Here is a 54,050-nt window from a genome sequence, read left to right as displayed (position 1 = left end):
CACCAGCATCACGTCGATGTAGGGCACCACGTTCATCTCGGCCTTCAGGCCGTGCTTGTGCTTCGGTCGAACCAGCATTGCGCTCTCCTCCTCAGGCTGCCGCGGCCATGCTCGGCGCCGTGCCGTTCAGACGGCGGTGCAGGCGCCCTTGCAACTCGTTGCCGAAGGCGTAGTAGCGGGCGATCAGCGTCTGGCTACGTGCCGAGAAGCGGTTGTAGGCCATCACCGCGGGAATCGCCGCGAACAGGCCGATGGCGGTGGCGATCAGCGCTTCGGCGATGCCCGGGGCTACGGTGGACAATGTGGCCTGCTGCACCTGGGATAGGCCCAGGAAGGAATTCATGATCCCCCACACGGTGCCGAACAGGCCGATGTAGGGGCTCACCGAGCCGACCGTAGCGAGGAACGGCAGACCCTTCTCCAGGCGTTCTTCCTGCTCAGCGATGGCCACCGCCAGGCTGCGCTCGACACCGTCGAGCACGGTTTCCGGGCTGTTGCCGGCATGGGGCTGTAACTGGCTGAAGCTCTGGTAGCCGGCCAGGAAGATACGTTGCAGGGCGGCATCGGCCGGCAGCTCCTGCTGGCTACCTTCGCGGTACAGGCCACCGATCTCGTCGGTACGAAAGCGCTTGAGAAAGGCCTTGGCCAACTGCTCACTGCGCCGCAGCACGGAGCCGCGCTGGACGATCAGGTACCAGCTGACCAGCGAGGCCAGCACCAGGCAGAGCATCACGGCCTGCACGACGATGCTGGCTTCGGCGATCAGGCCCCAGACGGTCATGTGTTCGAGGTGGGCTTGGTTCTGCATCACGGATTTCCTTCAATTGCTCGAGCCCCAGGGCTCACATTGGAAGACCAGCACGTTGCGCACTGATGACAGGCGCAACGCCGTTCGTCTCACTCCAGGCCCAGCGCAGCGGCGACCGCCGTCCAGGGCACGTATTTGTAGTTCTGGTTGCCTTCGGGCATGCGCTTGCGGCCGTCCTGCACCACCAGCAGGCCGGCGCTCCAGGGCCCGCCGAGGTTGGCTGAGGTGAGGTCCAGGCCATCGGTCTCCGATGCGCCGTCGATACCCAGCTCGGCGTTCAGGCCGATGCGAAAACTGCCGCGCAGCCGGTACGGCGCCTGCGCCTCGACCACCACGTAGCTGTCGTTGCCCTGGCTGGAGATCACCAGGTAGTCGCGCTGCTTGCCGTGGTAGAGCGCCAGCCCCTCGATGTCGTCCTTGACCGGGCCACCGACGGCGATCACCTGCTCTAAAGTGGTCAGCGCCTCGGCGCGCGCATCCAGCGCCCACACCGCAACGTCTTCCTCACCGATATACAGCCGCTCGTTGCGGTCGTCGGCCACGCAGCCCTCGGGCTGGGTCTCGGTCTTGAAGCGACGCACCAGCTGGCCGCTGGCCTTGCCATTCACGCTGCCCAGGCGGTACTGCAGGAAACTGCCGTCCTTGTCGTTGGCGATGGCATGGATGGCGCCCTGGCGATCCTTGAACAGGCACAGGCCGTAGATTTCCTCCAGCGGCGTGGCGATCTGGCCGATGTCGGCGAGCACGCCGCTGGCCGGGTCGATGGCGAACAGGTGCAGGCTGTTGTGATCGCGGTTGCTGGCCACGGCCAGATCCACCTGGCGCTCGCCCAACTGGAAGCCGGAGCGCACATCGACATTGTTCAGGCGGCCGACGCGCAGGCTCTGCACCTGCTTGCCGGCCAGGTCGTAGGCGAGCAGGCCGCCTTTCTTGTCGGTGCCCAGCACGCGGCTGCGTTCGGGGTGCACGCGGTCGATCCAGATCGCCGGGTCGTCCGCCGCATCGCCAAGGCTGGGCACGCCATCGGTCTGTACCAGGGGCGTGAGCACTGGGATGGTCGGCTGTGGCTCGCTGCGCTGAGGCGTCCAGTTCAGTGATGCACTGCGTGCGCCAGCATCATCGACCAGCAGCAGTTCGAGGCCCTGCGACGTCGCGCGGGCGCTGACCTGCTCCGGCTCATCGAGACCCTCTAGACTCAGCACACCGGCACGCTGCCACTGCGAGGCGCTGCGCTGGTACAGGTGCAGGTTGGCAGCAGCGGCATCGACCAGCAGCAGCGCATCCGGCAACACGGCCATCCCTGCGGCCGTCTCGCGCAGCTCGCCGAAGGGCGCGACCAGCTCCACCGGCTCACGCACCAGCGGCGCTTCGGCGCCGGCGTCATAGCGCCACAGGCCGACGTTTTCTTCATTCACGTACAGGCTGTCGCTGCGGTCATCGACCTGACAGAAACCGCTCTCCGGCGGCAGGCTCAGGGCACGTACTAGGTGCGGTTGGGCCAGTGGGCGGCCCTGCTCGGCCACCAGCCACTGCTCGCCGGCGCCCTCTTCGCCCACCAGGAACAGAAAGTCGTTACGCGCGCTGTCGCGGTACAGGCACAGGCCTTCGATGGCGAAACGGGTTTTCGGCAGATAACGCGGCGCGCTCCACTGCTGTGCGGAGTCGAAGCGCGTCAGCAGCGCCTGTTGGCGTTTGCGGTCGAGGCTGGCAACCAGCACCCCGTCGGCATCGGCACGGTGATCGAGGGTTTCGAAGCGGCCCGGCAGCTCGCTGAGCACCTGGCCGTCGTCACCGATTACCTGCAAACCGCTGCGCGCCACCTGCAGGCGCTGGGCGTCGGCGAGAAAGGCCAGCGGCGCCAGCCACTGGGTGCTTTCGCTGGCGATAAGCGTCTTGCTGAGGGTCAGCGCCGGTGTCACAGAAACAGCCTGCTGCGCTTGTTTGCCCTGGCAAGCTGCCAAGGCAACGCAGAGACCCAGCAGGGACAGATTGAACAGTCGCATAGATTGAGAATTTCCTGGATCAATTGCCTGGTTGCAGTGACCTGAAATTTGTTCCGGGTCCGGATACAGGTTTGCGATTTTTCAAAACTGCCTGCGATATGGCGGCGATCATGTGGGAGGGGCTTCAGCCGCGAGCTTTTATCCGGGCAGCAAAAGCTCGCGGCTAAAGCCCCTCCTACAACAATCATTCAGCCAACCGGCAGCTTTTATCTTTCAATCGCCAATCCCTGGCGCTTAAGGAGCGGGAGTTCAAAACCCCGCCGTCAGAAGTGGGTAAGGGTCAGGCCAACCTTGTAGGTCGGGCCGTATTCCTCGTACTGGGCGTTGTAGCTGCGGCGCCCGGTGTAGACGTAGTAGGACTCGTCGGTGATGTTCTGCGCCTCGAAGGTCAGCTGCAGTTCGGGGGTGATGAAGTAGCCGGCCTTGAAATCGACGAACAGCTGATCATCGACGTACAGGTCGTGGCGCTTGTCCTCGACCGAGCTGATCTCGTACAGGTAGCTGGACTTGTAGTTGGCCGCGACGCGAAAGTTGAAGCGATCGTTTTCCCAGCCGACCATGAAATTGCCGACGGTGTCGGACTGATTCGGCAGGTCGATGGAGCGCTTGGCGCCCTGCCCCTCGATGGTCGCGTCGGATCTGCTCAGGGTCAGGTTGGCGCCCAGCAGCACACCGTTCCACGGCGCCGGCAGCCAGTCGAATTTCTGCGAGTAGGCCAGCTCCATGCCATAGAGCTTGGCGCCGCTGCCGTTCTCGAAGCTCAGCGCCTCGTCGAAATCTGCCCAGATACCGCTGCCGGCGAGGTCGGTGTTGTAGATGAAGTTGTCGATGTCCTTGTAGAACAGGAAGCCCGAGACCACGCCGGCACGGCCCATGTAGTGCTCGATGCCGAGATCAAGGTTCATCGATTCAATCGGTTTGAGGTCGGGGTTGCCGAACGAGGCGTCGTCGCCGTCGATGGCGAAGCCCGGCGCCAACTGGCCGAAGGTCGGACGCACCACGGTGTTGGTCCAGGCAGCGCGCACGGCGGTTGACGGCGAAATCTGGTAACGCGCATGCAACCCAGGCAGCCAGTGGTCGTAGCGGTTCTTGCTGTGACTGTCCTCGTAGACGCCATCACGCAGGCCGGTGCCCTTGGCTTCGAACTCGGTGCCCTCGTAACGCAGGCCGGCGATGAAGCGCCAATTGTCTACATCCAGGGTGTTCATCAGGTAGGCCGCGTTGATGTCCTCACGCATGTCGAAGTCGTTGATGCGCGAATTTTCCTCGTCGTAGAACTCGCTGCGATCCAGGCCGCCGATCAGGTTCTTGATGGCGCCGGCGCTGATGCCGTTGCCGAAGTTGCCCAGGGAATAGTCGACGTTGCCGCTCTGCAGGCCTCCCAGATCGATGCCGCTGAAGTCGTCGTAGACCCACACCTCGGTGTCGCTGGTCTTGTCGCGGCGGCTGAGCTTGCCGCCGAATTTGACCTGGGCGGCGTTGCCTTTGAGGTCGTAGTCGCGGGCCAGGTCCAGACGGATGTTCTTTTCCTTGTCCTTGCCGCTGACCTTCTCCCATTCCACTTCGTCGAGTTCGAAGGAGGCCGGGTCGTAGAACCCGCTGCCCACGCTCAGGTACGGCTTGCGCGTGCCGTCGAAGCCGACATCGGTGAAATCGCCGACGAACTTCGCCCCGGCGATGCCGCCCGGATCCATCTCAGTGGCCTCGCTGTAGCCGGCCTGGCCGCTGATGGTCCACAGGTCGATCATGCGTTCGCCGCCGATTACATAGGACTGGATCTCCTGGGTGTCCTGACGCGACTTCAGTTCGCGCCAGCCTTCAGCGTCGCCGCGTTCGCCCGAAGCCTGAGCATCGGCGAACTCGACACCCGCGGCGTTGCGCGTCTCGGTGTCCTTGAACTTGCTGTACAGGGTGCGCAGGTAATAGTTGGAGTAATCGTCGGGCTGGTAGTCGAAGTTCAGGCCAAAGCCGGTGCGCTCACGGGTAATTTCGTAGTCGCGCTGCTCGACCTCCTCCAGGCGCGCGCCGTCGTCGAAATCCCAGGCGCCGCCGGTCTCGACGTTCTCCGAGCCGAACTTGCGTTTCTGCCAGCTGAACGCTGCCGCTACGCCGAAGTTGTCGGTGCCGTCGCCCAGGCTGAAACGGTCGCTGATGGCGCCGGAGAACTTGGGGCTGTTCTTGCTGACGTTGGTGTCGTGACTGCCTTCGCCGGACAGGGAGTAGAACAGGCCGTCGTGGTCGAAGGCCGATAGGCTTTCCACCTCGATGGTGCCGCCCAGGGAGTTGGCATCCATGTCCGGGGTCAGGCTCTTGACCACCGACAGCGACTGCACAAGCTCGGCGGGCAGCACGTCCAGCGCCACCGCGCGGCGGTCGCTTTCCGGTGCCGGCACCAGGGTGCCGTTGATGGTCACGCTATTGAGATCCGGGGCGATGCCGCGCACGCTGACGAAGCGCCCTTCGCCCTGGTCGCGCTCCACCGACAGGCCCGGAATGCGCTGCAGGGCTTCGGCGGCGTTGTCGTCCGGCAACTGGCCGACGCCGTCGGCGTGCACCACGCTCTTGATGCTGTCGGCGCTCTTTTGCTCACGCAGCGCCTTGTCGATGCTGGCGGCCTGGCCGATTACCTCGACGCGCTCGATCACTTCTTCTGCCCAGGCCGGCGCGGCGCTGATGGCGATGGTCAGAAGGCTGACGCGAAAACCGATATTGCGGCTATGACGGAATGGCTTTGCCACCTTGACTCCCTCGTTCGATGACCCTGGCAACACCAGGCAATGGCAGCGAAAGCTAGAAATCCTTTGTGGCACTTGCGTGACAGGGGCGCCGGCTCGAGCCTTGAAAGCATGGTTTTACGGCCGTCGACCGAGTGTTTTGAGCTGAATTGACCTCCCCGGCATGCCGGGAACAGATACTCCAGCCCCATTTTTATCCGGCCGCGAAACGGGTACCGGCAGCAGCGAGTCTCTGCTGCTGGCGCGCCGCACGCGGGACTGTGGCTACGGATCGACAAACAAACGCCTGACTCGGCGACGCTTAAATCAGCCTGAAAATTTGCCGGTTTGCGCAGCGATCACCTGAGCCGAATCGACCCCCCGGACGGTAACCGAACCGTCATACGCCTTTGTTTCCTTGGCGCCCCAACGCACCTCCGCCTTACCCAAGGAAACCGCTCATGCATCGCCCCCTGCTGCTGGCCACGTTGCTGGCCACCGCCCTGACCTGCTCACCAGCCTTCGCCCAACAGCCCGTACCGCACTCGCCCGGCCAGCCTTACGCCGCCGGTAACCTGGCCGACCGCATCGTGCTGACGCCTGGCGCCGACGCCGCCACGCAGATGGCCGTGAGCTTTCGCACCGATTTGCAACAAGGCACTGCCCAGCTGGAGTTCGGCCCGGCGCTGGCCGGCCCGCAGTTGACCGCCAAGGCGCAGCCACGCAGTGGCCAGACCCGCCGATTGGACGCCGAAAATGGCCCCTCCAACTACCACCAGATGCGCCTGGAGCAGCTCACGCCAGACACCGCCTATGTCTATCGGGTCAAGGGCAGCGCCGGCTGGAGCGAGTGGCATCAGTTCCGCACCGCCAGGCAGACCTTCGCGCCGTTCACCTTCATCTACCTGGGCGATACCCAGAACGACATCCTCGCCGTGGCCTCACGCACCATTCGCCAGGCACTGCGCAGCGTCTCCCGCCCGGCACTGGTGGTGCACGCCGGTGATCTGGTCGCCTCGCGCGACGAGCTGGCCCATGACGACGAATGGGGCGAATGGAACCAGGCCGGCGGCTGGGCCTACGCCGCCATCCCGCAACTGGTGGCCGCCGGCAACCATGAGTACATCGACACCCTGCTGGCCGACGGCAGCGAGAGCCGCACCCTGGGCGAGCACTTCCCCGCCCAGTTCGCCCTACCGCGCAACGGCGCCGAGGGCGTGGCCGACACCAGCTACGTCAGCGACTACCAGGGCGTGCGTTTCGTGGTGCTGGACGGCACCTCGGCGCTCGACCTCGGCACGCTGGAGAACCAGACCCGCTGGCTGGAAAACGCCCTGAAGACCAGCAAGGCGACCTGGAACGTGGTGGTCATGCACCAGCCGATCTACACCTGCGCGCGCCCCGAGGACACCGAAGAACTGAAGGCCGCCTGGCAACCGCTGCTCGAACGCTACAAGGTCGACCTGGTGCTGCAGGGCCACGATCATTGCTACAGCCGCCTGACCCATGCCGCCGGCCGCGATGCCACCCGCCAGGCGCAACAGGCCAACCAGCCCATCGGCCCGGTGTATCTGGTGTCCGTGACCGGCTCGAAGATGTACGGCCTCAACGACCGCGCCCACACCCAGCCCGACCGCAGCGCCGAGGACACCCAGCTGTTCCAGACCATCGCGGTGGAACAGAACCGCCTGAGCGTGCGCACCTACACCGCCGACGATCGCCTGTACGACGCCTTCGACATCCAGCGCGACGCCAAGGGCAACAAGTACCTGCACGAACCGAAGCTGGAGAAACAGGCCGAGCGCTTCTGCAGCGCCGAACGCGGCCCGGATGGCCTGCCGTGCAGCGCGCGAGACAAATGACCGTCATCGTTCTGAGACATTGCCCCGGCATGCTCGGCAGCGCCCATAGGCGCAGCGCAAGGAGAACCCCATGAAGTCGTTGCTGAAACTGCACGGCATGACCCTGGCCGGCCTGGTCCTGGCCGCCAATGCCGGCCTGCTGGTCTACCTGGCGGCCGGCGACATCAAGCGCTGGGCCGAGATTAACTGGATGGATGTGGCCGGCGAAGGCGGCACCTGTCTGATCCTCTGCGGCTGGCTGATCATGCTGCTGCGCGGCCGCCCGGCCGGGCGCGTCACGCGCCTGCTGTCACTGGGGCTGTGCTTCACCGCCTTCTCGATGTGGATGGATTGTCTGGACGAATTCATCCGCCTGCCGGCCGAAGCGATCTGGGACAACTGGCTGGAAACCGCGCCCATGCCCGTGGGCATGCTGTTGCTGACCCTCGGCATGTATCACCTGCAGCAGGAGCAGCGCGCCATCAACGAGCAAATGAGCAAGCGCGAGCAGCGCCTGCGCGACCACCGCCTGTTCGACAAGCTCACCCCGCTGTCCGGCGCCCAATACTTGCGCCAGCACCTGCAGCAGGCCCTGGTGCAGGCACGCACCGAGCAGCAGCCGCTGTCGCTGGTCGCCATCGACCTGGACGACTTCAACCTGGTCAACCAGCGCTACGGTCAGGCCGAGGGCGACCAGGTGCTGCAGGCCGTTGCCCAGTTGCTGCTGCTCAACCTGCGCCAGCAGGACATGCTCTGCCGGCTGGCCGGCGACCGCTTTGTCGCCGTGCTGCCCAACACGGGTGAGCATCAGGCGCTGAGCATGGCCGGCGAATTGCGCCAGAGCATCGCCAACCTGGCACACCGCAGCCAGCAGCACGGCGAACGCCTGCAACTGCGCGCCACGGTGGCCGCAGTGATGGCGCTGGAGGAGGACGAGGCGCAGCTGCTCAAACGCCTCAACCTCGCGCTGGCCTACGCCAAACCTCGCCTGGCGCGCAGCGCATGAGCAGCACCGGCTACGAGTGCGACAGCCGCTTCATCGCGGCTCACCATCTGCCGGCCGTACTGATCGACCTGGCACGCTCGCGCGGTATCGACAGCCACCACCTGCTGCGCGGTTGCGAGCTGTTCTACGACGACATCGTCACCGGCCAGGCGCGGATCAGCCCTGGCCAGTTTCTGCGTCTGATCGCCAACGCCCAGAAGCTGCTGAATGCGGCGGATACCAGCTTCCTGTTCGGCCAGCGCCTGTGGCCGGGCCATTACGGCGCGGGTAGCCATCTGCTGGAGCAGGCCGATCACCTGCTGCAGGCGCTGGAGGATCTGGTCACCTACCGCGCCCTGCTGTCACCGCTGCTCACCCCCGTGCTGCACCTGGACGACCGCTATCTGCACCTGTACTGGCGTGACAGCTGCGGCGCCGCCGAGCGACTGCCCTTTCTGCTCGAAGCGAGCATGACCGCGGTGGTCGCCCTTGCCCGTCGTCAGCAGAACGAGCGCCTGCCCTGGCGCTTCCAGTTCGCCTACGCCGAGCCGAGCCACGTCGAGCAATACTGGGTACACCTCGGTGAAGCGCTGAGCTTCGACCGCCCCTCGACAGTCATGAGCCTGCCCCGCGAGCACCTGCTACAGCCCTGGCCGAATGGTGGCGCCACAGGCGCGCGGGTCGCCCGCCAGGCCTGTAACGAGCAATTGCAGAACTGGGGCTGGCAGCACAGCCTGCTCGACGAATTGCATGCCCACCTCAGCGCCCATATCCGTCAGCCGCTAAGCCTGGAGCGCGTGGCCAGCGCCTTCGCCACCAGCCCGGCCACGCTCAAGCGCAAACTCGGCAAACACGGCACCCACTTTCAGGAGCAACTCGACCTGGCGCGCCGCGATCTGGCGCTGTACCTGTACCAAGTCAAGGGCTATAACAACGATGAAGTAGCGCAGCGACTGGGCTTCAATGACATCACCAACTTCCGCCGCTCGTTCAAGCGCTGGACGGGCCGCGTGCCCAGCGACCTGGGCGCCTTCACCTTGCATGGGAAAGCCTGAGGTGCAAAGCCGGACGGCCACGCTCAGCGATAAAACACTGCGGCTGGTCATGGCAACAGCCGTGAAGCGTTACCAGCAAATCGAAGCTGGCTGCCATGGACATGAACGCCGCCTTCGATCCCTAGGCGTGGCGGCACTGCAAAGCGTGTTGAACCAGCCAGCACCTTGCATGTAAACCCGAGCCGCTCAAAGCTCAACGCATCCTGCAGATGATCCTGCGCCAGCGGCGCATCACGCATGCCAATGACGCTGTATTGGAGTCGCGCTCTCCCTTCGCAGCAGGCCTCAGAATACGAACTCAGGCAGATGACCTCTGGTGCTTGCGACTCGTACCAGCAAATCGATATTATGCGAACAATTCTCAATTGAACTTGAGTATCGACTCCTCCATTGCGAGCGTGCGCATGTCTGCGGCCGAGCCCCCTTTCCAGCAAGCGATCCATGAGCTGTACAGCAACCATCACGGTTGGCTGTTCGCCTGGCTACGGCGCAAGCTGGGTTGCGCCCATAACGCGGCCGATCTGGCGCAGGACACCTTTGCCCGCATTCTTTCTTCGCGCGAGGTGCTCGGCAGCATTCGCGAGCCACGTGCCTTTCTGACGACGACAGCGCGCCGCCTGGTGATCGACAAGTCACGTCGCAAACAGATCGAAGACGCCTACCTGCGTGAGCTGGCGCTGACCGTCGAAAGCCTTTCGGGTTACCAGTCGCCCGAGCAGATTCTCACCACGCTCGAAGCCCTGGAGCAGATCGCGTTCGTCCTGGAAGAGCTCAGCGCCAAACAGCGCCAGACCTTCCTGATGTACTTCCTGGATGGCCAAAGCCAGGTCGAGATCGCCGTGCAGATGGGTATTTCCGAACGCATGGTGCGTAAGCATCTGATGCAGGCGCTGCTGCATTGCAGCAATGCGCTGGAAGTCTGAGCGCGCGCATGAACAGCCTGGAATCGATCAACGAGCAAGCCGCCGACTGGCTGATCCGGCTCAACGAGCCGGACGCCGACGAACACCTTGCAGCCGAATTCGATGCCTGGAAACGCAGCGATGCTCGACATGCCGCAGCAGCCGAGCGGCTACAGGCCTTTATCGGGCAAATGTCGGCGCTGCGTACGCAAAAGGCCTCGGTGCATGCCGCGCTCGATGCCGCCTTCACCAGCCGCAAGCGCAGCTACCGGGGCAAGCGCGTGGCCACCGCCCTGATGCTGCTGGCGCTGCTGCCGGCCTGGGCGCTCTGGCGTAGCGAGCTGCCCGGCTACCTGCTGGCCGACCTGCGCACCCAGCCCGCGCAATGGCTGGTGCACGAGCTAGCCGATCATTCACGGGTGACCCTCAACGGCAACAGCGCCCTGGACCTGCAGTACGACGGCCAGCAGCGACGCATTCGCCTGCTGCGCGGCGAAGTGCTGGTCGACGTCGCCCATGACTCGAGCCGCCCCTTTATCGTCGAGACCGAGCAGGGCGAAATCCGTGCGCTGGGCACCCGCTTCGTGGTCACCCGGGCAGAAGGCGTGACCCTGGTGACCATGCTCGAATCGCGCGTGGCGGCGACCGCCAGCGACAACCCGCGGGCGCTGGAGGTCAATGCCGGCGAGCAGGCGCGCATCACCCGCGACGAGGTGCAATTGACGGCGACCGTGGACACCCGCAGCGTCGAGGACGCCTGGCGCCACCATCAACTGGTGGTCAAGGACCAGCCGTTGCCCGCGGTGCTCGATCAACTGGCCAGGCAGTTTCCGGGGCATATGCAGTTCGACCGCGAGGCGCTGGCCGACCTGCGCGTATCCGCGGTGCTGCCGCTGGATGACAGCGACCGCGCCCTGAATCTGCTCGCCGAGGCACTGCCACTGCAGGTTCGAGAATTCGGCCCATGGCTGAGAGTGATCAGCCGCGCCCGCTGAAGCGGCAGCAAAAAAAATCGCATGATCGGGTTCCGGGTTTTGCGCCTGGCCCGTCAAGGACGATAGACACCAAAAAAACACGGGATCCTATCGATCATGCGCACCTCCGCCGCGCCCTTTGGCTACGCTGTCACGCCCCTTGCCCTGGCCGTTCATCTGACCTTCGCCGGGCTGCTGGGCACCCTTGCCGTCATGCCTGCACCCGCTCACGCTGCCGAGCAGGCGCACACCCACTACGACATCGAAGCCGGCCCCCTGGCGGAGGTGCTGAGCCGTTTCGCGCAGCAGGCCGGTGTGCCCCTGGCGTTCGAGCCGCAGCGCCTCGCCAATCTGCAAAGCCCGGGCCTGCACGGGCGGTACGATATCGACGCAGGCTTCGCCACCCTGCTGCGAGGCAGCGGTTACTCAGCCCGCATGGGGACTAACGGTTACGTCCTGGTTCGCCAGAGCGACAGTCTGGAGCTGAGCGCCACGACCGTGATCGGCGCCAACGAGGAACACCCCAACGAATATGTGGCTGGCTACGTGGCCAAACGCAACATGAGCGCTACCAAGACCGACACGCCGATCACCGAAACGCCACAGTCGCTGTCGGTGGTGACGAGCGACGAGGTCCGCGACCGCCAGTCGGAAACGCTGGGCCAGGCGCTGAGTTACACGCCAGGGCTCACCAGCAGCTCGACCGCGTTCAACCGCACCGCGGACCGCTTCCGCATCCGCGGCTTCGGGGTCGAATCCGGCACCGGCGGCTCGCTGCGCGACGGCCTGCGCCTGCAGAACAACTCCTACGACGGCATTCAGGAACCTTATGGCCTGGAGCGCGTCGAGGTCATTCGCGGCGCTGCCTCGGTGCTCTACGGCCAGCTTTCGCCCGGCGGCATGATCAACGGCGTCAGCAAGCGCCCGTCCGAAACGCCCTTCCATGAGCTGAACCTGCAAGCGGGTTCCCACGACCGCAAGCAACTCTCTGCAGACTTCAGTGGCCCGTTGGCCGGTAGCGACACCCTGAGCTATCGCCTGACCCTGCTCAGTCGCAACAGCGACACCCAGCAGGATCATATCAACGACGACAAGTTCTACATCGCTCCGGCGCTGACCTGGCGCCCCAACGAAGACACCTCTCTGACCCTGCTGTCCTTCTACCAGAAGACCGATACGCGTTTCCCCGCGCCCCTGCCCTACCAGTTGGTCAAGGGTGTGGGTGACGGCGCGTTCAAGATCGGTCGCCACGATTTCATCGGCGAGCCGGACTACGACGACATGAACGGCGAGATGTCGACCCTGGGCTACGAATTTCAACACCACTTCAACGAAAACTTCACGCTCAACCATAAGCTGCGTTATTACGAAACCGACGTGCAGTGGAGCTACCTGCAAATTCAACCGTCTGCCGCTGCCATCAACCTTGCTGCAAACACCGGCACACTGTTGCGCCGTTACAGTGACCGCCACGAACGCGCAAGGACATGGGCCAGTGACACCAATATCGAGTCGAAATGGCAGCTCGGCAATGTCGAACACACAGTTCTCGTAGGCTTCGATGGCTATGACACTTCCTATGACTCACATAATTTCCGGGGCACCCCTACCAACACTCCAAGCCTGGATCTGACTCGTTATAACTACGGTCAGCCAGTGGTCGTCGACAAAAGCCGCGCAGCGGATCGCGGATCGCAGCTCGATACTCGACAGAAAGGTCTCTATCTGCAGGATCAGATCAAGTTCGACGACAAGTGGATTCTAGTGTTGGGTGGCCGCCACGACTGGGCTGACCAACAGCAGACGGCGCATCGCAATGATGCCAAGGCCAGCCAAAGCGACGAAGCCACCACCTGGCGCGCCGGCCTGGTCTACCTGGCGGACAACGGCCTGGCGCCCTATATCAGCTACAGCGAGTCGTTCTTCCCTGTTTCTGTCGCAGAAGTCACTGGCCAAAACTTCGCCCCCACCGAAGGCAAGCAATACGAAGTGGGCGTGCGCTATCAGCCCAAGGACAGCAATCTGCTACTCAGTGCAGCCATCTATGAACTGACCCAAACCAACGTGCTGACCTTCGATAGCAATGACGATCCGAGACAGACCGGCGAGGTTCGCTCGCGCGGCCTGGAACTGGAGGCCAAAGCGGATGTGACCGAAGCGCTAAGCCTCATTGCCTCCTACGCCTACACCGATGCCCGCACCACCAAAAGCGCCATTGCCACAGAAGTCGGCCAACGCACCGATGATACGCCTTACCACCAGGCCGCCCTGTGGACCAGCTACGACTTCATCAACTGGGGTATTCCGCAACTGACCATAGGCGCCGGCGCTCGCTACATGGGTACAACCCAGGCCTCACTGATGGACTCGCCCATGCCGGCCTATACCCTGTTCGACGCCATGGCGCGCTACCAGATCGACGATCACTGGGCCGTGACCGTCAACGCCAGCAACCTGACCGACAAGCGCTACGCGCAGTGCGGGGCCTCCACCTGTCACTACGGTGACGAGCGCCAGGTGGTGAGCACGGTGAGCTATCGCTGGTAACGAGCACAGCCGGCAAGATCGGGCAAGGCTGCCAGTTCGAGCCGCTCAGGCCCCAAGCGTGAACAAGCCCCTGAAGTCGATTCTTCAGGGGCTTTTCGTTGGTCACGCCGCGTCGATTACGAGGCGATCGATGCCAATCGGCGATAACTTGATGACACGGCGCCCGCCTTATCCGATCCAGCACGCCAGCACGAAAACCCGGATAATGGCGGCCATTTCGTTTCACTCGCTGGTGCTGCCCTCATGGAAATCAAGGTCAACTTTCTCGACAACCTTCGCCTCGAAGCCAAGTTCGATGACTTCACGGTGATCGCCGATCAGCCGATCCGCTACAAGGGCGACGGTTCGGCGCCGGGGCCGTTCGACTATTTCCTGGCCTCCTCGGCGCTGTGCGCGGCCTACTTCGTCAAGCTGTACTGCCAGACGCGGGACATCCCCACCGAGAACATCCGCCTGTCGCAGAACAACATCGTCGACCCGGAGAATCGCTACGCGCAGATCTTCAAGATCCAGGTCGAGCTGCCCGCCGATATCTCCGAGAAGGATCGCCTGGGAATTCTGCGCTCCATCGACCGCTGCACGGTGAAGAAGGTGGTGCAGCAGGGGCCCGAGTTCATCATCGAAGAAGTGGAAAACCTCGACGCCGACGCCCAGGCGCTGCTGATGCCGGTGAGTGACACCACCACCTACATCCCGGGCAAGGACCTGCCGCTGGAGCAGACCATCGCCAACATGTCGGGCATCCTCGCGGATCTGGGCATGAAGATCGAGATCGCCTCCTGGCGCAACATTGTGCCCAACGTCTGGTCGCTGCATATCCGCGATGCGCAGTCGAACCTGTGCTTCACCAACGGCAAGGGGTCGACCAAGGAAAGCGCCCTGGCCTCGGCGCTGGGCGAGTTCATCGAGCGGCTGAACTGCAACTTCTTCTACAACGACCAGTTCTGGGGCGAGGACATCGCCGCCGCCGAGTTCGTCCACTACCCGAACGAACGCTGGTTCAAGCCGGGCCCGAAGGATGCGCTGCCCGAAGAAATTCTCGACGAGCACTGCCGGGCCATCTTCGATCCGGACGGCGAACTGCGCGCCTCGCACCTGTACGACACCAATTCGGGCAACACCCTGCGCGGTATCTGTTCGCTGCCGTTCGTGCGCCAGAGCGATGGCGAGACGGTGTATTTTCCGTCCAACCTGATCGAGAATCTGTACCTGTCCAACGGTATGAGCGCCGGCAACACTCTGGCCGAGGCGCAGGTGCAGTGCCTGTCGGAGATTTTCGAGCGAGCGGTCAAACGCGAGATTCTAGAGAACGAGCTGTGCCTGCCGGACGTGCCGCAGGACGTGCTGGCCAAGTACCCGGGGATCGTCGCCGGCATCCAGGGCCTGGAGGAGCAAGGCTTCCCGGTGCTGGTGAAGGACGCCTCGCTAGGCGGTGAATTTCCGGTGATGTGCGTGACCCTGATGAACCCGCGCACCGGCGGTGTGTTCGCCTCGTTCGGCGCCCACCCGACCCTGGAAGTGGCACTGGAGCGCAGCCTCACCGAGCTGCTGCAGGGCCGCAGCTTCGAGGGCCTCAACGACCTGCCGCAACCGACCTTCGACAGCCTGGCGCTGACCGAGCCGAACAACTTCGTCGAGCACTTCATCGACTCCAGCGGCGTGGTGTCGTGGCGCTTCTTCGGCGCCACGCCGGACTTCGAATTCGTCGAATGGGACTTCTCCGGCGAAGGCAGCGACTCGAATGAGCAGGAAGCCGCGACTCTGTTCGGCATCCTCGAGGACATGGGCAAGGAGGTCTACGTGGCCACCTATGACGACCTCGGCGCCAACGCCTGCCGCATCCTGGTGCCGGGCTATTCGGAGATCTACCCGGTCGAGGATCTGATCTGGGACAACACCAACAAGGCGCTGCTGTTCCGCAAGGACATCCTCAACCTGCACGCCCTGAGCGACCGCGAGCTGAAATCGCTGCTGCGTAACCTGAACAACACCGAAGTCGACGACTACACCGATATCACCACGCTGATCGGCATCGAGTTCGACGACAACACGGTGTGGGGCCAGCTGACCATTCTCGAGCTGAAGCTCTTGATCAACCTGGCGTTGAAGAAATACGACGATGCCAAGGAGCTGGTCGAGGCCTTCCTGCAGTACAACGACAACACCGTCGAGCGCGGCCTGTTCTACCAGGCGGTCAACGCCGTGCTGGAGATCCAGCTGGACGACGAGCTGGAGCTGGCCAACTACGAGCACAACCTGCGGCGCATGTTCGGTAGCGAGCGCATGGACGCGGTGATCGGCTCGGTGGAAGGCAGCGTGCGCTTCCATGGGCTGACCCCGACTAGTATGAAGCTCGAAGGCCTGGACAAGCACCTGCGCCTGATCGACAGCTACAAGAAGCTGCACGCCGCTCGCGCCAAAGCAGCCAGGCTGGCCGGCTGAGCATGACCAGCGAACGCCCAATCCACAGAGTCGCAGCGCTGATGCTGGCCGCCGGCTACAGCCGCCGCTTCGGCGGCGACAAGCGGCGTGCAACACTGGCCGACGGGCGCTCGCTGCTGGCGGCCAGCCTGGCTCTGCCCTGCTCGATGCTCGAAGACGTCTGGCTGGTGCTGCGCTCGGACGAAGCGCTGACAGAGCTTGAGCTACCAAGGGGCGTACACATCGTGCAGAACCCGGCCACCGCCCAGGGCATGGGCCATAGCCTGGCCGCAGGGGCCGAGCGTCTACTGGCTGAATCCGACGCTGACGCCGTGGCGATCTTTCTCGCCGATATGCCGTCGATTCGCCGGGATAGCCTGGAAACCCTGATAACCCACTCCCGAGCGAACAACATCGTGCTGCCCAGCTATCAGGGCAAACGCGGCCATCCGGTGCTGTTCGGCCGCGATTTCTGGCCTCAACTTGCAACACTGAGCGGCGATGCTGGTGCCAAGACCGTGCTTCAACACAACGCCGAAGCCGTGCATATCGTCGGACTGGACGATCCGGGCGTCCTGCAGGATATCGACACTCCGGCCGACCTGATTCAGCTCTAGGTTCGTAGGGCGAGTGCAACCCGCCAGAGCTCAAGCGGCGGGTTTCACCTGCCCTACTGCACTGCCTGACGCAGCAGCACCTCGCTCAACGCCTGCGCCGCGCTGGACAGCTGATGCCCGGCCTGGTGCAGCAGACCGATCCGGCGCATCACCTGCGGCTCGATCAGCGGCAGGCAGCGAGCGCCCAGGTCCTCCATCTGCTGCCGGCATAGCTGTGGTACCGCGCTGACGCCGAGGCCTTCGGCGACCATGCGCCCGACCGTGACCAACTGATGACTCTCAAACGCCACCGGCAGCTTGCCGTGACTGGAGATCACGCTGTCTTCCAGCAGCAGGCGCACCGCCGAGGGTCGCTGCAGAGTGATAAAAGGCCGGTCGAGCAGATCCACCCAGCTCAAGGCCTCGCACCCGGCCAGCTCGCTATCTGCCGGCACCAACGCGACGAAGCGATCCTCGTACAGCGGCGTGAACTGCAAGCCGTCGAGGCTCAAAGGCTCGAAGGCGATGCCCAGTTCGACGCGGCCGTCGCGCACCATCTCCATTACCTGTTCGTTGATCACGTCATGCACCGCCACGTTGACTCGCGGGTAGGCGTCGCGAAAAGCGCGCAGCGCCGCCGGCAGGCGATTGCCAGCGAACGAGGGCATGGCCGCCACCGCCACCTTGCCCATCTGCAGGGTGAAGTGCTGACGCAGCAGGTCCTCGGCGTTGTCCCAGTCGGCCAGCAGGCGCACGGCGATCGGCAGCAGCGTCTCGCCCTCAGGAGTCAACGCCACGCTGCGGGTGGTGCGCACCAGCAACTGACCACCAAGCGATTGCTCCAGGTTCTTGATCGCCAGGCTCAGCGCCGGCTGCGACAGGTGCAGGCGCTCGCAGGCCTGGGCGAAGCTCAGGCTCTGTGCCACGGCAAGAAAGGCGCGTAGCTGCTTGACGGTCATTGATTTATTTACCTGATCAATCAAGAGGAAAAACAAACTTAACAAATAAGCCTACAGCGCAGAAGCTTGGCCTCACTCCTGATAACAACAAAGAGGCAGCCTCGAATGAGCGGACTCGACAAACGCGTCGGCAGCTACGCAGAAGCCCTGGACGGCCTGCAGGACGGCATGACCGTGCTGGCCGGCGGCTTCGGCCTGTGTGGCATCCCCGAGAACCTGATCGCTGAGATCCGCCGTCGCGGCGTGCGCGATCTGACCGTGGTGTCCAACAATTGCGGCGTCGACGGTTTCGGCCTCGGCGTGCTGCTGGAAGACCGGCAGATCCGCAAGATGATCGCCTCCTACGTCGGCGAGAACGCCCTGTTCGAACAGCAACTGCTCTCCGGCGAACTGGAAGTCGAGCTCACCCCACAGGGCACCCTGGCCGAGAAGCTGCGTGCTGGCGGCGCCGGCATTCCTGCCTTCTTCACCGCCACCGGCTACGGCACCCCGGTCGCCGAAGGCAAGGAAGCGCGCGAGATCAACGGCCGCCACTACATCCTCGAGCCGGCCATCACCGGTGACTTCGCCATCGTCAAGGGCTGGAAAGCCGACCACTTCGGCAACGTGGTCTACCGCCATACCGCGCAGAACTTCAACCCAGTGGTCGCCACTGCCGGGCGCATCACCGTGGTCGAGGTCGAGGAGATCGTCGAGCCCGGTGAACTCGACCCGACGCAGATTCACACGCCCGGCATCTATGTCGATCGGCTGATCTGCGGCAGCTTCGAGAAACGCATCGAAAAACGCACGCTGCGCGCCTGAGGAGAAAGACCATGGCTCTTACCCGTGAACAAATGGCCCAGCGCGTGGCCCGCGAGCTGCAGGACGGCTTCTACGTCAACCTCGGCATCGGCATCCCGACCCTGGTGGCCAACTACGTGCCCGAGGGTATGCAGGTGATGCTGCAGTCGGAAAACGGCCTGCTCGGCATGGGCGCCTTCCCCACCGAAGAGGAAGTGGACGCCGATATGATCAACGCCGGCAAGCAGACCGTCACAGCGATCAAGGGCGCGGCGATCTTCGACTCGTCGCAGTCCTTCGCCATGATCCGTGGCGGCCACGTCGATCTGACCGTGCTCGGCGCCTTCGAGGTGGACGTGCGCGGCAACATCGCCTCGTGGATGATCCCCGGCAAGCTGGTCAAGGGCATGGGCGGCGCCATGGACCTGGTGGCCGGTGCCGATAACATCATCGTCACCATGACCCACGCTTCGAAAGACGGCGAATCCAAGCTGCTGGAGCATTGCAGCCTGCCGCTGACCGGCTGCGGCTGCATCCGCAAGGTGCTGACCGACCTGGCTTATCTGGAGATCGAAAACGGCGCCTTCATCCTGCGCGAACGCGCGCCAGGGGTGAGCGTCGAGGAAATCGTCGCCAAGACCGCCGGCAAGCTGATCGTCCCCGAACACGTGCCGGAAATGAGCTTCTAAAGTTGTCTACCGTTCTGTAGGCGCCACCACGCACGGCGCCTACGGAGCGTTTTTTTGGCTATGTCCTACACCCTGTAGGAGCGGATTCATCCGCGAAGCTTTTTCCGCCCTACCGCGCACAGAGGATTCCCCATGCAAGACGTCGTCATCGTCGCCGCCACCCGCACCGCCATCGGCAGCTTCCAGGGCAGCCTGGCCGAGATTCCCGCGCCGGAGCTCGGCGCCATCGTCATCAAGCGCTTGCTCGAACAAACCGGCCTCGACGCCGCCCAGGTCGATGAAGTCATCCTCGGCCAGGTACTCACCGCCGGTAGCGGCCAGAACCCCGCACGCCAGGCCGCTATCCGCGCCGGCCTGCCGCATGCCGTGCCAGCCATGACCCTGAACAAGGTCTGTGGCTCGGGCCTCAAGGCACTGCACCTGGCCACCCAGGCCATTTGCTGCGGCGATGCCGAAGTGATCATCGCTGGCGGCATGGAGAACATGAGCCTGGCGCCCTATGTGCTGCCCAAGGCCCGGACCGGCCTGCGCATGGGCCACGCGCAGATGCTCGACAGCATGATCGTCGACGGCCTGTGGGATGCCTTCAACGACTACCACATGGGCATCACCGCCGAGAACCTGGTGGAGAAATACGGCATCAGCCGTGAGGCGCAGGACGCCTTCGCCGCTGAATCGCAACAAAAGGCCGTGGCCGCTATCGAAGCCGGTCGTTTCGATGCCGAGATCACCCCGGTGCTGATCCCGCAGCGCAAGGGCGACCCCGTCGCCTTCGCCCGTGACGAGCAACCGCGTGCCGGCACCACCGCCGAATCCCTCGGCAAACTCAAGCCGGCATTCAAGAAAGATGGCAGCGTCACCGCCGGTAACGCCTCCAGCCTCAACGACGGCGCCGCTGCCGTGCTGCTGATGAGCGCGAGCAAGGCGCAGTCGCTGGGTCTGCCGGTGCTGGCGAAGATTGCCGGCTACGCCAACGCCGGCGTCGACCCGGCGATCATGGGCATCGCCCCGGTTTCCGCCACCCGTCGCTGCCTGGACAAGGCCGGCTGGAGCCTGGCCGATCTGGACCTGATCGAAGCCAACGAGGCCTTCGCCGCCCAGGCGCTGTCGGTCGGTCAGGAGCTGGGCTGGGATGCCGACAAGGTCAACGTCAACGGCGGCGCCATCGCCCTCGGTCATCCCATCGGCGCCTCGGGCTGCCGCGTGCTGGTCAGCCTGCTGCACGAGATGATCCGCCGCGACGCGAAGAAGGGGCTGGCCACGCTGTGCATCGGTGGCGGCCAGGGTGTGGCGCTGGCCATCGAGCGCGCCTGAGCGCCAGACAATCGCCGCTGAAGCGCCTCCCACACTGCCCGTCTGGCTCCTGTGGGAGGGGCTTTAGCCGCGACGATTTATAAAGAGGTATGCCTGGACGCATCCGGGGAAACCTGAAATGGACCTCCCGGATTTCATCCGGGCTACCACCACCCAGCTCGGTCTCGGCCGAGCTTTGTCATATCCACCGCAACACCCAGGCATAGCCAACTCTGAATGCCCGGTTAGCCCTTACACAACCATAAGAAAGAGGCGTCATCCATGTTCAACACCCTCACCCGCATGAGCGTGAGCCTGGTACAGAAGTACCTGCCGTCACCGTTCGTGTTCTCTGCGCTCCTGACCCTGGGCGTGCTGCTCGCCGGTATCTTCTCCACCGGCCAGTCGTTGCCGGCCATGGTGCAGCACTGGAGCGGCGGCTTCTGGACGCTGCTCGGCTTCGCCATGCAGATGGCGCTGATCTTCGTCACCGGCCATGCCCTGGCCAGCGCACCGCTCATCAACCGTCAGCTCGACCGCCTGGCCGGCATGGCGCGCACACCGGGTCAGGCGATCATCATGGTTACCCTGGTGGCGCTGGTCGGCTGCTGGGTCAACTGGGGCTTTGGCTTGGTGATCGGCGCGGTGTTCGCCCGAGCCCTGGCGCGCAAGGTCGATGGCGTCGACTACCCGCTGCTGGTGGCGTCGGCCTACTCGGGCTTCCTGGTCTGGCACGGCGGCCTCGCCGGTTCGGTGCCGCTCTCCCTGGCCACCGGCGGACCGGACCTGGCGCGCATGACTGCCGGCGTACTGAGCGACCCGGTAAGCATCACCGAAACCCTGTTCAGCACCCTGAATCTGACCATCGTCGCGCTGCTGTTCATCGGTCTGCCGCTGCTCAACCGCGCCATGCACCCACGCCAGGGCGCCAAGGTCGCCGATGCCGCCAAACTGGTCGAGTCACGCGCCGAACTGCCGGCTCGTGAAACGCCGGCGCAACGCCTGGACGACAGCCGCATTCTCGGCTTGGCGCTGGTGGCCATGGCCGGTATCTACCTGTTCAACCACTTCGCCAGCAAGGGCTTCGTGCTCGGCCTGGACGTGGTCATCGCCATCTTCCTGTTCAGCGGCCTGCTGATGCACGGCACCCCGGAGCGCTACATGCGCGCGGTGGACGAGAGCGTGCGCGGCATCGGCGGCATCGTCCTGCTGTTCCCCTTCTACGCCGGGATCATGGGCATGATGATGGGCGCCAACGCCGACGGCATCTCCCTAGGCCGGCAGATCACCGAAGCATTCATTTCCTGGTCCTCGGCCGACACCTTCCCGCTGCTGGCCTTCTTGAGCGCCGGCGTGGTCAACGTGTTCGTCCCGTCCGGCGGCGGCCAGTGGGCCGTGCAGGGCCCGATCATGCTGCCGGCTGCCCAGGCCCTGGGCGTCTCGCCCACCGTCACCGCCATGGCCATTGCCTGGGGCGACGCCTGGACCAACATGATCCAGCCGTTCTGGGCGCTGCCGCTGCTCGGCATCGTCGGCCTCGGCGCCCGCGACATCATGGGCTACTGCCTGATCATGCTGCTGTACTCGGGCGTGGTGATCTGTGGGGCGTTCTATCTGCTCGGCTGAGCCGCCGCCAGAGCTGCAGGAACGGATTTATTCGCGACGGCGTCGCGAACATCGCGGATGAATCCGCTCCTACAAAACCCCACCATCTGCCAGCACGGTGGCTACCCCGCTCAATCCCCCATCAGCCCCTGCGCCTTGGCCATCGCCACGGCCTGGGTGCGTCTTTGCACACCGAGCTTGACGTTGATCCGCCGCGCATGGGTCTTGACCGTGTGCAACGAGATGAACAGGCGATCGGCGATTTCCTGATTGGAAAAACCCTGCGCGATCAATTGCAGCACGGCCAGCTCGCGCGAGCTGAGCAGGGCGGTTCCGGCGCTGGCGGGCTCGTCAAGGGCCGAAGCCGGCTCGAACAAGCGCTGATGCAGGCTTTGCCCAACCTCCCCCGGTAACATGCGTTCCAACCAGTGCGGCTGACGCTGTTGCAAATCCTGCAATGGCCGTAGCAGCCGCAGCTGTCGCGCCTCGCCAAGCGCCTGGTGAAGCAGCTCATCGGCCTGTTCGTCCTGACCCTGCACGAGCAGCGCCTCAGCCAGACTGACCCGGCATTCACAGGCCAGGCTGCGATGCCCGGCGAGCTGGCTTTCATCCAGTAACAGGCGCAGCGCATGCTCGGCAGCCGCCTGATGACCGAGCAGCAGGTCGCTGATCGCCAGGCAGTGGCGCAAGCGCGGCAGCAAGTCGTAGAACTCGGAAGGGGCCAGTTGCTGGCGCTGCTGCAGTTGCTGCAGGGTCTGGGCGAACAACTCGCGCGCCCGCCCGGTCTGCCTCTGACGCAACAGGAGACGCCCCGCCTGCAATTGCAGCACGCAGCGGTAACGCACCTCCGGCACGTGCGACCACTGCATGACGCGCTCGGCCTTCTGCAGCCACTGGTGCGCCTCGTCGAGTTCCCCGCGACTCTCGGCCAGCTCCAGCAGCCCCAGGTAGCCGGAAATGATGTAGGCATCCTCGCAATGTTCGGCTTCCTGCAGCCCCTGGCGATACGCCTGCTGCGCCGCCTCGTCCAGGCCCTGGCGCGCCAGCAGGCTGGCCCGAACCAGCAACAGGCGGGCGACCACCGGGCTGTGGTTGAAGCGTTCACGCAACAGCGCCAGCGACTGCTCGGCCAGCTCGGCCGCGCGCCCGGCCTCGCCACGCATCTGCAACAGCAGGCAGTGATCGGTATTGAGCAGAGCTTCGAAGATCAGACTGCCACGCAAGCGCGCCAGATGCAGGCCCTGATCCAGCGCCTGCTTGGCCTGCTCCAGCGCATGCTCGGCCATATGCTGCTGCGCCAGCGCCTGATAGCACAGCACACGTTGCGACCAACTGCCCTCATCCAGCATCTGCAGGGCCTCCTGACAGTGCAGCCGAGCATCACGGCGGCCGCACTGCCGCGCCAGTACGCCCATCAATGCCTGCCAGTGCGCGATCAGTTTGCGCTGACGCTGCGCATCGGGTTGCGGCATGAAATGCGCCAACCCCTGAATGCAGGCACTGGCGTCGTCGAAACGGGCGCAGATGATCAAGGCCCAAGCCTGCAGCACGATCAGCCGCGGCGAACTGGCGAACAACCAATCCGGCAGCTCTTCGCGCCATTGCAGCAGTTGCGCCACCGAATGCCCCTGCAGCAACTGCTCCTGGTCGAAACGCTGCAGATAGTTGACCGCGACCTCGACCTGCCCGGCCTGCAGAGCATGTTCGACGGCCTCACGAATCTCACCATGCTGAGCGAACCATTGGCAGGCGCGCACATGGATCGAGGCTGGCAACGGAGCACCCGGCAGGCGCCGCAGCACCTCGGCCAGCGGTCGCCATAAACGGAACCAGGTACCGCTGCTGTCGAGGCTGCGCACGAACAACTGACGCCGTTGCAATTCGCTCAGCAACAAGGCACCGCGGCCTTCGAGCAGGTGCTCGCACAGCGACCGGGAAAAGCGTGGCAGCAGGGCCAGCGCATGCAGGTCGCTGCGCAGTTCATCGTCAAGATCGTCCAGCACCTCCCGCTGCACGTAGTCGCACAGCACCGGGCAGCCATCCTGCAGACGTTGACGTAGCGCGTCTTCACCGGCATCGAGCAGCAGCAGACGAATCGCCGCCAGCCAGCCTTCACTGCGCGCCAGCAGCGCCCGACGAAGATCATCGGCCAACTCGATCTGCAGCGTGGCCAACAATTCGCTCAGCCCCGTTTCATCCAGCGCCAGTTCTTCGCCCTTGAGTTCCAGCAAATCGCCCTGCAGCAGCAGACGCGGCAGGTTCCAGGCCGGCGTACGGCGGCTGGCGACCCACCAGGTGACCTGCGCCGGCGCTGCAGCGAACAACCGGTCGAGGCAGGCATCGAGCGCCTCGTCGGCCTGCCGCGGATAGTCGTCGATAAAGATCCACAAGCGCCCGGCGCGCGCATGCAGCCGTTCGATCAGATCTGCTTCACCGGTGTCCTCGCCCGGCAGTTGCATGGCTGCTGCCAGCCGCTTGCACAGCTGCGCCGGGCTCAGGCTGCGCCCGGCAAGATCGAGCCAGACCCGCTCGATGGCGGCGGGCGTGTGTCGCGCGCACTGGCCCAGCAGCACGCTCTTGCCGGTGCCGGCGGGCGCGCACAGCAGGCGCAAACGCGCCTGACTGGCGAGCAGACGTTGCAGCAGGGCGGGACGGGAAACGACGCACGGCGGCAGCCGCGGTAGATCGGCGGGTTGCACTTGCAGCGCGCTCGTGCGGGCGATGGCGAGGGTCGGCATGGCAGCGGTTCTCTCTGCTTGTCATTGTTGAACCACCCGCCGATGGTACGCCGCTCACCAGGCACGACTACCCCCTGGCGCTTATGGTGCGAAATTCACGTGAAAGAGGCAGGCACAAAAAAGCCGGCGACGCGCGAGGCGACACCGGCTTGCTTGGAGCGACCCGATCAGCGCACGCCAGCGTTACGCAGTGCAGCCGGGGTGAAGTCCTTGGCCGAGGCTTTGGTGCCGTACTGCACTGCCGTCTTCTCCTCATTGGCCATGCCGATCGCGATATAGCGTCCGGCGATCACGTCATACAGCGCTTCGAGCGCGTATACCGGCACCTTCTTGTCGTACTGCTGGAACAGCAGCGCCTCACCGACACGCCACATCTGACCGCGGCCGTCGTAATGCTCGGACAGGGCGATCTGCCAGGAATCCTCATCCACGTAGAAGCGCCGCTTGGCGTAGATGTTGCGCTCGCCGCTCTTCAGCGTGGCCTCGATTTCCCAGACGCGGTGCAACTCGTAACGGGCCAGATCCTGGTTGATATGGCCAGCCTTGAGAATGTCGCTGTACTTCACCTGCGGCGAGGCCAGGCGGTAGTTGTTGTACGGGATGAACGCCTCGCGCTTGCCCACCAGCTTCCAGTCGTAACGATCCGGGGCGCCGCTGAACATGTCGAAGTTGTCGGTGGTGCGCAGACCATCGGCGGCAGTCCCCGGACCGTCGTACGCCACCTGCGGGGCACGCCGCACGCGACGCTGGCCGGCATTGTAGATCCACGCCATGCGCGGCTCGCGCACCTGATCCAGCGAATCGTGCACCAGCAGCACGTTGCCCGCCAGGCGCGGCGGCGCGGTGACCCGCTGCTTGAACAGCAGCAGGGTGTTTTCCGCCTTGGCCGGGTCGATATCAGGAATGTTGTCCGGGAAGGCGACTTCATCCTCGAAGTTGACCAGCGTGTAGGAGCCATTGGCCTGTGGCGATGCCTGGACGATGCTGCGGCGCAGGTTGCCGCCGCGATAGCGAGTGATGTGGTTCCACACCACTTCCAGGCCGTTCTGCGGAATCGGGAACGCGTAGTAACGGCTCTGACCGAAGTTGGTCAATCCGTTGCCGCCTTCCACCAACCCGGTGTTCAGCGCACTGGTCTTGGCCGCGGCATAGATGTTGTCCGGCACCGCGGCGCTGCGGTGGGTCGGGTATACCGCCATGCGGTAGCTTTCCGGATAGCGCTGGAACATCGCCAGTTGCCCCGCAGTGAGGCGGTCACGGTACTGGTCCAGGTTCTGCGCGGTGATGGTGAACAGCGGCTGCTCGCTGGCGAACGGGTCACTGAGAAAACCGCGCGCATCGACCTGACCGGCATCGCTGGCCAGGCCGCCCGTCCAGGCCGGGATGGTGCCGGCAGCATTGCCGGCCATCTCTGCCCCCAGCGGGGTCAGGCTGTTACCGAGCTTGGCCGCTTCCTGTTCGCCGACCGCGGCCAGCACACCGCTGGCCAGCAGGCTCAGGGAAAGTGCGCCGAGCATCTTCAGGGTTGTATTCATCTGCATTCCTCAACTGATCCTGATGGCCTAGAAGCTCACGCCGAAGCTGAGCGCCAGGAAGTCGCGGTCGATCGCGACGTTGTAATCGCCGCCGAAGAAGTCGGTGTACGACAGGCTGGCGGTGTAGGTATTGCGGTAGTCGGCGTCGATGCCGAAGCTGATGGCCTTGGCGCCCTCGTTAAACAGGCCGTTGGGGCCGTAGCCGTCGACGTCGTGCGACCAGGAGATATTCGGCTTGAGGTTGACCCCGGCGAACACGTTGCTGTACTCCCAGATGCCGCGCACGCGGTAGCCCCAGGAGGTGCTGGTAGTGAAGCCGTCGGTATCGCCGTTGAAGCCGTAGGCACCGAACAGCGAATCACGGCCATAGCGCAGGTCTTCGCGGCCCTCCAGCCCACCGACGTGGGCCACGCCGATCTCGCCGACCAGGGTGAAGCGTCCCGCGCCCATCACCTGATCGAAGAAGTGGGTGAAGCTGGTCTGCAGCTGGGTGACTTCCTTGCGCCGATAACCGACGTTGTCCTGGCCCGGCCCTGCCGCGACCGGCGAGGTGCCGGGGGCGATCGGGTTGAGCAGGCTCAGCGTCATGTCGGTGGTGTTGATCTGCAGCGGCAGGTTCGGCCGGTAGCTGATCTCGCCCGCCCAGGCCGTGCCGGTGGGCAGCGTGGTGGAGAAACTCAGGCCGTAGAGGCGGATGTCCTCGGGGTACTCCAGGTAGTAGCGACCATTGCCGAGCATCACGCTCTGCGCCAGACCGGCGCCGCTGCCCGGCGCGATGCCGTTAGCGGTGCCGATGATCCCCGGCAGCGCCGCCAGCGTCGCCAGGCCGGCGTTCTGCGTGCTGACGATGGGCGTACGGCTGTGGTAGTTCATGAAGTAAGCGCCGTACTCCGTCTCGTCACCCAGCCAGCGCAAGGCCACGCCCCATTGGCCCTGGTCACGCGCATCACGATCACCGGCGCGTGGCAGGATCACCCCTTCGCTGTCGACGCGGAAGCCCTGACCGAACGCGGCGGCGACCGGCTGCAGCGGTGCGATGGCCGGCGAACCGATGTGGTAGCCGCTGTCGCAGCCATCGGCGGCCACGTCGGCGGTGGAGAAGAAGGTGCCGCAGTTGTCGAGGATGGTCTGGTCCCACTCCAGCTGGTAGAAGGCCTCCATGCTCAGGCGGTCGCTGAGGCTCTGCGATACGTAGAGCATGTTCACCGGGATCAGGCCTTCCTTGATCTCCGCACCGGGGCGGCGGAAGGCCGCGACGTCGATGGGGTTGATCGAGTTGATGCTGTTGCCGATGAAGGTGCTCTCGCCCCAGCTCACCACCTGCTTGCCGACCCGCACGGTGCCCGGCAGATCGCCGACGGCGTAGTTGTGGTAGAGGAAGGCATCGAGGATTTCCGCGCCCGAGGACTTGGCGCCCTCCTTGCGGTTGCTGTCGTCGATGTCCTTGAACAGGCGGCTCTCGTCCTTCAGCTCGAAGTCGTACCAGTACTTGCCGCGCACGAAAACGCCGGTGTCGCGGTAGCGCAGCTCGAGATCGTGGATGCCCTTGAAGATCTTCGAGAAGGTCTCGCCCTTCTTGAAGTTCAGGCGGCCGTCGTCGCCGGTCTGCGCCTGACCCTGGCCACCATTGTTGGGGCCGATCAGATCGCGATCCGGGCTGCGCATCGACCAGCTGGCACCGACCGACAGCGCACTGTCGAACTGCCCTTCGATCTCACCGATGTTGAAATTGACGGCCTGTGCCGGAGCGGCGAAACCGACGGCGACGGCCAAAGCCAAGGTGTGCGGCTGGAATAGTCCGGGCCCTGTTGTTGTTGTCATGCGGGTCTCCTAGGTATTGGGTACTGCAGCGCCAACCCTAGGCGGGGAACAGGCCCCGGATAAGCGCACCAAGGAGGGATTTCGCCTGTCGCCCGAAAGGATGAACGGCGCCCTGAGACGGGCGCACGCGGGCCGACCTCAGCTTGCTGAATGACGGACCATCAGGCGGGTGGGGAACTATTTGCAGGCAGGCACCGAAAGGCGCTGCCTTAGCAGGCCGTTGAAAAACGTAGGCGAGGCAGGCAAGACAAGGCGAAAACGGCCGAAAAAGCGGAGTTTACGTGCTGTAAATGAGCATTTTGAGGCTGTTTTCAACGCAGTATTGTCAACACAGGTAGTTTTTCAACGGCCTGTTAGGACGACGCGAATGGCGTCTTGAAGAGGGGGCAGAGCCTGGGGCCAAGCTCTGCCAGGTCGATCAGTTGCCGCTGGCTGCCAGTTCGCGCAACAGCACCTCGTGGAACAGCGCCGGCGCTTCCACCTGCGGCGAATGGCCCAGCTCCGGCCACTCCACGAGTTTCGCCTCGGGGATCGCTTCGGCGGTCTTGCGCCCCAGCTCCGGGTAGTTGCCGAGACGCTTGGCGACGTCCTCTGGCGCACGGTTGGCGCCTGGGGCGGTGCGATCCTTGCCACCGATCAGCAGCAGGGTTGGCGCCTTGATGTTAGCGAACTCGTGCACCACCGGCTGAGTGAAGAGCATCTCCGCCGTCTGCGCCTGGTTCCAGGCGACGATTTCCTTACCCGGCCCGCTGTACATGCCGTTGAGCATGTCGACCCAGCGGTCGTACTCGGGCTTCCACACGCCGTTGTAGTAGAACTTCAGCTGGTAATTCTTGATGCCCTCGTAGGAGGTCTTCAGCTCGCCCTGGTAAAGCTGGTCGACGGTCAAATAGGGCACGCCCTCGGCCTGCCAGTCCTCCAGGCCGATGGGGTTGACCAGCACCAGTTTCTCCACCCGCTCGGCATGCGCCAGCGCGTAGCGTGCGGCCAGCATGCCGCCCATGGAATGGCCGATCACCGTGGCCTTCTCCACGCCCAACGACTCCAGCAATGCATCGGTGTTGCTGGCCAGCTGGCCGAAGCTGAACTGATAGCCGCGCGGCTTGCTCGAGCTGCAAAAGCCGATCTGGTCCGGCGCGATCACGCGGTAGCCGGCATCGCTCAACGTCTTGATGGTTACTTCCCAGGTGGCGCCGCAGAAGTTCTTGCCATGCAGCAGCACCGCCGTGCTGCCATTGGCCTTGCCGGCTGGCTTCACATCCATGTAGCCCATCGACAGCTCCTGCTGCTGCGAACTGAACGCGAAGCGCTGGATCGGGTGGGGATACTCGAAGCCCTCCAGTTGCGGGCCATATCCGGTCTGCGGCGCAGCCTGGAGCATGGAAAGTGGAAGGAGGCTGGCGGAAAGTGTCGCGGTGAGCAGGGTTTTCTTCACGGGCGCATTCCTGTGTCTGATGAGTGCATGCTCGCTACGACCAGGCGCAGGCATGCAGGGGCTAGCGAATATAGCAACCGCCCCCGCTCATCAAGGCTGCAATGCTTTGCCGAATGTGACTGAAACGCGCTAGATAGAGCCGTCGGGCATCGACGGGTGGTTCAGGCGCTCAGCGCCAGCGATCCAGCAGATTCACCGCCAGGCGGTCCAGCCAGCCCCACAGACGTTGTTGCGCGCGGCGCCACCAGGGGCGCTGGCGCCAGTCATCGAGGGTGATCTCGCGGCTGACGCTGAAGTCTTCTATGAAGCTGGCCGCCACCGCCTGGGTGAAGTCGGGGTCGAGGGCTTCGACGTTGGCGTCGAGGTTGAAGCGCAGATTCCAGTGATCGAAGTTGCACGAGCCGACGCTGACCCAGTCGTCCACCAGCACCATCTTCAGGTGCAGAAAGCTGGGCTGGTACTCGAAGATGCGCACGCCGGCCTTGAGCAGCCTGGGATAGTAGCGCTGGCCGGCGAAACGCACCGGAGGGTGATCGGTGTTGCGCCCGGCCAGCAGCAGGCGTACCTCGACACCGCGCGCCGCGGCGCGGCGCAGGGCACGGCGGATTTTCCAGGTCGGAAGGAAGTAAGGCGTGGCCAGCCACACGCGCCGCCTGGCGCCTCTCAGCGCGCGCAGCAGCGAGAGCAGAATGTCGCGGTGCTGCGCCGCGTCGGCGTAGGCCACGCGCCCGAGGCCAACGCCGGCCGGCGGGCATTCCGGCAGGCTCAGCGGGATCGGCTGATGACTCGGACGCCAGGAAAATCGTGCCCGCCACAGCCGCTCGAACAACTGCTGCCAGTCGCCCACCAGCGGCCCTTCGATTTCCACCATGGCTTCGTGCCAGGGGCTGCGGGCTTCGTCCGGCAGCCAGAACTCATCGGTGGAGCCGGTACCGCCGACGTAGGCCAGGCACTGATCCACCAGCAGCAGCTTGCGGTGATCGCGGTGAAAGTTGCGGATACCACGCCGCCAGCGCACCGGGTTGTACCAGCGCAGCTGTATGCCGGCGGCCTGCATGCGCTCGCGCAGCGCGGCGCCCAGCTTGGCCGCGCCGAAGGCATCGAACAGGCCGCGCACCGTCACCCCGCGTTCGGCCGCTCGGCACAGGGCATCGACCAGGCGCTCGCTGCAGCGGCCGTCCTCGATCAGGTAAAGCTCGATTTCCACCTGCTGCCGGGCGCCCTCGATGGCTGCCAGCATGCGCGGGAAGAACGCCGGACCGTCCAACAGCAATTCGAAGCGATTGCCACCGCGCCAGGGAAAGATACGACCGCGCTTGTGCACGCTCACCGCGCAGTGAAAATCAGCACGGCGCCCACCGGCACCGACAGGCTGATGGCCGGCAGATCGGCGATCTTGCGCAGCGCCTCGATGCCGCTGGCCAGGGCGAAGTCTTCGGCGTGCAACACCAGCGGCGCCAGAGTCACCACCTGGAAGCGGCGATCATCGAGACGGGTGACCAGCAGCTCGCTGTCCAGCTCACGGCTGCGCTCGTTGAGGGTCAGTTGCAGCGGCAGGCGCAGCTCCAGTTGCGCGCCGGGCGCCAGGTCGGTGAGTTGCGGCAGGTCGACCTGAGCACTGATGCGTGCCTCAGGCAAACGCGAGGTGTCGAACAACATGGCACGCAGACGCTCGTCGCGTAGCGGGATGCCGGTGCTCAGTGAATCCAGGTCCACGCGCAGGCGCGCGCGTCCATCGGCGGCGATCTGCCCGTGCAGGGTGAGGAAGCGATGCACCTCCGACTGGCTGCCGGAATGGGTGGAGATGAACGACAGCCGCGAGGACTCGTTGTCCAGGTACCAGTCGGCGTGAACGGGCAAGGCGACAGCCAGCAGCAGGGCAAGAAGCGAACGGCGCATGAGAACTCGATAAAGGCATGACCAGGCGGCAACGATAGTCGCCACGGCCAGCGTTGCAAAGCCCAGCGCCCAGAGCACCGTAGCGCGGCTGCAACCCGCCGCTTCCGAGGTGGCGGGTTTCACCCGTTCTACTTGCTCGGCAGCAACTGGCAGCCCTGCCGCTCCCCCAGCCAAGCTGCACTGTGGGTGCGGCCCAGGCCACTTGCGGTCACACGCTTGGCATCCTGATCATCGAGCAGGCTGCTGATCGGCACGTACTGCGCGACATAGCCTTCGCAATAGGCCGCCGGATTACCGCTGACGTAACGGCAGGAGCAGTACTCCTTGGCCGTGTAGGCGCCGATGATGTCGGGGAACGCCGCCAGATGCGCGCGGTTTGGCCAGGCCCAGGCCAGCGCCAGGATCAGCAGCAGTGCCAGTACGCTGAGAATCGGGTGACGACGAATCATGGCTGCACCTCCGTGGCGAAGGCCGCCTGCACGCGCTTGAGCAATTCGTTGTGCTGGAAGCTGCGGTCGCGGTCATCGGCGTAACGCACCACCACCAGCTTCTCCTGCGGCATCACGTACAGTCCCTGCCCCCAATGGCCCAACGCGGCGATGGTGTCGGCCGGTGCATCCGGCCAGGGCCGCGCGGCACCCGGCAATTCGGCGTTGAGCCACCAGTGCCCGCCCGGTACGGCATCACCGGGCGCAAAATTCTGTGGCTGATAGTCGGCGAAGGGCGTGGAGACGAAATCGACCCAGGCAGCAGGCAGAAGTTGGCGCTCGCCCCAGCGCCCGCCGCGCTGCATCAGCAGGCCGACCCGGGCCAGGTCACGCGCGCTCAGGTAGGCATAGGACGAGGCGACGAAGGTGCCGCTGGCGTCGCGCTCCCAGGTCGCGCTGGTGATGCCCAGCGGCTCAAACAGCGCGGTCCAGGGATAGTCGGCATAGGCCTGCTCGCCGACCATGCCGCGCAACGCAGCAGCCAGCACATTGCTGTCGCCGCTGGAGTAGCGAAAGCGCGTGCCAGGCGCGGCATCGGCTTCATGCGCGGCAGTGAACGCCGCCATATCGGCGCGACCGCGGGTATAGAGCATGGCCACCACCGAGGATTTCAGCGGCGCGTACTCGTAGTCCTCTTCCCAGGCCAGGCCCGAGGCCCAGTTGAGCAGGTGGCCGATCTTGATCTGCGCATGCTCGGCCATCGCCGGGTAGTACTGCGCGGCCGGCGCATCGAGCTTGAAGCGTCCTTCGCCGTAGGCCACACCGAGGGTCGTGGCGAGCAGGCTCTTGGCCATCGACCAGGTCAGGTGCGCGGTCTGCGCCGTGGTGGGCTCGGCGTAGCGTTCGTAGACGATCTGCCCGTCGCGTATCACCAGCAGGGCATCGGTGCGCGCGCCCGTGCGTTCGACGTCATCGCGCTCGGGAAAGGCGTACTGTTCCAGTTCGGCCAGCGCGGCGCTCTCGACATGAGGTTGGCTCTGCCAGTCGGGTTGCGGCCAGCTTTCCGCCAGGGCGGTGCTGGCAGCCAGGCTGAGAGCGAGCGCCAGGCTCAGTCGACGAAGCAAGGAAGTGGGCATGGGCGGTCTCGATCAGAAATCGTCGCGCACCCTAGCATGGCGAAGATGACGGCTTGAAGGGTCTGTTGCGCCATCTCCGCGGCTCATTCGGGCAGAGCACCACTGCCGTCACTTGGGCAGTTGGTAATCCTCCGGGCCCATCAGGTCGAGACCGCATTCGAGGTTCTCGATCCAGTAAAGGAAGGCGCTGATCATTTCCGGACCGACGAAGGGCCGGCCGTGCTGCGGCACGATCATCTCCACATCCATCTCGCGCACCATCGCCGCCCACAGGCGACACGCCTTGTTGCCGGCCATGTAGCGGCGATGGAAGCCCTCCATGTTCGGCACGTGGTTGACGAAGTCGCGTACTGGCGTGGCGTCGTCGACCATCGAGGCGCCCATGTCGCCGGAGAAGAGGATCTTGCTCACCGGGTCGTACACCTGGAAGTTGCCTACCGAGTGCAGGAAGTGCGCCGGCACCGCCTTGAGCGTGCATTTGCCAAGCGGGATGCTCTGGCCGCGATCCGGCAGCGCGATGATGCGATCGAAGGTGTTGATGCCACGGCTCAGCACCAGATAGTTGGCCGTCAGGTGCGGTAGAAAGCGCGCCCACAGCTTGGAGCAGATCACCCGCGCACGGGTGTGCAGCAGCCACTTGTCCAGCGAGGCGATGATGTCCGGGTCCTGGTGCGAGGCGAAGATGTAGGTCAGGTCCTGCACCGGAATGTGTTTGGACAGCTCCAGAGACAGGGGCGTGTAGGTCAGGTCACCGCCCGGATCGAGCAGCAGATACTGCTCGTTGTCGGTGATCAGGAACTGGTTGGATTGCACGCCTTCGCCGCTGACCAGGTCATCGAACATCAGGCATTGGTGGCTGCCGTTATCGAACAGCACGATGGGCTCGCGGCGCATGGAAACCTCGTTAGCAGGCCGTTGAAAAACGTAGGCGAGGCAGGCAAGACAAGGCAAAAACGGCCGAAAAAGCGCAGTTTACGTGCTGTAAATGAGCATTTTGAGGCCGTTTTTAACGCAGTAATGCCAACGCAGGTAGTTTTTCAACAGCCTGCAAATGAATCGCGAGGCAACCTTATGCGCACCACCACCACCCAGTACTGATATGGATCAAAGGCCGGCGACAATCCGCCGCGCTTTCTCCAGGCGTTTGGCCCGCGCCGCCTCGGCGATGCGCAGCAAGCCTTTGTCACGTTGCCAGAGGTCGGCCCAGTGCGTCGGCCCGGTCGCCAGAGCGGCCTCCACCTCGCCGGCCAGGGCCTGCTGCTCGGCGAACAGGCCGGCGAGCAGCAGATGGGTGGTCGGCGCGTTGGGCGCTTGCCGCGCCACCTCGGCGCAACCGGCGAGCAGCGCCTGCAGGCGCAACAGCAAGGCCTCCGGCCAGTCACACTCACGGCCGATGCCGAACAGCCAGGCGCTCACCGCCGTGAGCACATGCACGTCCTCAAGGGTGCGAAAGGGTTTGACGTAGTCGTCCCAACCATCTCCGGCCAGGCGCTCGCCCTGCGCCAGCTGCAAGTGCAGGCGCGCGTGGCCGATATCCGGCATCAGCGGCAACGCCGGCAGCGGTTCGATACGCACACCGGGCGCACCCTGGCGCACCACGCCCAAGGCCAGGCGCGGCGCCTGCCCCGCACCCTCCTCGCGCGCCGCCACCAGCAGCCAGTCGGCGCACTCGGCGGCGGTGACGAAATCCTTGCGGCCGCTGAGCTGCAGGCCTTCGATGCGCGTACTCATGTCCGCCGGGCGGGTGCTGCGATTCTCCGTTACGCACAGCGCACCGGCCGTCCACGGCGCCGCCGGCCACAGCACACGCAACGCCGCCTGATAGCCGGCGAGAAAGGCCAGACCCGGCGTGGCCGCCTGCAGACCGCCCAGCAGAGCCAGATCGAAGGGCTGTGGAGTACCGCCCAGCCGCGCCAGCAGGCGCGTGTACCAGTCTTCCAATCCGGCTTCGGCAGTCAGGCGCTGGACGGGCTGAAACAGGTTGGACCAGGGCATCGCGGCTCTCCTCGTGGGCAGCTTCCGACTGCCGTCACACAAGCATCAAAAAAGCTTCACGGTGATGACACCGCAGCTACCTAGCCTGAGATTGCCCAACAAGATCGCCCGGCTGCAAGCACCCAGCCGGCACACGGAGGATCTGGCATGACTCAAAACGCTCGCCGTCTGCAGGCCGAACGCCTGCATGGCCCCGCCGCCCTGCGTGAAGCCCAGGCCTTGCGCTACCGCGTGTTCAGCGCGGAATTCGACGCCAAGCTCAACGGCGCCGAACTGGGTCTGGACATGGACGACTACGACATCCACTGCCGCCATATCGGCGTGCGTGATCTGGAAAGCGGCCAGCTGGTGGCCACCACCCGCCTGCTCGACCATCAGGCCGCTGCGGGCCTCGGCCGCTACTACAGCGAAGAGGAATTCGCCCTGCACGGCCTGGCCGGTCTCGAAGGTCCGGTGCTGGAAATCGGCCGCACCTGCGTCGATTCCGCCTACCGTAACGGCGCCACCATCGCCGTACTCTGGGGCGAGCTGGCCGAGGTGCTCAACGAAGGCGGCTATCGCTACCTGATGGGCTGCGCCAGCATCTCCATGCAGGACGGCGGCATCCAGGCTCATGCCGTGATGCAGCGCCTGCGCGAGCGCTACCTGTGCACCGAGCACCTGCGCGCCGAGCCGAAACACCCGCTGCCGCAGCTGGACCTGCCGGGCAACGTCATCGCCGAGATGCCGCCGCTGCTCAAGGCCTACATGCGCCTGGGCGCGAAGATCTGCGGCGAACCCTGCTGGGACAAGGACTTCCAGGTGGCCGACGTGTTCATCCTGCTCAAGCGCGACGAGCTTTGCCCACGCTACGCCCGGCACTTCAAGGCAGCCGTCTGACGCGCCACACATTTAGGAACTTGCATCGCTTGCGCCGGCCCTGTAGACAGAGGCCGGCTTTTTTTATCTGGAGTCCTTCATGACCCGACTGCGCCTTTCCCTGCGCCTGCTGCACCTGGCCCTGGTCATCGCCTTCGGCACGCTGCTGGCAGCCATCGTCAGCCTTTGCGAACGCGTGGTGCGGCATGACCTGATGCCCCTGCGCCAGCGCCTGACGCGCTGGTTCCTGGCGCGCCTGGGCGGTGCCTTGCCGTTTCGCGTGCGAGTCGAAGGCGAGCTGCCGACGCAGCCGATGCTGTGGGTCGCCAACCATGTGTCATGGACCGACATCCCGCTGCTCGGCGCCCTGCAGCCGCTGTCCTTCCTCTCCAAGGCCGAAGTACGCGCCTGGCCGCTGGCCGGCTGGCTGGCACACAAGGGCGGTACACTGTTCATCCGCCGTGGCGCCGGCGACAGCGGCCAGGTCGGCCAGCTGCTCAGCCGCCACCTGCAACAAGGTCATCACCTGCTGATCTTTCCCGAGGGCACCACCACCGATGGCCTCGCCCTGCGCACTTTCCACGGCCGCCTGCTGAGCAGCGCAATCGACAGCGGCGTGGCGCTGCAGCCGGTGGCCATCCGCTATCTGCGCGATGGCCAACCCTGCCCCGTCGCGCCTTTCGTGGGCGACGACGACATGCTCTCGCACCTGCTGCGCCTGCTTTCCAGCTCGGCCTGTGAAGTGGAGATACGCCTGCTCGCGCCGATCCCCAGCGAATCACGCAGCCGCAACGAATTGGCCCGGCACAGCCAGGCCATCATCGCCACGGCACTGCAGTTGGAAACGCCCGCCATGGTGGCGACCGAAGCCGAAGCCGCCTAATCCACCGCGTAGACCGGATGCGATCCGGGGGCTTTTGCAAGGGCTCCCTGGATTTCATCCAGGCTACAAAGCCGCTCAGCCAGCCGGCGGCACGATCAACGCATCGCTGTCGAGCGAGGCCAGCAGGCGGCTGGCGACACTGCCCAGGAAGAAGCGCGAGACGCCTTCACGAGCATGGGTGCCGAGTACCAGCAGGTCGGCACCGGAGTGACGCAACGCCTCGTCGATCACGCCTTCCGGCGAACCAACCTGCACCAGCAGGCGCTCATGGCCCAGCGACGCGCCCGCAGCATGCAGACGTTCCACCAGTTGCTCACGCAGCAGCTCGCGCTGGCTCTCCAGCGCCTCGGCGCTAAGCCCGGCCTCCATGATCGCGCCCGCTGCCACCGGTTCGACCGCACTGGCCGCGTGCAGGTCGTCGAGGTTCGCCAGGCCCAGCTCACACGCCCGCTTCAGCGCCTGTTGCGAAGTGCGCGACAGGTCCATCGCCAGCAGCGCATGACGGTACTCGTGAGTGACCGGACCATTGACCCGCAGCACCGGCAGATGACTGCTGCGCACGACGCGTTCGAGCGTGGTGCCGACGAAAAAGTCGCGCAACGCCGACTTGCGATGCGCGCCCACCACCAGCAGATCGGCGCCCATGCCCTGGGCACTTTCGACGATCACCATGGCGGCCTCGCCGGTGCCGACGATCACTCGCGGCACACTGCCGCACTGCTCGCCTAGGCGCTCGGCCTGCGCCTGCAGCAGGGTTTCCGCCTGCTGCACCTGACGCTGCACGTGCGCAGCCGGTGCGTCGTCATCGATCACGTGCAGCAGGTACCACTCGCCGCCACCCTGGCGACGGATCAGTTGCACGGCGCGCTGCACCGCATGCGCTGAACGCTCGGACAGGTCGGTCGCTACCAGAATCTTGATCATCTCGTTTCCTCCATGTGTTCAAACACCGCGTTACATTCAAGCGTCTGCCGGCGCCGTACTCTTTGATGCAGGTCAGGCAAGACGCGGGAAAGCGGACTAGGGTGACCAGGACTGCTAAACGCGCCACACGCAAGGCAGCCTGGCCCACCGAAGGAGATGCACCCATGGGCAATTCCCCCTCTGAACATAGAGACCACGCCTGGCACGCTTTGACTGCACAACAAGCACTGGAGGCGCAGCACGGCAACGCCAGCGGCCTCAGCCAGGACGAAGCCGAACGACGCCTGCAACGCCACGGCGCCAACCGCCTGCCGCCGCCGCAACGCCGTGGGCCGCTGCTGCGCCTGCTCTACCAGTTTCACAACGTACTGCTCTATCTGATGCTGGTAGCCGCGCTGATCACCGCCCTGCTCGGCCATTGGGTCGACACCTCGGTGATTCTCGCCGCGGTACTGATCAACGTGATCATCGGCTTCATTCAGGAAGGCAAGGCGGAGAATGCGCTGGACGCCATCCGCAACATGCTCTCGCCCCACGCCATGGTGCTGCGCGACGGAGAACGCCACGAAATCGATGCCGAACGCCTGGTGCCCGGCGACGTGGTGCTGCTGGTATCCGGCGACAAGGTGCCGGCCGACCTGCGTCTGCTCAGCGTGAAGAACCTGCTGGTGGAAGAAGCCGCGCTGACCGGCGAATCGGTGCCGGTGGAAAAATCCGTGGCGCACTGCAACGTCGATGCTGCGCTCGGCGACCGGCGCTGCATGGCCTATTCCGGCACCCTGGTCAGCAGCGGCCAGGCCACTGGCGTGGTGGTGGCGACCGGCGCCGACACCGAACTGGGGCGCATCGGCGCCATGCTGCAGCAGGTGCAGGCGCTGTCCACGCCGCTGCTGCGACAGATCGAACAATTCAGCCGCTGGCTGGCGGTGATCATCCTGATCCTGGCCTTCGCCACCTTCATCCTCGGCATTCTCTGGCACGGGCAAAGCCCCGGCGACATGTTCATGATGGTGGTGGCGCTCACCGCCTCGGCCATTCCCGAAGGCTTGCCGGCGATCATGACGGTGATCCTCGCCCTCGGCGTGCAGCGCATGGCTGGCCACAACGCCATCGTGCGACGCCTGCCGGCGGTGGAAACCCTGGGTTCGGTGACGGTGATCTGCTCGGACAAGACCGGCACCCTGACCCGCAACGAGATGACCGTGCAGCGCGTGGTCAGCGCCAGTCGCATTGTCGATGTCTCGGGTGTCGGCTACGCCCCGGAAGGTGCCTTCCATCAGGACGGCGCCCTGCTCGAACCCGACGCCGAACTGCTGGAAATCGCCCGCGCCGCGCAACTGTGCAACGACGCCCGCCTGCAACAGGACGATGCCGGCCACTGGCTGCTGCATGGCGACCCGACCGAAGGCGCACTCCTCACCCTGGCGCTGAAAAGTGGTCTCGATATCCAGACGCTGCAAGCGCAGTTGCCCCGCAGCGACGCGATTCCGTTCGAGTCCGAGCACCGCTTCATGGCCACCCTGCACCACGACCACGCCGGCCATGGCCTGGTCTACCTCAAGGGCGCCCCCGAACGCGTGCTGGAGATGTGCGCCAGCCAGCGCAGCGCCGACGGCAGCAGCGCGCCACTGGACGCCGATTACTGGCGGCGCCAGGCCACCGACCTGGCAGCCCGAGGGTTGCGCCTGCTGGCGCTGGCCAGCAAGCCGGCCGCAGCCGAACAACGCACGCTGAATTTCGATGATGTCGAAGGCGGGCTGATCCTGCTGGCCCTGGTCGGCATCATCGACCCGCCGCGAGAAGAAGCCATCGCCGCCGTCGCCGAGTGCCAGCGCGCCGGCATCCGGGTGAAGATGATCACCGGCGACCACGCCGAGACCGCCCGCGCCATCGGCGCGCAACTGGGCATTGGCGTCGGACTGCCGGCGATGACCGGGGCCGAACTGGAGCTGCTCGACGATCGCCGTCTGCGCGAGGTGCTGCCCGGCGTTGAGGTATTCGCTCGGGCCAGCCCGGAGCACAAGCTGCGCCTGGTGCAGAACATGCAGGACAGCGGCCAGGTGGTGGCCATGACCGGCGACGGAGTCAACGATGCGCCAGCGCTGAAACGCGCCGACGTGGGCGTGGCCATGGGCCTGAAAGGCACCGAAGCGGCCAAGGAAGCTGCCGAAGTGGTGCTGGCCGACGACAACTTCGCCACTATCGCTGGCGCCGTGCGCGAGGGCCGGGCGATCTACGACAACCTGAAGAAATTCATCCTCTTCGCCCTGCCCACTAACGGCGGGCAGGCGCTGATAGTGATCTTCGCCATTCTGTTCCAGGTGGTATTGCCGATGACCCCGGCGCAGGTCCTCTGGATCAACATGGTCACTTCCAGCACCTTGGGCCTGGCGCTGGCCTTCGAGCCCAGCGAGCGTGGGCTGATGAACCGCGCCCCGCGTGCGCCGAACGAGCCCCTGCTGTCTGGTTTCTTCGTCTGGCGCGTGCTGATGGTCTCGGTGCTGATCGCCGGTGCCGGTATCGGCCTGTTCCTCTGGGAACTGCAGCTCGGCAACGACCTGGAGCATGCGCGCAGCGTGGCGGTGAATGCCGTGGTGATGTGCGAGATCTTCTACCTGCTCAACAGCCGCAGCCTGTTCGGCTCGGTACTCAGCCACAACGGCCTGCTGGGCAACCGTGCGGTGCTGCTGACCATCGCCCTGTGCCTGCTGCTGCAACTGCTGTTCACCTACGCCTCGCCGCTGCAGAACGTGTTCGGCTCGGTTGGCCTGAGCCTGGAGCAATGGTTGCGGGTGCTGTTGGCGGGCCTGGCGCTTTTTGCAGTGGCAGAACTGGAGAAGTGGGTGGTGCGGCGTTATCGGTTGCATCCGCAGGCGGTCTGAACATCAGAGAAGCGCTGCGGTGATGTCGTCGCGGCTGAAGCTCCTCCCACGGTGCCAGACGCCCGCTTCTGTGGGAGGCGCTTTGCGGCGACGGTGACAGGGATGTCGCTGATCCCCGGATTGCATCCGAGCTACGGCTCGCTCCTGCTCAGTTCGGTCTCGGCGAAGGCGATCAGTTCAGGGTAGAAGAGTCGGAAGTCCTCGCTGAGGGGTTCGTAGAGGCGCTCCAGTTCGCTCAGGCTGCCGTCGAGCAACTGCGGTTTTGACAGCCGCCGCTGCATGCCAGCGATCACCTGCTCCAGCACTGCGAACTCGCGGTAGCTGCCCAGCCAGTCCTGCGCCGCCATGCGCGGTGCCATCAGCGCCAGACGCCCCGGCAACTCCGGTTCGGCAGCAAGCACCTGATACACCCGGCCGGTGAAGCGCTCCAGCGGCAAAGTGGCATAGGCCTGCCAATCACGCGCCAGACAATGGTCGAAGAACAGGTCCAGCAACATGCCAGCCGTACGCCGCCGCGCCAGCGGAAAACGGGCGCGCGCCTGCGCCTGTAGCGGGTGGCTGTCGGTGAAGGCATCGATACGCCGGTGCAGACGGATGGCTGCCTCGATCTGCGCTGGCCAGCGTCCGTTGAGCGGGCCTTTGACGAAATCGCCATAGAGGCTGCCAAGCAGCTGTGCCGGCGCATCGCCGCCGAGATGCAAATGGGCGAGGTAGTTCATCCGGCGAGCTTAGCACTGACAACACATCGAAGCGGTTGATGGAGACTATCGGAACAAACGATCTGTATATCGCTCAGAGACGATATAAGGTTCGCCACATGCCGATACGCAACGATCACGCCATGGATATCGACGCCATCATCAAGGCCCTCGCTCATCCGGTACGCCGCGACATCCTCGAGTGGCTGAAGGCGCCCGAACGCCACTTCGCCGAACAGGATCACCCGCTGGAAATCGGCGTGTGCGCCGGCAAGATCTTCCTGCGCACCGGGCTTTCGCAATCCACCGTTTCCGCCCATCTGACCACCCTGCAGCGCGCCGGTCTGGTGACCAGCCGCAAGGTCGGTCAGTGGCACTTCTTCAAGCGTAACGACGAGCTGATCCAGGCCTTCGTCGAGCGCCTAGGCCAGCAACTCTGATTTGACCTCTTCCTTCGGAGAAATCACATGCCCACACTGTTCGACCCCATCCAGATCGGTGATCTGCAGCTGAACAACCGCATCATCATGGCGCCGCTGACCCGCTGCCGCGCCGACGAAGGCCGCGTGCCCAACGCGCTGATGGCCGAGTACTACACCCAGCGCGCCTCGGCCGGCCTGATCATCAGCGAAGCCACCGCCGTCACGCCGATGGGCGTGGGCTACCCGGACACCCCCGGCATCTGGTCCGACGAGCAGGTGCGTGGCTGGAGCAACATCACCCAGGCGGTGCACGCCAACGGCGGCAAGATCGTCCTGCAACTGTGGCACGTCGGCCGCATTTCCGACCCGATCTACCTGAACGGCGAACTGCCGGTCGCTCCCAGCGCGATCCAGCCGGCCGGCCACGTCAGCCTGGTGCGCCCGATCAAGGACTACGTCACCCCGCGCGCACTGGAGACCGAAGAGATCGCCGATATCGTCGAGGCGTATCGCCAGGGCGCCGAGAATGCCATGGCGGCCGGTTTCGACGGCGTGGAAATCCACGGTGCCAACGGTTACCTGCTCGACCAGTTCCTGCAGAGCAGCACCAACCAGCGCACCGACCGCTACGGTGGCAGCGTCGAGAACCGCGCGCGCCTGCTGCTGGAAGTGACCGATGCCGCGATTTCCGTGTGGGGCGCCGGCCGCGTTGGCGTGCACCTGGCGCCGCGTGCCGACTCGCACGACATGGGCGACGCCAACCGCGCCGAAACCTTCGGCTACGTGGCCCGTGAGCTGGGCAAACGCGGCATCGCCTTTATCTGTGCCCGCGAGAAAGCCGGTGACGACAGCCTTACACCGCAACTGAAGAAGGAATTCGGCGGCGTGTTCATCGCCAACGAGCGCTTCACCAAGGATCAGGCCAACGCCTGGCTGGCAGAAGGCAATGCCGATGCGGTGGCCTTCGGCGTCCCCTTCATTGCCAACCCGGATCTGCCGGAGCGCCTGGAGCAGGACGCGGCGCTCAACCAGCCGCATCCGGAAACCTTCTACGGCTCGGGCCCGGTCGGCTATATCGACTATCCGCGCCTGTAAGCCCGACTGAGGAATGAGGGCTTTTGTGAGAGCGGACTTGTGTGGGAGCGGACTTGTCCGCGAAGGTGGCTGACTACTAAAAGCTCGCGGACAAGTCCGCTCCCACCGTAATGCTGTTCACATAAGGTTGCACACGTTTTGCTCCCCTCTCCCATTTATTGGGGGCACGCCTAGTGGAGAGGGGCTGGGGGAGAGGGCCGAAAACACCGCGAAACCGCCGGTTTCCCCCTCGCCGAACGCGGCCCGCCCTAACCCTCTCCCCCAAAGGGGCGAGGGGACTGATCGTGTTTGACCGTTTCTTAAGTGAACAGCATTACGCTCCCACCGGTGTTTAACTCACGACAGCGCAGCACCTGAGCAGCGAGGCATCCCTCCTCGCCTACCTTCAGCGCTGATTGAGCTGCTGCTGCAGATTCGCCACCTGGCTCTGCAGGGTGTTGATGTTGCGCGTCATCTGCGCGCGGAAGGCATCGAACTCGGCGACGTTGGGACCAGCGCTAGGAGCCGGGCGATTGTCCAGCTCACTGCGCAGCACCAGCAGATCCTGCTCCAGGCTGCGGATGGCCTGGGCCGGGTTGCCCTGCTTCTTCAGAGCATCGATATCGCCACCGAGCGTCTTGATCCGGGTATCGAGCTTGGCCAGTTCGGCCTGCGTCGCCTTGGCGTCACCCTGCGCAGCCTTCAGCGCCGTTTGCTCGCTGCTCAGTGCCTGCAGGCGCTTGTCGAAATCGGCGCTGGCGCCAATGCCACTCTTCAGTTCGCTACCCAGTTGCTCGACACGCTTGTCCAGCGCGGCCTGCGCAGTGGCGCTCTGTTGCTGTTGCTTGCTCAGTTCGGCCAGGCGGTTCTCCAGTTGCCGAACCTGCAGCTTGAGCGCCTCGCTGCCGCTGGTGACATTGGACTCGGTCGCTACCACCTTGCCGGAAATATCCTGAATGCGCCCGGCGGCCTCTTCGCTGATGCGCGCGAAGCTTTCCTGGGTCGCCACCAGGCGCTGTTCCATCAACCCGATCTGTTGCAGGCTCCACCAGACCAGGCCGGCCAAGGCGAAACTCAGCGCACCGACCAATGCCCACAACGGCCCGGTGCTGGCGCCCTTGGCCACCGGTGCCTTGCTGCTGGTCACGCGGCTGCTGCGCGGGGCCGGCTCTTCACGGGGCTCGGCGAAATCCTCGCGGCGCTCCGGGGTCAGGCTGGGCAGGTTGTCGAGCTCGTCGTTGGCGTCATTACGCATGTTCGGACCTATGGTTGGAACCAGGAAACGGAAATGCCGCGCAGTATACCGATTCGCCACTATGCCATCAGCGTCGCGCCAAGCAGGTGCGCGGCGCACCGACGAAGGGCGCGACAGGGCCATCGACTCGCCCACAGCACGGCAGTTCCGCAAAATTTGAACTGGTACGCACTTTGCTTTTGATCCTTTCGTGAGCGCAGCGATAGCGCACCGCCCACGAGCCAGCAGGCGGCCCGAAAGTTCTGCAATTCAATCAGCACGAGCATACGTGTTACAGCCGCCGGGAAGCGGCTGGCCAGGTCACGGCGAGCGAGGACGGCTGCAACCCGTGCCCCTTCAACCAACCGGGGGAAGTCGCAATGGAACTGAATAAAGAAGTACTGGACTGCATGAAAGCGCTGCGTCGTCGCCTACGCGAAGAACAGGCAGTGGACATTCGCCTCAGCCAGCCCAACGCCATCGGTGCCATGCTCGATGGCAGTCTGAAGTCCGATGATGAAGAGACCCGTAGCCTGGGCAGGCGCCTGGCCGAGCTGTCCGATCAACCCCAGCGCGTCGCGACGCCCGAGGCTGCAGTGGAGCTGCCAGTCGGCAGCGCCACCGGCTCGGTGCGCATCTATCGCGGCCAGCGCGTCTACGCCTGAGGTCCCATCTGCGCCTGCCACCAGGTGCAGAATTCATCCAGTGCATCCCACAGGCTGGCCCTGGGCTCGTAGCCAAGGTACTCGCGAGCACGGTCGATGTTCAGGGAAAAATCCCTGGCCATCACCGCCACGCCGAGGCGAAACAGACTCGGTTCGGGTCGCCCGGGCAACAGACGACACACGCCCTCATTGAGCGTCGCCGCAGCATAGGCCAGCGGCAACGACACATGCCGGGTCACCGGCGGCAGTTCCAGGCGGCGCAGCACGTAGTTGACCACGTCCCACAGCGGCACCGGCGCGCCATTGCTGATGTTGTACACCTGGCCGAGCGCCGCGCCGCCCACCTGCAACGAACTGAGCAAGGCGTCGTTGAGATTGTGCACGCTGGTGAAGTCGACCTTGTTCAGGCCGTTGCCGATGATCGCCAGACGGCCCTTGCGCTGCATGCCGATCAATCGCGGGAAGATGCTGGTATCGCCGGCCCCGGTGACGAAACGCGGACGCAGGGCGATCACCTCCAGACCGAACTCCTGCGCGGCGAACACCTGCTGTTCGGCCAGATACTTGGTTTTGCCGTAGTGATCGGAGAAACGCTTGGGCACCTGCTCCTCGCGGATATCGACATGGGATTTGCCATCGAAGTAGATCGAGGGTGACGAAAGGTGCACCAGGCGCCGCACCTTCTGCTTGAGGCAGGCGTCGACGATGTTTTCGGTGACCGTCACATTGGCCTGATGGAAATGCCCGTAGTCGCCCCACACGCCAACAGCCCCCGCGCAGTGCACCACGGCCTCGACATCCTGGCACAGCGACTGGGCCAGCTCGGCATCGCCAAGATCGCCCTGGACGAACTCGGCGCCGCGTTTGATCAGGTGTTGCACACCCTCGGCACGGCGACCGTTGACCCGCACCGCCAGGCCTTGTTCGAGGGCAAAACGTGCGAAGCGCCCACCGATGAAACCACTCGCGCCGGTGACCAGAATCTTCATCGCATCCCCTTAACATCGATTCTTGTAATGGCCGCACTCTAGCAGCGCTCAGTGCGACCTGCGCTGTCGGCGGCGGCCAGAACGACGACCCTGCAGGCCGCCTAGGAGTGCAGCGACACCAGCACCGAAGCCGAGTGGCGACGCAGCTGTTCGGTCAACTCGCCGAGCAGTTCACCGCCGTTGCGCCAGTGGTGCCAGTACAGCGGCACTTCGATGAAGCGCTCCGGCACCAGATCCACCAGCCTGCCGCCGGCCAACGCCTCACGTACCTGCAACTCCGGCACCAGGCCCCAACCCAGGCCGCCTTCGGTCAGCCGTACGAAGCCTTCCGATGAGGGGCATAAGTGATAGGCAAAGGCTCCGGTCACCCCCAGCCCCGCGAGGTAGCGGTGCTGCAGTTGATCATCTGGGCCGTAAACGATGGCCGGCGCCCGCGCCAGCGCCTCGGCCGTGACGCCAGCGGGAAAGTGTCGGGCGATGAAGGCCGGGCTGGCCAGCGCGCGATAACGCATCGCCCCCAGCGCCAGGCTGCGCGCGCCCGCCACCGGACGCTCGGCCGCACACACGCAGCCTGCCACTTCACCCGCGCGCATTCGTTTGAGACCGACTTCCTGATCTTCCACCACCAGCTCCATCAACACCTGCTGCGCGGCGCAGAACCCGGCCGTGGCCGCCGCCCACCAGGTGGCCAGACTATCGGCGTTGATGGCGATACGCAGACGCTCGGGCAAGGCCTGTTCATCCAGCCCCGGCACTTGCCCCTGCAGATCGCGCTCGAGCAAGCGCACCTGCTGCACGTGGTTGAGCAGACGTCGACCGGTCTCGGTGGGTGCCGGCGGCGTGGCGCGCACCAGCACCGGCTGGCCAACCCGCGCCTCGAGCAACTTGATGCGCTGCGAAACCGCCGGCTGCGACAGGCCCAGCACCTGCGCCGCACGTTCGAAGCCGGCCTGCTCCACCACCGCTGCCAGGGCAGCCAGGAGTTTGTAATCGAACATCGATTTTCCTAATGAGTGATCAGCAATATTGCTTTCTCTTATACATCCGGTCGCCGCAGACTCGCCAGCATTCACCCACGATCAGGAGCCTGCCATGTCTGGCGAAACCGACCTCGCGCGCCTGCTGCAAAGCATGACGCCGCAGCTCAACCCCGGTGAGTACGTGTTCTGCTGCGTCGCAGCCGAGCATGACTGCAGCGGCCTGCTGCCCATCGCCAGCCTGCGCGAAACCGAAGGCCTTAGCCTGGTGCTGCCGCGCGAAGTCGCCGACGCGCACAACCTGAGCTACGACTATGTCGCAGCCTGGATCACCCTTGAGGTGCATTCGTCGCTGGCCGCTGTCGGCTTGACCGCTTCCTTCTCCACCGCTCTGGCGCAGGCAGGGATCAGTTGCAACGTGGTCGCTGGCTTTCACCACGACCATCTCTTCGTGCCCATCGAGCGAGCCGAAAAGGCGCTGTCTACCCTGCGCGCCCTGTCAGCGGCGTCCCTGCCGGAGCCAGCCTGATGTGGCAGAGCTACGGTAACGGCCTGTTGGTGGCCATCGGTCTGATCATGGCCATCGGCGCCCAGAATGCTTTTGTCCTGGCACAGAGCCTGCGCCGCGAACATCACCTGCCGGTGGCCGCGTTGTGCATCGCCTGCGACGCGGTGCTGGTAGCGGCCGGCGTGTTCGGCCTGGCCACCTTGCTGACGCAGAGCCCGACGCTGCTGGCCATCGCCCGCTGGGGCGGTGCCGCCTTTCTCATCTGGTACGGCAGCCAGGCGCTGCTACGCGCCGCTCGCCCGCAAGCGTTGAAGGCGGCCGGCGGCGAACCCCGCTCGCTTCGAGCGGTGATGCTCGCGGCGCTGGCGGTTACCCTGCTCAACCCGCACGTCTATCTGGATACGGTGCTGCTGATCGGCTCGCTCGGTGCCCAGCAACCCGAGCCCGGCGCGTATGCAGCGGGGGCGGCCAGCGCCTCCTTTCTCTGGTTCAGCACTCTGGCACTCGGCGCGGCCTGGCTGGCGCCTTGGCTGGCAAGGCCGTTGACGTGGCGCCTGATCGATCTGGGCGTGGCGGCGATGATGTTCGCGGTGGCGTCGCAGTTGGTATTCGAGGCGCTCTGAAGGGTTCCGGCGATCAAGACGTGTCGCGCCCCAGCCTTGGCGATGGACTATCCTCCAATACAACGGCCACAGAGGCGGGTTGCACCTTTACCTTATTAGCTAATCCGGAGCGTCTCGGATAACGAGCAACGTCCGTCGGGTCACCGAAAAATAATGGTTGCACCTGGTTGCACCTGTATATTTCCGGGATTAATCTCCTGCAACTTTTTGCCGTGAATAACCCGAACAAGTAGGACACCCTCCATGGCTACCACGACCCTTGGCGTAAAACTCGACGATGCCACCCGCGAGCGCTTGAAGACCGCTGCGGCAAAGATCGACCGCACCCCGCACTGGATGATCAAGCAGGCGATCTTCAATTATCTGGAGCAAGTCGAGAGTGGCCTGACGCCCGCCGAGCATGCCGGCCTGGCCGCTGCCGCCGGTGAAGAAGCGCTGGAGTCGCTGACCGAACAAGGCCTGCAGGTATTCCTCGATTTCGCCGAGAGCATCCTGCCGCAGTCGGTGCTGCGCGCCGCCATCACCAGCGCCTACCGCCGTCCGGAAACCGAAGTGGTGCCGATGCTGCTGGAGCAGGCGCGCCTGAACCCGCAGCAGGCCGAGGCCTCGCAGAAACTGGCTCTCGGCATCGCCGAGAAGCTGCGCAACCAGAAGAATGCCAGCGGCCGCCAGGGCCTGGTGCAAGGCCTGCTGCAGGAATTCTCGCTGTCGTCGCAGGAAGGCGTGGCGCTGATGTGCCTGGCCGAAGCCCTGCTGCGTATCCCCGACAAGGCCACCCGTGACGCGCTGATCCGCGACAAGATCGCCAACGGCAACTGGAGCCAGCACCTCGGCCAGAGCCCGTCGATGTTCGTCAACGCGGCGAGCTGGGGCCTGCTGATCACCGGCAAACTGGTGTCCACCCACAACGAGGCCGGCATGACCTCGGCGCTCAACCGCATCATCGGCAAGAGTGGCGAGCCGGTGATCCGCAAGGGCGTGGACATGGCCATGCGCCTGATGGGCGAGCAGTTCGTTACCGGCGAAACCATCGCCGAAGCCCTGGCCAACGCCGCGAACCTGGAAGCCAAGGGCTTCCGCTATTCCTACGACATGCTCGGTGAAGCCGCGCTGACCGAAGAAGACGCCAAGCGCTACCTGGCCTCCTACGAGCAGGCCATCCACGCCATCGGCAAGGCCTCCCATGGCCGCGGCATCTATGAAGGTCCGGGCATCTCGATCAAGCTCTCCGCCCTGCACCCACGCTACAGCCGCGCCCAGTACGAGCGCGTGATGGACGAGCTGTACCCGACCTTGCTGGGCCTGACCCAACTGGCCAAGCAGTACGACATCGGCATCAACATCGACGCCGAGGAAGCCGACCGCCTGGAGCTGTCGCTGGATCTGCTCGAGCGCCTGTGTTTCGAGCCGAGCCTCGCTGGCTGGAACGGCATCGGCTTCGTCATCCAGGCCTACCAGAAGCGCTGCCCGTACGTGATCGACTACGTCATCGACCTTGCCAAGCGCAGCCGTCATCGCCTGATGATCCGTCTGGTCAAGGGCGCCTACTGGGACAGCGAAATCAAGCTGGCCCAGGTCAACGGCCTGGAAGGCTACCCGGTCTACACGCGCAAGCCGTACACCGACCTGTCCTACATTGCCTGCGCGCGCAAGCTCTTGGCCGCGCCGGAAGCCATCTACCCACAGTTCGCCACGCATAACGCCCACTCGCTGTCGGCCATCTACAACCTGGCCGGGCAGAACTACTACCCGGGCCAGTACGAGTTCCAGTGCCTGCACGGCATGGGCGAGCCGCTGTACGAGCAGGTGGTGGGCAAGATCAAGGATGGCAAGCTCAACCGTCCGTGCCGCATCTACGCGCCGGTGGGCAGCCACGAAACCCTGCTGGCCTACCTGGTTCGCCGCCTGCTGGAAAACGGCGCCAACACCAGCTTCGTCAACCGCATCGCCGACCACAGCATCTCGCTCAAGGATCTGGTCCTCGACCCAGTGCAGCAGGTCGAGCAGATGGCCGCGCAGGAAGGCACCGTCGGCCTGCCGCATCCGCGCATCGCGCTGCCGCGTGACCTGTACGGTAGCGAGCGGGTCAACTCCGCCGGCCTCGACCTGGCCAACGAACACCGTCTCGGCTCGCTGTCCTCGGCGCTGCTGTCGACCGTCAACCATAGCTACCTGGCCGAACCGATGCTTGGCTGCGAAAGCGCCAACCCGGGCGAGCCGGAGCCGGTGCGCAACCCGGCCGATCACCGCGACCTGGTCGGCCACGTGCGCGAAGCCAGCGTCAAGGATGTCGACAGCGCCATCCTCTGCGCCCTGGCCAGCGGGCAGATCTGGCAGTCCACCTTGCCGACCGAGCGCGCCGCCGTGCTGGAACGCGCCGCCGACCTGATGGAAGCCGAGCTGCAACAACTGATGGGCCTGCTGGTGCGCGAGTCCGGTAAGAGCTTCGCCAATGCCATCGCCGAAGTACGCGAGGCAGTGGACTTCCTCCGTTACTACGCAATCCAGGCGCGCAGCTTCGGCAATGACAGCCACCGCCCGCTTGGCCCAGTGGTGTGCATCAGCCCGTGGAACTTCCCATTGGCGATCTTCACCGGTCAGGTCTGTGCCGCGCTGGCCGCCGGCAACACCGTGCTGGCCAAGCCGGCCGAGCAGACCCCACTGATCGCCGCCCAGGCTGTGCGCATTTTGCTCGAAGCCGGCGTACCGGCCGGCGCCGTGCAGCTGCTGCCGGGCCGTGGCGAAACCGTCGGCGCACGTCTGGTAGGTGACGAGCGCGTGCGTGGCGTGATGTTCACCGGTTCCACCGAAGTGGCCGGCCTCCTTCAACGCAACATCGCCGGGCGCCTCGACGCGCAAGGCCGTACCATCCCGCTGATCGCCGAAACTGGTGGCCTCAACGCCATGATCGTCGACTCCTCGGCGCTGACCGAGCAGGTGGTGATGGACGTGGTCTCCTCTGCCTTCGACAGCGCCGGCCAGCGCTGCTCGGCCCTGCGCGTGCTGTGCGTGCAGGACGACGTGGCCGACCGCGTGCTGACCATGCTCAAGGGCGCCATGGCCGAATACACCCTCGGCAACCCGGAACGCCTGAACACCGACATCGGCCCGGTGATCGACGCCGAAGCCAAGGCCGGCATCGAAACCCATATCGCCAAGCTGCGCGAAAAAGGCCGCAAGGTCACTCAGCTGGCGCGCGTCAATGGTGACGAGATCAAGCGCGGCACCTTCGTCGTACCGACCCTGATCGAGCTGGACAGCTTCGACGAGATGAAGCGCGAGATATTCGGCCCGGTGCTGCACGTGGTGCGTTACCAGCGCGCGGATCTGGGCAAGCTGCTGCAGCAGATCAACGACAGCGGCTACGGCCTGACCCTCGGCGTGCACACCCGCATCGACGAGACCATCGCCCAGGTGGTCGGCACCGCCAAGGTCGGCAACCTGTATGTAAACCGCAACATGGTCGGCGCCGTGGTCGGCGTGCAGCCGTTCGGTGGTGAAGGCCTGTCCGGCACCGGTCCGAAAGCCGGTGGCCCGCTGTACCTGTACCGCCTGCTGTCGACCCGCCCACAGGAGGCCGTTGCCAGCTACCTGCAACAGGCCGAAGTGCAGGCGCTACCGGCACCGACCGAGCTGGACAAGGCACGCGCCGCCTTCGCCGAGTGGGCAGGCAAGCAGGAGCCAGCCATCGCCGCGCTGTTCGAGCAGTACCGCGCGCTGTCGCAAAGCTACAGCAGCCACAGCCTCACCGGCCCGACCGGCGAGCGCAACAGCTACACCCTGCTGCCGCGTGAGCACGTGCTGAACCTGGCCGACGAGCGCAGCGACCTGCTGGCCCAGCTGGCTGCCACTCTGGCGGTGGGCAGCCAGGCGATCTGGCTGGACAGCCAGCGCGCGCTGCATGCCGAACTGCCGAAGGAGGTGCAGAAGCACATTCAGTTGGTAGCCGACTGGAACAGCGTCGACGTGGAGCTGGACGCCATCCTGCACCACGGCGACTCCGACCAGCTGCGCGCAGTCAGCGAGCAGGCGGCGCAGCGCAAGGGCGCCATCGTCGGCGTGCATGGCCTGAACAAGGGCGAGACCGACATCGCCCTGGAACGCCTGCTGGTGGAGCACGCCCTGAGCGTCAACACCGCTGCGGCCGGCGGCAACGCCAGCCTGATGACCATCGGTTAAGCGCCGACGTCATCGACAAGTCATGCCGTGGAAAGCTGGCTGAAAGCTTTCCACGGCATGCTGTACCCACACGGCGCAACTGCCTGCAGGGGCTACCCGCCTGGCGCCGTGTCATCTCCTCCTGACCTTCGGGTCTGCGCCAGCCTACCCGGCCGGCGCTTCGAGCGGGGCCAAACGCCCCGCCGATTTCTCCTTCGCCTCACCCCATCTCAAACTGCCATCATTGCGTAACGAAAAGTTCGGACTATCGTGTCATCACTGGCGCCTCAGCGTGCCGGTCGGAGCAGTATTCCTGACCCGTTCAGGTGCTCGGCAACGCTTGTTTACATGGATGTGCGTTGACGAACCCTGACTATTGATTCAAGTCAGGATGCAGTGCTCGCCAAACGCGCTCAATGCCTATGTCCCCTTGTGACACGGAGGTAATTGAGATGTCTGACTCGACACAAAAACTCCGCCTCGGCGCATTGATTGCGCTGGTCGTCGGCTCCATGGTCGGCGGCGGTATCTTTTCCCTTCCACAAAACATCGCGGCCAGCGCCAGCGCCGGCGCCACGCTGATCGGCTGGTTGATCACCGGGGTCGGCATGCTGACCCTGGCGTTCGTGTTCCAGACCCTGGCCAACCGCAAGCCCGAACTCGACGGCGGGGTGTACGCCTACGCCAAGGCCGGTTTCGGCGACTACATGGGCTTCTCCTCGGCCTGGGGCTACTGGATCAGCGCATGGATCGGGAATGTCAGCTACATGGTGCTGCTGTTCTCCACCCTGGGTTACTTCTTCCCGGTATTCGGCGAGGGCAACACCCTGCCGGCGGTGATCTGCGCCTCGGTGCTGCTGTGGTTGCTGCACTTCCTGGTGCTGCGCGGGATCCGGGAAGCGGCCTTCATCAACACCGTCACCACCATCGCCAAGATGCTGCCGCTGGCGCTGTTCATCGTCATCGCCGCGATCGCCTTCAAGCTCGACGTGTTCACCGCGGACTTCTGGGGCCGGGGTAACCCGGAGCTGGGCAGCGTGATGGATCAGGTGCGCAACATGATGCTGGTCACCGTCTGGGTGTTCATCGGCATCGAGGGCGCGAGCATCTTCTCGGCCCGCGCCGAGAAGCGCAGCGATGTCGGCAAGGCCACGGTGATCGGTTTCGTCGGCGTGCTTCTGCTGCTGGTGCTGGTCAACATCCTGTCGCAAGGCATCATGGCTCAGGCCGAACTGGCCGGGTTGAAGAACCCGTCCATGGCCGGGGTGCTTGAACAGGTGGTCGGCCCCTGGGGCGCGCAGCTGATCGCCATTGGTCTGATCGTCTCGCTGGCCGGTGCCCTGCTGTCCTGGACCCTGTTGTGCGCCGAGATCCTCTTCGCCAGTGCCCGCGACCACACCATGCCGGCCTTCCTGCGCAAGGAGAACGCCAACCAGGTTCCGGCCAATGCGCTGTGGCTGTCCAACGGGCTGATCCAGCTGTTCCTGATCATCACCCTGTTCAACGCCTCCACCTACCTCAGCCTGCTGTACCTGGCCACCTCGATGATCCTGGTGCCTTACTTCTGGTCCAGCGCCTATGCGGTGCTGCTGGCAGTGCGCGGCGAGACCTACGAGAACGCCGCCGGCGAGCGCAACAAGGATCTGCTGATCGCCGGTATCTCGACCCTGTACGCGGTGTGGCTGGTGTACGCCGCCGGCATTCAGTACCTGCTGCTCTCGGCACTGCTCTACGCACCTGGCGCGATCCTCTTCGCCAAGGCCAAGCGCGAAATGGGCCAAGCCATTTTCACCAGCATCGAGAAACTGATTTTCATCGTCGTACTGATCGGCGCCGCCATCGCCGCCTACGGGCTGTATGACGGCTTCCTGAGTTTGTAACACCGCTGGCCGCGAGCGGCCCGCACCGGGCCGCCGGCAAGCCTGAAAACTCGCTCTACGAGAAGGAGTTCGACATGTCCAAGAAGCCCCTCGGCGTTCATTCCGAAGCCGGC

42 protein-coding genes and 1 pseudogene are annotated in these 54,050 nt (G+C 64.8%); 22 read left to right on the top strand and 21 right to left on the bottom strand.

The features are described from left to right. The 4 genes and pseudogenes from B3P22_RS23320 to B3P22_RS23305 all read right to left on the bottom strand — a co-directional run. Positions 1-78 (bottom strand): annotated as a pseudogene (locus B3P22_RS23320) (protein TolR); the annotation flags it as partial. A gap of 13 nt (positions 79-91) precedes the next feature. Continuing rightward, positions 92-808 (bottom strand): protein TolQ, encoded by a 717-nt coding sequence (gene tolQ, locus B3P22_RS23315; RefSeq protein WP_296272772.1) that lies wholly within the window; start codon positions 806-808, stop codon positions 92-94. Positions 809-897: 89 nt separating this feature from the next. After that, positions 898-2,811 carry a phytase gene (locus B3P22_RS23310; RefSeq protein ID WP_296272770.1) on the bottom strand — a complete coding sequence of 638 codons (1,914 nt, stop codon included), beginning with the start codon at positions 2,809-2,811 and terminating at the stop codon, positions 898-900. Positions 2,812-3,074: 263 nt separating this feature from the next. Then, positions 3,075-5,549 (bottom strand): TonB-dependent receptor, encoded by a 2,475-nt coding sequence (locus B3P22_RS23305; protein WP_296272768.1) that lies wholly within the window; start codon positions 5,547-5,549, stop codon positions 3,075-3,077. 437 nt (positions 5,550-5,986) lie between these two features. Here B3P22_RS23305 and B3P22_RS23300 point away from each other — a divergent pair, with 437 nt between their 5' ends. From B3P22_RS23300 to B3P22_RS23290, 3 genes are all read left to right on the top strand, one after another. After that, entirely contained in the window at positions 5,987-7,387 is a 1,401-nt protein-coding gene (locus B3P22_RS23300; RefSeq protein WP_296272766.1) for a purple acid phosphatase family protein, read from the top strand. Between the two features lie 70 nt (positions 7,388-7,457). Further along, on the top strand, positions 7,458-8,372 hold the full coding sequence (locus B3P22_RS23295; RefSeq protein WP_197854971.1) for a GGDEF domain-containing protein: 915 nt from the start codon (positions 7,458-7,460) through the stop codon (positions 8,370-8,372). Beyond that, entirely contained in the window at positions 8,369-9,406 is a 1,038-nt protein-coding gene (locus B3P22_RS23290; RefSeq protein WP_296272763.1) for an AraC family transcriptional regulator ligand-binding domain-containing protein, read from the top strand. Before B3P22_RS23295 ends, B3P22_RS23290 begins: the two co-directional genes overlap by 4 nt. A 47-nt stretch (positions 9,407-9,453) precedes the next feature. On the opposite strand, the gene B3P22_RS23285 is transcribed toward B3P22_RS23290, so the two are convergent. After that, positions 9,454-9,645 (bottom strand): hypothetical protein, encoded by a 192-nt coding sequence (locus tag B3P22_RS23285; RefSeq protein WP_296272761.1) that lies wholly within the window; start codon positions 9,643-9,645, stop codon positions 9,454-9,456. A 165-nt stretch (positions 9,646-9,810) separates the two neighbouring features. On the opposite strand from B3P22_RS23285, the gene B3P22_RS23280 reads away from it, so the two are divergent. From B3P22_RS23280 to B3P22_RS23260, 5 genes are all read left to right on the top strand, one after another. After that, a complete protein-coding gene (locus B3P22_RS23280; protein ID WP_296272759.1) occupies positions 9,811-10,329 on the top strand; it encodes a sigma-70 family RNA polymerase sigma factor in 519 nt (172 codons plus the stop codon). 8 nt (positions 10,330-10,337) lie between these two features. After that, on the top strand, positions 10,338-11,303 hold the full coding sequence (locus B3P22_RS23275; protein WP_296272756.1) for a FecR domain-containing protein: 966 nt from the start codon (positions 10,338-10,340) through the stop codon (positions 11,301-11,303). A gap of 96 nt (positions 11,304-11,399) precedes the next feature. After that, a complete protein-coding gene (locus B3P22_RS23270) occupies positions 11,400-13,829 on the top strand; it encodes a TonB-dependent siderophore receptor (protein ID WP_296272754.1) in 2,430 nt (809 codons plus the stop codon). 243 nt (positions 13,830-14,072) lie between these two features. Beyond that, positions 14,073-16,271, top strand: coding sequence for an OsmC domain/YcaO domain-containing protein (locus B3P22_RS23265; protein WP_296272752.1), 2,199 nt, complete (start codon positions 14,073-14,075; stop codon positions 16,269-16,271). Positions 16,272-16,273: 2 nt separating this feature from the next. Next, positions 16,274-16,867, top strand: coding sequence for a nucleotidyltransferase family protein (locus tag B3P22_RS23260; RefSeq protein WP_296272750.1), 594 nt, complete (start codon positions 16,274-16,276; stop codon positions 16,865-16,867). 53 nt (positions 16,868-16,920) lie between these two features. On the opposite strand, the gene B3P22_RS23255 is transcribed toward B3P22_RS23260, so the two are convergent. Continuing rightward, positions 16,921-17,805 (bottom strand): LysR family transcriptional regulator, encoded by an 885-nt coding sequence (locus B3P22_RS23255; protein WP_296272748.1) that lies wholly within the window; start codon positions 17,803-17,805, stop codon positions 16,921-16,923. Positions 17,806-17,910: 105 nt separating this feature from the next. Here B3P22_RS23255 and B3P22_RS23250 point away from each other — a divergent pair, with 105 nt between their 5' ends. From B3P22_RS23250 to B3P22_RS23235, 4 genes are all read left to right on the top strand, one after another. After that, a complete protein-coding gene (locus tag B3P22_RS23250; protein ID WP_074859308.1) occupies positions 17,911-18,609 on the top strand; it encodes a CoA transferase subunit A in 699 nt (232 codons plus the stop codon). Between the two features lie 11 nt (positions 18,610-18,620). Then, positions 18,621-19,277, top strand: coding sequence for a CoA transferase subunit B (locus B3P22_RS23245; RefSeq protein ID WP_296272746.1), 657 nt, complete (start codon positions 18,621-18,623; stop codon positions 19,275-19,277). A 132-nt stretch (positions 19,278-19,409) separates the two neighbouring features. Further along, positions 19,410-20,591, top strand: coding sequence for an acetyl-CoA C-acetyltransferase (locus B3P22_RS23240; RefSeq protein WP_296272744.1), 1,182 nt, complete (start codon positions 19,410-19,412; stop codon positions 20,589-20,591). 261 nt (positions 20,592-20,852) lie between these two features. After that, positions 20,853-22,196 (top strand): short-chain fatty acid transporter, encoded by a 1,344-nt coding sequence (locus B3P22_RS23235; RefSeq protein WP_296272742.1) that lies wholly within the window; start codon positions 20,853-20,855, stop codon positions 22,194-22,196. 110 nt (positions 22,197-22,306) lie between these two features. On the opposite strand, the gene B3P22_RS23230 is transcribed toward B3P22_RS23235, so the two are convergent. The 10 genes from B3P22_RS23230 to B3P22_RS23185 all read right to left on the bottom strand — a co-directional run bounded on the left by B3P22_RS23230 (position 22,307) and on the right by B3P22_RS23185 (position 35,162). Beyond that, the gene (locus B3P22_RS23230; RefSeq protein ID WP_296272740.1) at positions 22,307-24,913 is read right to left on the bottom strand and encodes a LuxR C-terminal-related transcriptional regulator; all 2,607 of its coding nucleotides are present in this window, start codon (positions 24,911-24,913) and stop codon (positions 22,307-22,309) included. Between the two features lie 167 nt (positions 24,914-25,080). Continuing rightward, on the bottom strand, positions 25,081-26,448 hold the full coding sequence (locus B3P22_RS23225) for a DUF1329 domain-containing protein (RefSeq protein ID WP_296272738.1): 1,368 nt from the start codon (positions 26,446-26,448) through the stop codon (positions 25,081-25,083). A 27-nt stretch (positions 26,449-26,475) separates the two neighbouring features. Further along, positions 26,476-28,269, bottom strand: coding sequence for a DUF1302 domain-containing protein (locus tag B3P22_RS23220; RefSeq protein WP_296272736.1), 1,794 nt, complete (start codon positions 28,267-28,269; stop codon positions 26,476-26,478). 418 nt (positions 28,270-28,687) lie between these two features. Beyond that, a complete protein-coding gene (locus tag B3P22_RS23215; protein ID WP_296272777.1) occupies positions 28,688-29,650 on the bottom strand; it encodes an alpha/beta fold hydrolase in 963 nt (320 codons plus the stop codon). A gap of 223 nt (positions 29,651-29,873) precedes the next feature. Next, entirely contained in the window at positions 29,874-31,034 is a 1,161-nt protein-coding gene (locus tag B3P22_RS23210; protein ID WP_197854942.1) for a phospholipase D-like domain-containing protein, read from the bottom strand. Further along, positions 31,031-31,603 carry a YceI family protein gene (locus tag B3P22_RS23205; protein WP_296272732.1) on the bottom strand — a complete coding sequence of 191 codons (573 nt, stop codon included), beginning with the start codon at positions 31,601-31,603 and terminating at the stop codon, positions 31,031-31,033. Before B3P22_RS23205 ends, B3P22_RS23210 begins: the two co-directional genes overlap by 4 nt. 128 nt (positions 31,604-31,731) lie before the next feature. After that, positions 31,732-32,052, bottom strand: coding sequence for an amidase (locus B3P22_RS23200; RefSeq protein ID WP_197854939.1), 321 nt, complete (start codon positions 32,050-32,052; stop codon positions 31,732-31,734). After that, complete coding sequence (locus tag B3P22_RS23195; RefSeq protein ID WP_296272730.1) at positions 32,049-33,167, bottom strand: serine hydrolase domain-containing protein; 1,119 nt, start codon at positions 33,165-33,167, stop codon at positions 32,049-32,051. Before B3P22_RS23195 ends, B3P22_RS23200 begins: the two co-directional genes overlap by 4 nt. Before the next feature lie 108 nt (positions 33,168-33,275). Further along, positions 33,276-34,061: an MBL fold metallo-hydrolase gene (locus B3P22_RS23190; RefSeq protein WP_197854935.1), complete on the bottom strand. Its 786-nt coding sequence runs from the start codon at positions 34,059-34,061 to the stop codon at positions 33,276-33,278. Positions 34,062-34,271: 210 nt separating this feature from the next. Beyond that, entirely contained in the window at positions 34,272-35,162 is an 891-nt protein-coding gene (locus tag B3P22_RS23185) for an acyl-CoA dehydrogenase family protein (RefSeq protein ID WP_296272728.1), read from the bottom strand. A gap of 147 nt (positions 35,163-35,309) precedes the next feature. On the opposite strand from B3P22_RS23185, the gene olsB reads away from it, so the two are divergent. Then, the gene (gene olsB / locus B3P22_RS23180; RefSeq protein ID WP_296272725.1) at positions 35,310-36,041 is read left to right on the top strand and encodes an L-ornithine N(alpha)-acyltransferase; all 732 of its coding nucleotides are present in this window, start codon (positions 35,310-35,312) and stop codon (positions 36,039-36,041) included. 79 nt (positions 36,042-36,120) lie between these two features. After that, positions 36,121-36,903 carry a lysophospholipid acyltransferase family protein gene (locus B3P22_RS23175; protein WP_296272723.1) on the top strand — a complete coding sequence of 261 codons (783 nt, stop codon included), beginning with the start codon at positions 36,121-36,123 and terminating at the stop codon, positions 36,901-36,903. Between the two features lie 75 nt (positions 36,904-36,978). On the opposite strand, the gene B3P22_RS23170 is transcribed toward B3P22_RS23175, so the two are convergent. Beyond that, positions 36,979-37,827 carry a universal stress protein gene (locus B3P22_RS23170; protein ID WP_275547823.1) on the bottom strand — a complete coding sequence of 283 codons (849 nt, stop codon included), beginning with the start codon at positions 37,825-37,827 and terminating at the stop codon, positions 36,979-36,981. A 164-nt stretch (positions 37,828-37,991) separates the two neighbouring features. Here B3P22_RS23170 and B3P22_RS23165 point away from each other — a divergent pair, with 164 nt between their 5' ends. Further along, a complete protein-coding gene (locus tag B3P22_RS23165) occupies positions 37,992-40,709 on the top strand; it encodes a cation-transporting P-type ATPase (protein WP_296272721.1) in 2,718 nt (905 codons plus the stop codon). Positions 40,710-40,840: 131 nt separating this feature from the next. On the opposite strand, the gene B3P22_RS23160 is transcribed toward B3P22_RS23165, so the two are convergent. Next, the gene (locus B3P22_RS23160) at positions 40,841-41,428 is read right to left on the bottom strand and encodes an ACP phosphodiesterase (protein ID WP_296272718.1); all 588 of its coding nucleotides are present in this window, start codon (positions 41,426-41,428) and stop codon (positions 40,841-40,843) included. Positions 41,429-41,550: 122 nt separating this feature from the next. Here B3P22_RS23160 and B3P22_RS23155 point away from each other — a divergent pair, with 122 nt between their 5' ends. Continuing rightward, positions 41,551-41,847 carry an ArsR/SmtB family transcription factor gene (locus tag B3P22_RS23155; protein WP_296272775.1) on the top strand — a complete coding sequence of 99 codons (297 nt, stop codon included), beginning with the start codon at positions 41,551-41,553 and terminating at the stop codon, positions 41,845-41,847. A 27-nt stretch (positions 41,848-41,874) separates the two neighbouring features. Continuing rightward, positions 41,875-42,924, top strand: a complete 1,050-nt coding sequence (locus B3P22_RS23150; protein ID WP_197854920.1) for an alkene reductase — start codon at positions 41,875-41,877, stop codon at positions 42,922-42,924. Positions 42,925-43,309: 385 nt separating this feature from the next. Here B3P22_RS23150 and B3P22_RS23145 read toward each other — a convergent pair whose 3' ends face one another. Next, complete coding sequence (locus B3P22_RS23145) at positions 43,310-44,158, bottom strand: ATPase (RefSeq protein ID WP_296272715.1); 849 nt, start codon at positions 44,156-44,158, stop codon at positions 43,310-43,312. A 359-nt stretch (positions 44,159-44,517) separates the two neighbouring features. Between B3P22_RS23145 and B3P22_RS23140 the strand changes: the two genes are divergently transcribed. Continuing rightward, positions 44,518-44,802 (top strand): hypothetical protein, encoded by a 285-nt coding sequence (locus tag B3P22_RS23140; protein WP_197854915.1) that lies wholly within the window; start codon positions 44,518-44,520, stop codon positions 44,800-44,802. Here the strand turns inward: B3P22_RS23140 and B3P22_RS23135 are convergent. Both B3P22_RS23135 and B3P22_RS23130 read right to left on the bottom strand, forming a co-directional pair. Continuing rightward, entirely contained in the window at positions 44,793-45,791 is a 999-nt protein-coding gene (locus tag B3P22_RS23135; RefSeq protein ID WP_296272714.1) for an NAD-dependent epimerase/dehydratase family protein, read from the bottom strand. The two genes, B3P22_RS23140 and B3P22_RS23135, sit on opposite strands and share 10 nt — an antisense overlap. Before the next feature lie 101 nt (positions 45,792-45,892). Then, positions 45,893-46,789 (bottom strand): LysR family transcriptional regulator ArgP, encoded by an 897-nt coding sequence (locus B3P22_RS23130; RefSeq protein WP_296272713.1) that lies wholly within the window; start codon positions 46,787-46,789, stop codon positions 45,893-45,895. A 94-nt stretch (positions 46,790-46,883) separates the two neighbouring features. Between B3P22_RS23130 and B3P22_RS23125 the strand changes: the two genes are divergently transcribed. From B3P22_RS23125 to arcD, 4 genes are all read left to right on the top strand, one after another. Beyond that, positions 46,884-47,297, top strand: coding sequence for an ACT domain-containing protein (locus tag B3P22_RS23125; protein ID WP_296272712.1), 414 nt, complete (start codon positions 46,884-46,886; stop codon positions 47,295-47,297). Next, positions 47,297-47,899 (top strand): LysE/ArgO family amino acid transporter, encoded by a 603-nt coding sequence (locus tag B3P22_RS23120; protein WP_296272711.1) that lies wholly within the window; start codon positions 47,297-47,299, stop codon positions 47,897-47,899. Before B3P22_RS23125 ends, B3P22_RS23120 begins: the two co-directional genes overlap by 1 nt. Positions 47,900-48,142: 243 nt before the next feature. Beyond that, the gene (gene putA, locus B3P22_RS23115; protein ID WP_296272710.1) at positions 48,143-52,078 is read left to right on the top strand and encodes a trifunctional transcriptional regulator/proline dehydrogenase/L-glutamate gamma-semialdehyde dehydrogenase; all 3,936 of its coding nucleotides are present in this window, start codon (positions 48,143-48,145) and stop codon (positions 52,076-52,078) included. Positions 52,079-52,509: 431 nt separating this feature from the next. Next, positions 52,510-53,937 (top strand): arginine-ornithine antiporter, encoded by a 1,428-nt coding sequence (gene arcD / locus B3P22_RS23110; protein WP_296272708.1) that lies wholly within the window; start codon positions 52,510-52,512, stop codon positions 53,935-53,937. The last annotated feature ends 113 nt before the right edge of the window (positions 53,938-54,050 follow it).

This window comes from Pseudomonas sp. UBA6323 (assembly GCF_002439135.1).
GTDB lineage: Bacteria > Pseudomonadota > Gammaproteobacteria > Pseudomonadales > Pseudomonadaceae > Aquipseudomonas.
Note: the sequence above shows the minus strand (reverse complement) of the source record. Positions and strands in the feature narration are given on the sequence as shown.

Excerpts from the sequence above, each read along its gene's own strand:
- tolQ (WP_296272772.1), bottom strand. The coding sequence starts at position 808 with ATGCAGAACCAAGCCCACCTCGAACACATGACCGTCTGGGGCCTGATC.
- B3P22_RS23310 (WP_296272770.1), bottom strand. The coding sequence starts at position 2,811 with ATGCGACTGTTCAATCTGTCCCTGCTGGGTCTCTGCGTTGCCTTGGCA.
- B3P22_RS23300 (WP_296272766.1), top strand. The coding sequence starts at position 5,987 with ATGCATCGCCCCCTGCTGCTGGCCACGTTGCTGGCCACCGCCCTGACC.
- B3P22_RS23295 (WP_197854971.1), top strand. The coding sequence starts at position 7,458 with ATGAAGTCGTTGCTGAAACTGCACGGCATGACCCTGGCCGGCCTGGTC.
- B3P22_RS23290 (WP_296272763.1), top strand. The coding sequence starts at position 8,369 with ATGAGCAGCACCGGCTACGAGTGCGACAGCCGCTTCATCGCGGCTCAC.
- B3P22_RS23285 (WP_296272761.1), bottom strand. The coding sequence starts at position 9,645 with ATGCGTGATGCGCCGCTGGCGCAGGATCATCTGCAGGATGCGTTGAGC.
- B3P22_RS23280 (WP_296272759.1), top strand. The coding sequence starts at position 9,811 with ATGTCTGCGGCCGAGCCCCCTTTCCAGCAAGCGATCCATGAGCTGTAC.
- B3P22_RS23275 (WP_296272756.1), top strand. The coding sequence starts at position 10,338 with ATGAACAGCCTGGAATCGATCAACGAGCAAGCCGCCGACTGGCTGATC.
- B3P22_RS23270 (WP_296272754.1), top strand. The coding sequence starts at position 11,400 with ATGCGCACCTCCGCCGCGCCCTTTGGCTACGCTGTCACGCCCCTTGCC.
- B3P22_RS23265 (WP_296272752.1), top strand. The coding sequence starts at position 14,073 with ATGGAAATCAAGGTCAACTTTCTCGACAACCTTCGCCTCGAAGCCAAG.
- B3P22_RS23260 (WP_296272750.1), top strand. The coding sequence starts at position 16,274 with ATGACCAGCGAACGCCCAATCCACAGAGTCGCAGCGCTGATGCTGGCC.
- B3P22_RS23255 (WP_296272748.1), bottom strand. The coding sequence starts at position 17,805 with ATGACCGTCAAGCAGCTACGCGCCTTTCTTGCCGTGGCACAGAGCCTG.
- B3P22_RS23250 (WP_074859308.1), top strand. The coding sequence starts at position 17,911 with ATGAGCGGACTCGACAAACGCGTCGGCAGCTACGCAGAAGCCCTGGAC.
- B3P22_RS23245 (WP_296272746.1), top strand. The coding sequence starts at position 18,621 with ATGGCTCTTACCCGTGAACAAATGGCCCAGCGCGTGGCCCGCGAGCTG.
- B3P22_RS23240 (WP_296272744.1), top strand. The coding sequence starts at position 19,410 with ATGCAAGACGTCGTCATCGTCGCCGCCACCCGCACCGCCATCGGCAGC.
- B3P22_RS23235 (WP_296272742.1), top strand. The coding sequence starts at position 20,853 with ATGTTCAACACCCTCACCCGCATGAGCGTGAGCCTGGTACAGAAGTAC.
- B3P22_RS23230 (WP_296272740.1), bottom strand. The coding sequence starts at position 24,913 with ATGCCGACCCTCGCCATCGCCCGCACGAGCGCGCTGCAAGTGCAACCC.
- B3P22_RS23225 (WP_296272738.1), bottom strand. The coding sequence starts at position 26,448 with ATGAATACAACCCTGAAGATGCTCGGCGCACTTTCCCTGAGCCTGCTG.
- B3P22_RS23220 (WP_296272736.1), bottom strand. The coding sequence starts at position 28,269 with ATGACAACAACAACAGGGCCCGGACTATTCCAGCCGCACACCTTGGCT.
- B3P22_RS23215 (WP_296272777.1), bottom strand. The coding sequence starts at position 29,650 with ATGCTCCAGGCTGCGCCGCAGACCGGATATGGCCCGCAACTGGAGGGC.
- B3P22_RS23205 (WP_296272732.1), bottom strand. The coding sequence starts at position 31,603 with ATGCGCCGTTCGCTTCTTGCCCTGCTGCTGGCTGTCGCCTTGCCCGTT.
- B3P22_RS23200 (WP_197854939.1), bottom strand. The coding sequence starts at position 32,052 with ATGATTCGTCGTCACCCGATTCTCAGCGTACTGGCACTGCTGCTGATC.
- B3P22_RS23195 (WP_296272730.1), bottom strand. The coding sequence starts at position 33,167 with ATGCCCACTTCCTTGCTTCGTCGACTGAGCCTGGCGCTCGCTCTCAGC.
- B3P22_RS23190 (WP_197854935.1), bottom strand. The coding sequence starts at position 34,061 with ATGCGCCGCGAGCCCATCGTGCTGTTCGATAACGGCAGCCACCAATGC.
- B3P22_RS23185 (WP_296272728.1), bottom strand. The coding sequence starts at position 35,162 with ATGCCCTGGTCCAACCTGTTTCAGCCCGTCCAGCGCCTGACTGCCGAA.
- olsB (WP_296272725.1), top strand. The coding sequence starts at position 35,310 with ATGACTCAAAACGCTCGCCGTCTGCAGGCCGAACGCCTGCATGGCCCC.
- B3P22_RS23175 (WP_296272723.1), top strand. The coding sequence starts at position 36,121 with ATGACCCGACTGCGCCTTTCCCTGCGCCTGCTGCACCTGGCCCTGGTC.
- B3P22_RS23170 (WP_275547823.1), bottom strand. The coding sequence starts at position 37,827 with ATGATCAAGATTCTGGTAGCGACCGACCTGTCCGAGCGTTCAGCGCAT.
- B3P22_RS23165 (WP_296272721.1), top strand. The coding sequence starts at position 37,992 with ATGGGCAATTCCCCCTCTGAACATAGAGACCACGCCTGGCACGCTTTG.
- B3P22_RS23160 (WP_296272718.1), bottom strand. The coding sequence starts at position 41,428 with ATGAACTACCTCGCCCATTTGCATCTCGGCGGCGATGCGCCGGCACAG.
- B3P22_RS23155 (WP_296272775.1), top strand. The coding sequence starts at position 41,551 with ATGGATATCGACGCCATCATCAAGGCCCTCGCTCATCCGGTACGCCGC.
- B3P22_RS23150 (WP_197854920.1), top strand. The coding sequence starts at position 41,875 with ATGCCCACACTGTTCGACCCCATCCAGATCGGTGATCTGCAGCTGAAC.
- B3P22_RS23145 (WP_296272715.1), bottom strand. The coding sequence starts at position 44,158 with ATGCGTAATGACGCCAACGACGAGCTCGACAACCTGCCCAGCCTGACC.
- B3P22_RS23140 (WP_197854915.1), top strand. The coding sequence starts at position 44,518 with ATGGAACTGAATAAAGAAGTACTGGACTGCATGAAAGCGCTGCGTCGT.
- B3P22_RS23135 (WP_296272714.1), bottom strand. The coding sequence starts at position 45,791 with ATGAAGATTCTGGTCACCGGCGCGAGTGGTTTCATCGGTGGGCGCTTC.
- B3P22_RS23130 (WP_296272713.1), bottom strand. The coding sequence starts at position 46,789 with ATGTTCGATTACAAACTCCTGGCTGCCCTGGCAGCGGTGGTGGAGCAG.
- B3P22_RS23125 (WP_296272712.1), top strand. The coding sequence starts at position 46,884 with ATGTCTGGCGAAACCGACCTCGCGCGCCTGCTGCAAAGCATGACGCCG.
- B3P22_RS23120 (WP_296272711.1), top strand. The coding sequence starts at position 47,297 with ATGTGGCAGAGCTACGGTAACGGCCTGTTGGTGGCCATCGGTCTGATC.
- putA (WP_296272710.1), top strand. The coding sequence starts at position 48,143 with ATGGCTACCACGACCCTTGGCGTAAAACTCGACGATGCCACCCGCGAG.
- arcD (WP_296272708.1), top strand. The coding sequence starts at position 52,510 with ATGTCTGACTCGACACAAAAACTCCGCCTCGGCGCATTGATTGCGCTG.